Here is a 57,671-nt window from a genome sequence, read left to right on the forward strand (position 1 = left end):
GTGGTGCGCGACGGCAAGCCGCAGCCGCTGTCCAAGCTGGGCTCGCCCAGGCCGCCAGCTCCTACCTCCGCCCTCTTGACAGGGCGCACACATCCTTAACGCACTGGCGTTGCACGACGGGGGACACGACCACGCCCTCCGGCTGCGACACAGCGGCCAGTTCCTTCAGACCCTGCGCCGTCAGGGCCCAACCGTCCACGGCAGGACCGGGAGTCTCGGACAGTAGCCCTCCTCCGCCAGCCAAGCGCGGGCCCGGCCACGCTGCCGCTCATCGCAGAACCGGCGATACCGGCGCCAGGCATGCTCGTCATGGACGAGCATGCCTGGCGCCGGAACGCACCCCGCCCGCCGATTGCGATCCGCAGCCGGGCGGCGAGTACGGCGTCGCTGAACCCGTCGATGAACAGTTCCATGTCCCGGTAACCGGCCCGGGAATCCTGCGCCGACACGTACAGCCTCTTCGGCGTGCAGCCCGGGGACTCCGGGGGGGTCAGACCCCACCAGTGCTGTCGTGTCGCTGACCCATGCGCCGCCAGGCCCGCACCGCCACATGCCCGCTGACGCTGAAGGACAGCACAGGGTCAGGGGCACCGATGTACTCGATCAGCCATTGGTCGTCCGTTGCCGTCACACGGTAACGCTCTGAGGGCTGCGGTAGCTGTGGGGCATTCGTCGCCGTCCAGATGTCAGCCGTCCGACTCAGGAACTGCCATCCGTCCGCAGCCCCTACGACCCGGTACAGCTGGCCCACAGATTCGGCAAGGTTCTCGGTGATCTGTGTGGCGAGGTTGTCTGTCGTGGAGCCCGTGTCGGCGAGGAGAAAGCGTTGGCCCTGTTCGGCGGTGAGCTCACTGCGGACGCCGGCCTGCTGGGGACCGATGAGGAGCGAGACAGTGCCAGTGCACTCAGTGTCGGGGCAACTGGTGGACCGCGCGGGCACTGTGTCGGAATCGACACTACCGGCGACGGCAGCCTCGCCGACCCAGCGTTCGGCGAGATGCTTCCAGCGGTGCGCCGGCAGACTTCCCTCGTCGGCGGGTAGTTCCTCCCACCACCCCGCGCACAGCCGTGCCAGCGTGCCCAGAACCGCTGGGTCGGAGAATCGGGCGGCGGGGCTCAGACTGCCTTCATCGGCGGGAGCACCTAGCAGACCTGCGCCGATGACGGCCACAGGGCCCGTCGGTGTCGTGGCGAGCACGAGATCAGCGGCAGCGTGGGCTGGTGTGCGGTTGAATGACACTTTCCCGCTTCCGGCCGCGCTCCGTGCCGCGCCAAGTACCTCGGCGATCTCATTGGCAGAGCTGTTCTCCGTCGCGTTCGCTGTGTCGCAGGACCACAAAAGATCCACGTTCACCCCCCGTTTCCGGAGTGCGATCACGAGGTCGCGGGCGGTGCTGGCCCGTTCCCGGTCGAGTCCTGCCGCCAGGATGAGGACGTTGGTGGAGGTCCCGTCGAGTACGGACTCGGCCAACTGTCGACCGTCGCCAGCAGTGAGTGTGACGTCCCCGCAGGTCACGGATGCTTCTGCGTATGGAGTGGTGCGCCGTGGTGCGGCTGGATTATGTGAGCCGCGCTGTTTGTTGACGAAGTCGGAGCCGCGCATCAGGTCGCTTAGCTTCTCCTGAAAGTCGCCGTCACTGGCGAGGTCCTCATAACGCTCGGCTACTTCTTCCAGGATCAGTGAGCCGAGGTGTCGCCACTGATGAGGCAGCCCAGCGACTTCGGACTTCTCCAGGTCGGCGAGGACCGGTAGGTAGTACAGATCCGTGTTAAGCCGGGCGATCGAGTCGATCCAACGGATCCACTCCTGTCGACTGCCCGAGCGTGGGAGCAGGCGTTCGGTCTCACCGCCGTTGATCTTCGTGCGGTGCATGCGTGGGGTAAGGGTGTGCTTCAGTACGGGGTGATTCATCGCACGTCTGACAGTGGGGCCGGTGATGAGCGCTAGGTCCGCAGATCGCGCGAGTTGGCCGGTGAGTCGTTCCCTGACGATATTGGCACGGGCTGTTCGGACGCGCAGGTTGCTCGGTCTGCGCTTGTGGGCGATCGTCAGCCGTCCCTCCTCAGTGACGAGGTAGTGCATCTCGCGCCCCTCTTGCACCATCGCCACCCAGCCTTCCTGGATGAGGGTGACCAGCCCTTCGGTTAGCAGCCGGTCATGGACCTTGAACACCTCCCGCAGATCACGGTAGGTACATCCTGTCGGTCCCTGGAAGTCGTTCACCGCCCGCAGCAACAGCTCCTCCAACTTGCTGTACGGGCGGCCGTGGGCGAGTTCATAGGTCACGCTGTACATGTGCAGTGGCAGCAGCACGCGCATCATGGGGATGTCCTCCATGGTCCAGGTCATCGCTCAGACTCGGCGTGACGGGCTGTCGAAATCCGTCAGGTCCGCGGGGATGCGCACGGCTCGGCCTTCGATGAACCACTTGTCCAACTGGTCCACGGCCACCGCCAGATGACGGAGCGGATCGTCCTCTTCTTTCTTCCGCGACACGTGGGCAACCTGGTTCCGGAAGAATTCCCATGAGCCGACAAGTACCAGTAGGAGTTCGGCACGGGAGATGAGCACGTTCATCCGCGGCGCTTCCTTCAGGAATCCAAGTCCCTTTTCGGGCAGCTTGGTGTTGTTGCGGACCAAGCTCACTGCGATGATCTTCGATTGGTTTCCCTGGAACGAGTCGACAGTGAAGAATCCGTCCTGGCGTTCCTCGGCAGGGTCGGACCACGAGCGGCGAGGATCGGGCGTGAGCACCAGCCCGGCGGCAGCTAGCGTCTCGCGTAGCTCGGGTGTGTTGAGCTGCTTCCGAAGGTGGCCTACCTGCTGTGCATAGGGCGAGAGGACGGCAAGGTCCAGCGGTCGGCTGGGGTCGCCCTGCAGCGAGCGCAGAAACTTCTCCAACGCGTGGGCTTCAGCCATGTTGCGGTACTTGGGCACTGCGTCCTCCTGCGCCCGCGGATCATCTGTGGCAGCCGGGAGATCAAGCCAGACCACGGCCTTATTCCGAAGTTCCGCCGGGGTTGTCAGGCCGTGAAGGATATTTGCGTGCGGCGCCTTGGTTTTGGGGTCGCGCGTGTAGTGCTGAAGCCTGCCGTCGTAGTACGTCTGAGAGACCAACTCACCGATGTCGGGATGCATACGGTGCTGCCCGGTGAGCAGTCCCTCGTCATGTTCATGATACGAACAGAGCTTGTGTAGCTGCTCGAAGAGGGTCAGCCATTTCTTGCAGTACTCGCCGAACTCCCTGCGCTGCTCGTCGGTCCGGGATCGCCAGGCGTGCAGCAGTTCGGTGTCCAGTAGCCGGCCAAGTCCCTCCATTCCTTCGAGCGCCGCGACGGTTTCGTCCAGGGCAGATACAGCCTTCTGGTAGTCCTCGATTCGGTACGGCGGAAGCTGCTTCGGGTCACCAATCAGCAGCCAGCGGTGGCCCAGATAGAGCGGGAGCGCCAGCTCGAAGCCGTGGGCCTTGCCCGCCTCCTCCACGATCGCCCAGTCGTAGGTCACCTCACCGGCAAGCGCGGCCAGGTCACCGTCTGCTGCGGTGCTGTACGTGATGCTGGCGCTGCGCTTGACCAGCTCTCGAAACTCCTTGGCCAAGGAGGCGTCTCTGGTGTGTAGGTCCTTGAGCATGGTTCGGCATGCAGCCAACCAGTCGACCTGTACCCTGGAGAGCTCCTGCTTCTCAGCGGCAGCCTCCAATCGTCTGATCGTGTTTTGGAGGAGGGTCCGCGTCACCTCCTGTTCGGAACCGGGTTCGTCTTGCGGCAAGGCGCCGGACTGGTCGGTGTTGGTTCGTCGCAGACGGATGGCGAGTGGCCTGCGGTCCTCCGGGATGTTCTTGAAGGCCTCTTGCTCGACCTTGGAACGCAACACGTCCACGGCAGGGTGGGCCTGCGCCGTGATGAGAATCTGGGCGACCGGGTCCTCTTCCAGAATCTCACGCAACAGCCAGGCAACCATGTGCGTTTTGCCCGTTCCGGGCGGCCCTTGCAGGGCGTAGATGGGCCTTACCCCGAGAATCTTCTTGATCTGGTTGCGCTTGCTGGAGTCGACGATATCGTCGGGGAGCGGCACCGGCAGTTCCACCGGTCCACTGTCCATGATGACCTGACCCGGCGCTGAGAGACTCTCCAACAGATAGGTATGTTTCGCCAGTCTGCTGATGGCTTCCTTGCGCCGGTTGATCAAATCGACCTGGCCCTTCAGCCCCTTGGTGCGCAGCACCCGGATGTCGTCAACTTGAGGGGGATCGAGGATCTCCGACGCGGGGCGGAGGGTGGCACTACGGCCCCGGACATCGACATCGGCGACCTTCCACTCTGGGACGGCAGCCAGTTGCGCAATGCTTTCTGACTCGGGGGAACACAACTGGATGAGGCTGCTTCCCTGTTTGCCACTGTACTTCTCCCGGAACAGAAAGGCCGCCATGCCGCCGTCCGGCTTGAGCATAGACATTGGCTCATGGACGCGGGGCACTTCCCGCACCTTGATCGAAGTGACAGTCCCATTGGCGGCGAACCGGACGTCAGTCACCTGGCAGCGGAATAGTTCTGCATCACGGATCAAGATATCGATCTGGTTGGTGATGCGAACAAACTCGGCGAAACGCTCCTGGTCTTCGCGCCGCTCACGCGCCTTGTCGATCTTAGGAAGCAGCAACTCCCAGCTCGGCGCGGAGCTGAGCACATGACCCTGCTCCCGGTAGTGCTTGGTACTGAAAAACCCGATCCGGCCCGCCGGGATGTCCACCTGTCGTGAGGGGTCGGCGGTGAAGAACTCGCGAGTTCCCGTGCAGAACGCGTTCTGCCAACTGGTGGTACCGCCAGCCAGGCTGCGGGCCGGGCCAACAGTCAGGTGCAGTGATCGCCCAGACAGGGTGTACTGGTCCCGGTTGGCGATGGGCGCCAGCATCGCGCCGTCAGCGAAGTCCTCGTACAGGAAACTATGGAGCTTACTGACATGCTCGGGCCGGTTCGGGTCGAAGGGGTCAGCGGGTCCGAGTCGCAGCGATTCGCGCAGGCCCAGTTCCAGACAGGTGCGCACGAGCGAGCGGTTGCCCGGATCGATCACGACGATATGCCGAGGTGCGGTGTCGGAACCGGTCGACGGCTGCTGGAGCACGCGCACGATTTCCCGGATGGCGGTGGAAATCTCTGTGCCGTGCTTGGGGCGGATCGCGGGTTCGTCGGCAATAAGTTGACCGATGAAATCGTGCTCTGGGGCCGTCAGTTTACGCTTGGCCTTGGCCAGATGGTCCAGGACCAGACGGTAACGCGCCATCGGGTCCGTGGTGGTGCTCAGGTGCTCGATGGGAAGCATGCAGCGAGCCACAAGCATGCCGAAGGCGAACCAGTCGGCGTCGGGCCCGAACGCTGTGCCACCGCCCAGCGCCTCTGGCGCCGTCTCCCAGCCAACTCGGGACGGGGGCGCCGACGCGGGATGCCCGAGTCTGACACTCCATTCGAATCCACCAAGTAGGCAGGATTCTGGCCCCTCGCCGGGGTCAAGAAAGACAGACTCCGGTGCAACGCAGCGATGGACCACTTGCTGCTCGTGCAGAAGGGCAAGGCCCTCAGCGATCCGGCCGAGCATTTGCCAGAGCTCTCTACGTCCGGAAGACCGCCCGGACAACCATTCATGGCTGCTGCGTTCGCCAAGTCGCGACGCCAGTGTGTGTAGGCCCTCCGTCTTGAAGACCATCACGAAGCACCGGTGATCATTGTCAATGCCGACGTCCTGCAGCTGAAGGAGCGAATCCTCCGAGCCAGGCGTGCTGCGCACCTGGTAGAGCGTGCGCAGCTCCGCATCCCACAGCGCGCGCTGAACATCGTCGGGTTTCGCCTCGTAGAAGTGCCATGCCTTGAGTAGATAGGGCTTAACGAATTCCGTCGTGTCTTCAGCGCCCCACAGCTGACCCTCCCCCGCGGCGGAGACCACTGACCCAACGATCTTGTAGCGGCCTTTGAGCAGGGAGACACCCGCCGTGAGAGTCACTGGACCTCCGCTGTACACGCACCACGATCTACCAGGGTTTCGGACGATAACACCGTTTGGCCTGCGGAGAGTTGAGTTGTCAAAACTTGTGGACGCGGAGGAGCGCGTTCGATTCCCGGACGTAGAGGTGCGAGCAGCTCCCGCGCCTTCGCTAGGCCTGCTGCTCCGCCGAGAACCGGCATGAAACCAGACGAAATCACGCACTGAGGGTGTCGGCAGCGATTGAACCCAGAGTGAGAAAGCCAGCCCTCCTCAGCCGCGCGGGCCCGACCATGCTGTCGCTCATCGCAGGACCAGTGATACCGGCGCCAGTGTGTTTATCACCGGGCAAGCACGTCCCTGGAGAGCCAGAAGTAACCCGCCTGAGCGCACTCCTCGGCTGCTACCAGCCGACACCGCGTTGGTCAGAGCAAGGCGTCGGCCGCCAGAGGCCACGGACGCGGCCCGCCTCCCGGGCCATACGGAGCGACGGCAGGTGCGATTCCTCTACGTGGTGGGGGCCGCGGCTGCGAAGAGGTGACGGGGCTACTCGGCCTCGCTGTTCGTCTCGCCGTCGAGGTCCTCGGGCGTGATGGTGCGTCGGTACTGCGGGTGGTCCTTGTCCATCTGGAGGGCCGCGTGGAGGGGGATCGAGTAGCGGGTGCGGTGCTTCCAGGCGAGGGCCTGGTGGCAGAGCCTGGCGGTCACCATCATCAGTTCTCGGCGGTGGTCATTGTTCAGGGCGATCGGGAAGATCTCGGTCGCGGTCATGGCGTAGTAGTTCGCCTTGATCTCGTTCTTCCCCTTGTTCCAAGGCAGTGCGCCATAGCGGGTCTTCTTCGAGCCCTGCCTGCCGGCACCGTTGCCGTCGAACTGGTGGGTGGTGTTGACCAGCAGCCAGGTGCACTGCTCTCCGAGATCCGGATCCGGGTCGATGCGGAAGACCTGTGTGGTGCGTTCCTTGGTCTTGATCTCGCTGTCGTCCTCGTCGGTGATGGTCACCTGCACCGGGCGCGGGACCTCCTCGTCGGTGGTGTTGAGGCGGATCACGGCGACCGGCCGGTACCTGGGGGCGATCGTGGAGCCCGGGAGCCAGGTGGTGTTGGGCTCGGGTGGCTGGCCCTGGGCCTTGTTGTTCAGGCCCTTCCACAGCCGTCGGCAGGCGACGCCGTCCACTGTGACCGTGTACGGGAGGCCACCCAGGTAGTCGGCGAGGTCTTCCAGCGCCTGGTCGATGACCTTGGCGGTGCTGGAGTAGCCGGCGAAGTTGTCCATGAACTCCGTCATCTTCCCGGCCGGGTAGTCGGCGGCGTGGAAGGCGGCTTCGGCCAGGTGGTAGGGCCTCCAGGTGCGGTCGGTGTAGGACCATCCGTGGAGAGTCCACGCACCGTCCGGCGCGGTGGGGGGCTTGAGGACGCTCGCGGAGACGGAGATCCTGGCGTCCCTCTCGCCCGGGCGGCGTGACTGCCTCCGGACGTGAACGCCGCAGTGCGCGACGCCGTCGGCCGGGAGCTCACCGATGGGCTTGGTCAGAACACGGGAGATCCGCCGGTCGATGAACCCGAGGTTGCGGTAGAGATCCATCACGCAGGACAGGCTCTGGTGGTCCATGCCGGTGGACTTGTCGATGCCGGTCTGGACGGCCCTGTCGATGTACTGGACGACCAGGTCCATTTTGGCCAGGACGCGGTGGGTCTGGTGCTTGGCGTCTTCGCTGTCCTTCGGCCTCTGCGGGGAGCCCTTCTTCCCGTCGCCGTACTCGGTTTCCGCCCATACGCCGACGATCTCCCCCGACGCCGCCTTCAAGGAGACCAACTCGGCCGTGTGCGCGGACCGGCCGGCCGCGGGCCCGTGCTGGAGGAAATCGGGAACATGGTGGAAGACGACGCTGACCCGGGCTCCATGCAGCGTGACGCTCTTGCCCTCGGCGGGATTGAGGCTGGCGGGGTCGAGTCCGTAGGCGCGGGCGAGTGCGTTGATCATCCGCTGACGGATTTCGTCAGTTGCCCACAGGCACACGATGCGCAGGTGGTTGAGACCCATGGCATCGAGGGAGCGTGTGACGTCCAGCGGCTCCATGAGGACTTCGTCCTTCTTGGCCTGCTTGAAGTTGCCGCCTTCGAAGAAGCCGTACAGCGGTTGGCAGTTGTCACCGAGGGTGGTCTGGATGTGGTCGTACAACCCCCGGTAGTAATCCATGCCGACACCCGAGCCGACGGGGAAGTAGAAGTTCTTGGCCATGATGGGCCGCACGGTGCCCAGTGGCTGCGGGGCAGGCCTGTCCTCACCGTTCTCCTGGGCTTGCTGCCGGGCCAGCCGGTCGGCCTGGATCTGCCGGTCGACCTCGTGGAGGACCGATCGGCCCATGCCGAGCCGGGAGAGAGCTTGGAGGGCGAGCCTGTTGACGTTGCGCACGCGTCCCCGGCCGTCGAGTTCGACCTCGACCAACGGCCGGTCCGCGCGGTCCTGCTCGGCGAGGACAGTGCGGGCGAAGTCCATGGAGCTGCCGATACGGGTCGCCGAGGCGGAGACGAGGATCAGAGGGTCCTTCACGTTGGGCTCGGTCTTCATCCGCAGCCGGATCCGTGGAAGGGCGAACCGGGTCTCGGTCTCGTCCGGCCACGGGTCGTCCCATGCGACGAGGCCGCCCGCAGTGTCGGGGCGAAGCCGGACGGACAGGCCGTCGATCGTCCACGGTTCGGCCGCGATCCGGCGGGCGAGGTCCCAGGCGACAGTCTCGTATACCCAGTTGGGGGCGTCTGGCTGCCTGCTCGGCGAGGGCCGCAGGTAGTCGGCCAGCGCGCGCTGCTCCTGGGGGGTGGAGGCGAACTTGTCCGCGATGCTGACGGGCCGGTTCAGGTCGATGTCATCGATGTCTTCGCCCGTTGCCAGCCCGTACAGCAGAGTGAAGACGTCGCGAACCGTGTCGTCGTCGATGGGGTCCCGGCTGGCCAGGACGGCTCGTTTGGCGTCGAGCCAGACGTACCCGCCGGTGAGGGCGCGAAGGGCCGTCGTCGCGACAGAGTGTGGGGCCTGGACCGCGTCCCGCCCGGCCCGTCGACGGTAGGCGTTGTCGAAGGTGTTCCACAGCTTGACGCCGGCCGGGCCGCAGTCACGGACGTGGACGGTGGCGTCCGACAGGAGGCCGCGCGTGACCCGGACGGCGAGGAGATCGAGACGCTGGGTCGCCTTGGGCGGGCGGGAGGACATGTGGACGGGTTCTCCTTCGGAGGTCATGCGGCCGGGTCGATTCCGGCGTAGGCGAGGAAGGCGGCGAGAGCTTCGCGGTAGATGTCGTTCATGCGGCGGCGTTCGTCCTCGTCCCAGTTGGTGTGCATCCGCTTGAGGATGCTGGCGAGGTCGGCCTGCCACGAGTCACGGTGGAATGCGTAGTCCACGAGGTGCAGGGTCATGTCCGTTCCGCCGCGCCGTGCTCGTCCGGCGAGCTGGATCATGTCCACGACCATGCCTGCGACGATCTCCTCCTGCAGGATCTTGTGGGTCGACCCGAAGCCGGGCGCGGAGCGCATGATCAGGCTGAGGCGTCTCCACGCCTCGGTGCGTGCCGCTGCGAGGGCGGCGACGGGGTCATCGCTGGGTTCCTTCGGCAGGCTGTTGAGGCCGGCGGCGTTGACCGAGGCGTACATCTCCGGAGGATCACTCAAGAGCGCCAGGGGGCGAGTGCACAGGTAGACGGGGGTGATCGCTGACTTGGTGCCGATGACGATGTTCAGGCCTCGGGCGATGCGTGCCATGGGGACGACGAGGATCTTTCCCTTGGTGGGGAAGGTCTCGAACTCCTCGGGTGTCAGCTCGACGATGCCGGCGGGCAGCGGTGGCAGGTCGCTGCGGCGTTCCTTGTCCGGCGGGACGGCGACGCACAGGCCTCCGGTGTAGTTGCCGGAGTTGTAGATGCCCAGGGCGATGTAGCGGCAGTGTAGGTAGGAGTTGACCACTACGGCGGCGTGCGCGCGGTCCTTGTCCTCCTTCTCCAAGCGTTCGAGCTCGGGATGGATGCGGGTGTCGTACAGGCTCTCGCCGAGCGCTTTGAGGGCGGCGGCCTTGAGGTTCTGTGGGAGCCCGGAGATCTGGATGGGGTTGTTGAGGGAGTCGGTGATGGTGTGCTTTTTCGCACGGATGCTGTCCGGCGCGGCGTCGGTCATCCACCACTTCACAGTGCTGTGGATGTGCTCGCGGACGGCTTGCGGGAAGTACGCAGTCGCGGACAGGCCCATGACGGGCCGCTCCACGCCTGCGAGAGCGAGGGAGACGATGCTGCCCAGCTGGGCGGTGTAGGTATGCGGGTCTCCGGTGATGCTCTGGGAGGTGAGCTCGCCGGTCTTGGCCGGGTCGTCCAGGCCGGTGACGCGGTAGCCGAACAGGGCGCGGCCGAGCATGCCGAACGGGAGGATGTTGGCTCCGATGCCTCGTTCGAGGCGTTCGGCAAGGGCTCGGGCCGAGGCCAGACCGCTGGAGCGAAGTTGGGCCGTCTTGCCCGTGAGGTCGTTGAGGGTGTCGTCCAGTTCGGACAGCCAGGTGCGGACGATGAGCAGTTCGACCGCCTCGGCGCGGTCGTGCTCGTTCTTGACGATGTCGCTGAGGAGGTCGCCCAAGCAGTGCTGAGTGTGAGTGAGCAGATCGGTGCCGCGGTGGCCGAGAAGGTCGCCGAGGAACCTGCGGACTTCCAGGTAGTGGTCTTCCAGCTCCACGGTGCTGAATGGGTCGTCGAGCGGGTCCTGGCCGGGCTTGGGCGGTCTGAGCGCGTTTAGCTTGTCGAACAGCTCTTGCGGGATCTCGTGGTCGTTGGTGATGCCTGATTCGGGGAACAGCAGGTGGATCAGACGGCGGTCCCGGCCTCCGGAGATGTGCCATCCGGTGCTGTTCATACCCGCCCGGTCGCCGACGGGGCCTCCGTCGCCTTCGTAGTGCCTCAGGTGGAGCTGACCTTCGCAGACGGCGGCCAGCAGGAACTCGGTGAGGTAGCGGGCGTAGGTGACCGGCGGGACGAGTTCCTTGACCGTGGCGGGCGGCTGTTTGCTCAGCTCGTCGTGGAGCTGCTGGAGCGGGATCTTCTTGTCGAGGCGCGAGTCCAGGACCAGCTCGCTGGAGCACTTCCCGATGGCCGTGGACTGGAACTGGTCGATCTCGTCGATGAGGGTGGCGTGGCAGCGGCGCAGCAGGAACTCGGCCACGCTCAGGCCGTCGGTGGGCCGGCCGTCGAGGTCGATGCCGATGGGCATCCGGCCCATCATGAAGTTGTGGTGGTTGGTCACCACGACGGAGGCGGTGCACGCGTTGTGGTGTTGCTGGTACTTCCCGCACACCGGAACGAACGGGCAGCGTCGGGTTCCCTTGGCTGGGGGCAGCGGATAGAGGCTCATGCAGGATTCCGAGCCGGCCGGGTAGGGGTGCGTGGATTCGGTGAAGCGGTTCAGCGAGCAGCCGTAGGACAGCTGGCTGATCTTCCACCGGATCTTGTCCGACTGCTCGGCGATCGAGCCCTCGATGCGGGAGGCGACCTTCATGGCGCGTTCGTGCAGTCCGTACGGTGACATCAGGGGCGTGCACGTCTCGGGGTGGCCAAGGTATGCGAGGTCCTGGCTGATGTCCCAGGCTGCCGCGAGTGTCGCCTCCACGGTGGGCAGGACGATCGCAAGAGTCCGCCGGTTGATGGCGAACCACGACGCCATAACGCGGACGAGGACGCTCTTCCCGGTACCGGTGGGGGCGTTGAAGACCTCGGTCGCGCCAGCGCAGAGGCGGACCATCTCCTTCGGAGAGATGGTGTCCGTGGTGTTGAGCTGGCTGAAGAGCGCCTTGAGGACCTGGTGCAGGTGACGGCCTTCGGGTTTGAGTCGCTGATCCAGCTGCCGAGCGAGGTCGAGAAGGCCACTGGTGGGGATCTCGACGTTCGGTGTGTGGGCGGTGGTGTACACCTGCGGCGGGCTCTGGCACGGGTCGGTTTCGGAGCTCCTCGCGAACGTGGGGAGGACGGCGCGGCCCTGGATCTCGCCGATGCCCCCGGCGTAGAGCTTGCGGGTCATCCACACCCCGGCCCCGGCGGGCGATGCGGGCTTGGAGCGGGGGTGATCCTTGTGGACCCGTTTCAGGGTGCGGTCCACATAGTCCAGGAGATCGTCTCCGACCCGGGGTGAGGCTGCTTCCGCCACGGGTGGTTCACCGACTGGAACGAACTGGGGGGCCTGCCCGGCAGGAGGCGTGGCCAGTCTTTTGCGGGCAGCCTGCGTGAAGGCCGGTGCGCTGGCGAACTCACCTGGAGCGTTGACGAGAACGTCCGCGAGTCGTTGCTTCTCGTCGTGTGGCAGGCTCGCCCAGGCCGACCACTTGTCGTACTGGCCTGACAGGAGGAATGCGGCGTGCCTGAACCTCGCGGTGGGCTGCCCGTGCTCGTCCGGTGGACCGGGGAAGTAGTGGGCGGCGAGTGCCAGCGCGCAGAAGACCGCCGCGTCGTCCTTGCGGAGCTTGCTTGTCAGGCCCATCGGACTCCCGCCCTCCTGCAGATCTTCTCGCCCATGTCACCTGCGGTGGCCACGTTCAGGCCGAACTCCGCGCACACCCCGCGCAGCAGGGGAAGAGAGGCTTCGCGGTGGTCGGGGACGACAATCCACTCCGCTCCACCCGGGTCGCCGCCGTCGGCCTGGATCTTCTTGGCCAGCAGCTTCTCCGAGGTGAAGTCCTTGATGTCGAGCAGGAAGGACTTCGTCTCGTCGTCTCGGTGCCACACATCCACGTGCAGGTCATAGGCATCCTGGTAGGGCCACACGGTGATCGTGCCGGGACATTCGGCCCCGACGCCCAGGGCGTCGGGGTTCATGTAGGGCTCCGGGGCTGCGACGAAACCGCGTGAGCGCAGCGCGTCGTACAGGGCGATCTCGACAAGGCCAGGGACGGTGGTGTAACGCCACGGTCCACGCGTCAGCGCGAGATACCCGGCGGCTGGCAACGGCTGCGGCACGGGCGCGCGCAGGTCGAGGGCGAGGACGGACGCCGCGCCGGTGGGGGCCGGGGGCGGGGCGCCGGGGATCAGCGACGGCGGCTTCCCGGCCCGTGGGATCTTGAAAGTGTAGGAGGCTCCCATCAGCTCCGCGTGCGGCCGGTAGAAGCAGCGGACCCTGCCAGTGACCGAATTACGGGAACGGTGTTGGGTGACCTTCATCGGCCAGCGGCACACGGGGCAAGCGAACCACCACTGCTCGTAGAGCGCGGCAAAGCTGATGGGCCGGTAGAACTGGCCGACGACGCTGGGGAGGTTCAGGCGCCGCACCTCCGTCTCGGTCCCGGCCGGCATACGAGACAGGTCGGAACGGCCCTTGACGTATGCCTCTTGGGTGCCTCGCTTCCGTAACCCCTCATAGACGGTGACCTGATCCATCTCCTGTTCGAGTTCCGCGAGGGAGGTGGACCGGCCGTCCCGGGTCGCCTTGTGGACGGCTCGCGCGACCTCCCTCTGTTCATGGTCCAGGTCGAACAGGTCCTCTTCGAACAGGCCGTCGTCATTGATGAGTTGGACGCCGGTCATCTCCTCCGGCGGCACCCCGTCAGGGAGGAGGAGGGCGAGTTCGCCGGTCAGCATCTGCAGGAAGGTGTCAAAGGGGAGCGGTTGGCCGGGTCCGCGGGCAGCGAGGACCTCCCCGTGGCCCTCCATCAGAGTGCGCAGGCGGCCTTCGGGAGACTGCTCGGTGTTCGTGAAGGCCTCGGCCGACATGGCCGCCGCCCGCATCACCATCTGCCGGATTACGTCATGACTGATCGGCTCGGTCATGGAAGTGAACATCACGCTCGGCAACATAGACCAGGGGTCTGACAATCGAGCGGCGATCGGGGCCGTTACAGCGAATCCGGGACGTTGACCTGGACATTTGGATACGCAATCTGATAGGCGGGGCGGTACGCGTTGATGTGCCGCCTTCCAGCCTCGGTGATCCGCCACCGGTACTCAAGGACGAACGTCCCGCGCCCTTTCTCGGTGCGAATGGCGACACAATCGATGTAGCCCCGACTCGGTTTGCCGTTGGGGCGGTAGTCGGTACCAAGGTAGTACTTGGCCTTACCTCCCATCACGTCCTCCGGCAGCCCGTCCGAGCCGGCGGCTGCGACCCTGGCCAGGTTGCCCCACAGCCACTCCGACAGTAGGTGCTTGGGGCGGCGCGGCGTAGGGGCGATGCCTAGTCCGGCACGGGCACATGCCCGGCCCGCACGGGTCAGTTCCACCAGGACGCGGGTGACGAGACCGACCTCCGGAACGTCGATCCGATCTTCTGTGATCTTCAGAAGTCCTCTGCGGGCGAGAGCGTGCAGGGTGGCTCCGGCTCCGGCGTCGAGGTGGCCGTCGTCGTGGAGGCGTCTCTGAATTGTGGTGTACTCCGCGAACGGAAGCTCGGCTTTGATCGAAAACGGCAGCTTGCGCCATACGGAGGCCGGCCCTGGGTCCTGATAAGTGGACCGAGCCGCCCTGGCTCGGCGCTCCGCTTCCTGGTCCTCACGAAAGCAGGCGAGCAGGTAGCTACGCTGACGGTTATTCAGACCATCCCACATCGCGTCAGCCTTCTTCCGCAGGGTGCATCACATCCAGAGCTATCGTCCGGCGACCACCCGAGTGGCTGGCAGCACCCAGGCGACGTTCCTACGCCTCAGAACCATGCCGAAATCAGCCGCCCCCGCGCCGCCTTTCGGGCCGCGCGGGGCGGCTTAGCAGCATGCCTGTCAGGCTACGACAGCCCAGTGACAGCCCTCGGGCAGCGGCCCCCGCGAGACGCTGCTCAAGCGGGTGATTCAGGAACAGATCGGCTCCGACGTCCTGTCGGCGACATCGACAGGACCAGCCACCGGTTCAGTGCCCGTTGGAATAGATCGAAGCCCGGACGGATTGTCCCGTAGTTGGCTCGATGCAACAGGGGGAACCGCTGGTGAGCGAACTGAAGCTGTCCCGGTCGACGCCGATGGCCGGGACGTCGAGCTGCGCGGTTCGACGATGGCACTGGAGGTCGAGCTGCAGCGCCGGATCGAGGCCGGCATGGAGGCCATGCTCGGCATCCGTTTCCTCGCTTCCGAGTACCCGACCGGGCCGTGGCACCGGGGCCGTATCGACTCGCTCGGCCTGGACGAGAACGGCACGCCGGCGCTGATCGAGTACAAGAAAGGCGCCGACAGCGGTGTCCTCTCGCAGGCCGTCTCCTACCTGTCGTGGCTGGACTCCGCACGTCACGAGTTCGAGGCGCTGGTCAAGGAGAAGCTGGGTTCCGAGGCCGCCGAGTCGATCGACTAGCGGAACCCGCGGATGGTTTGCATCGCGGCCAGCTTCTCGCAGCACGACCCGGTCGCGGTACAGCGCCTGCGCGAGCGGGTCGACCTGGTGCGCTACCGCGTCTTCGACGGCGGGCTGCTGAGCTTGCTGCTGGTCCAGTCTGCCTCTGGGTCTCCCAGCCCCGCTCCGGCTCGGCAGCAGAGTCGGCAGAGGGAGGTGACGGCCGGTGTCGGCATCGGTTCGGTGCAGGCGCCCCCGGGCGCGGCTCCCGCTTGCCTGCAGGATCTGTACGCCGAGCTGGACGAGGCCCTCACCGCCTGGGGCGAGGTCGAGGTGGCTCAGCTTCGGCACTACATCGCCTACCGCCGGATGGTGAACACGGTCGAGCTGGAGGAGGGCTTCTCGCGCGACATGCGCGGTATCGGCCACCTCGGGACCGGCGACCTGGAGGTGCGCCTCGCCTCGGCAGCCGACATGGAGAAGGCCGGACCGCTGATGCGGCGGGCGTTCGAGGCGGCCTGATGCAAGAGGAAGGGCGGCTGGTGCGTCGGTTTCTCGATGCACCAGCCGCCTTCATCCGTCTGCGGTCCGTCGGCCCCGGTCCGTTCGCTCTCACGCTCATGCCTCCGGTCCAGCCAGGACGAAGTCGTCCTGGGTCAGCTCCGCTCGGAGCCTCGCCTCGGCGACGTCGGCGTAATGCGAGGACAGCTCGACGCCCAAGGCTTGCCGGCCCTCGCGCAAGGCGGCGACGCCTGTGAGCCGCTGCCGGTGAAGGGGTCGAGGACGGTGCCGCCTTCGGGGCTGGCTGTGACGTTGTGCAGCGGCCCCGGCATGTTGGCTTCGAGCGGCCCCAGTTGGTGGGTCGCACGGGTGCATTGAGGGGTGGTGACGGGGCGAAGTGGCCCCACCTCAGCTCTTGCGGTGAGACGGTTCCTGTGGTTTCCGGCAGGGGCGGTGCCGTGGATGTCTTTGTCCAAGCAGGAGCTGTTCGACCGGATCAGGCGGGACAGCTGGCAGCGGCAGCTGTCGATCCGGGCTCTATCAAAGAAGTACGGCGTTCACCGCCGCCTCGTACGGGAGGCACTCTCCTCGCCGGTGCCCACCCCACGCCGCCAGCCGGTGAGGACGTCACCGCGGATGGAGCCGTACAAGAAGACGGTCGACGCCTGGCTGCGGGCTGATCTCGAGGCTCCGCGCAAACAGCGGCACACCGTGCGGCGGATCGTCGCGCGGATCGAGGAGGAGTTCGGCGAGGCGATCCCGTATCCGACGGTCCGGGACTTCGTCGCGGCCCGCCGCAAGGAGATCGCCGCGCAGGCGGGGGCACCCGTTGAGGCGTTCGTGACCCAGCGCAACGCACTCGGCGCGGACGCCGAGGTCGACTTCGGGGAGTCTACGTGGACCTGGCCGGCCTGCCACCCCGAGATCACACACGCCGAGGGATTGCGCTGGCCGTCCAGTGAGAAGACGCCTCAGGTGGTCCCAACGCAAGCCAATCCCCGGGGCCACTTCAGGCCGAAAGCCTCGAAATCCCCACCAACTGGGGCCGCTCGAAGCCAATATGCCGGGGCCGCTGAACAACGTCACAGCCACCTATCTCCACGGCTCTCACAGCATCATCCCCTGCAGGCATAGACGAACCCGTCCTCGTTCCTGTCTTCAACCCGGCGAGGACGCGCGGGTTCAGCGCTTGGCCCACACCAGAATCCGCGAACTCGCGCGCTTCCCGCACGCCATGACCAAACTGAACGCCCGCGACTGCACCCAGCTCGTCGTCATCGCGTACTGGAGCGGCCTGGTCAAGCCGCACCCTCACGGCTGACCCACATGCAGCAAGAATCTGCTCGCCGCCCGCACCGCACGCAGAGCGATTATCACATCGTCGGTCGTGCGTGCCTCGAGCTGATCGGCCTGGTCACACGCCATTGGCAGCAGTCGGATAACTCTCGATCCATTCGAGTCCGCCGAGGTCCAGGTGGCGCCGGGCGCGAGTGACGGCCACATAGGCGAGCCGGGCGTCCGTATCGCTCACGGGTTCCGGAATCGGGCGACCGCTGTCGTCCTGCTGGTTGCTGCCCGGCGGGGGGAAGTCGTCTGCGATTCTGACCTTGGGCCACTCCCTGCCTTTTGCCTTGTGGGCTGTGGAAACGGTGACCTCGGCCTTGGTTTCGTCGATCAGTGCGTCGACGGCGGCAATGATGGCTTCGGGTCCGTGGGTGTCGACAAGTTCAACGAACGGTTGGAGGTCTCGTCCTGCGGGATCATGCTCCGCATAGTCCTGCAGCTCACCCCAGGAAGCGAAGAGCACGAGTTCAGGGTGGCCCGTACGGCGGCCCTCCTTAAGGTCGCGGGCGGCGAGCGCCAGTGTGCTCAGCGTCTGCCCGACTCGGCTCAGAGCCACTCGACGTCCGGAACCCAGCTGCCGCATGACTTCGGTCATTGCGCCGATGTTGGTTCGGCACAGCACCGCATCCGGAGAAGTGACCAGACCGACTTTCGTGGGGATCGTGTCGGTACCAGTCAGCCGGATCGGCGCGTCCGTAAGCGCAAGCCACTGGTTGGCCTGTTCGGCGAGGAGGGGACCGAACCGGAAGGAACGCGTCAGAGTGAGGTGGGTGGCATCGAAGCCCGTCATCACGTCCCGGGCACCGCGCCACCCGTAGATGGCCTGGGCAGAGTCACCAACCATCACCAGCTGAGCATGACCGCGTTGAGCGGCGAACACCTGTTCAAGGACGGGGTTGGTGTCCTGGGCCTCGTCGAGGAGAAGGAAGTCGGCCTCGATCTTCGGTTCGGTCAGGGCCCATAGCTTCAGGTAGTGGTCGTGATCGAATCGGACCGCGCCGTCCTCGGGATTCTGCAGATCTCTCCATGCCTTCTCGACGAATGGCATGACGGTCTCAGCAAGTTGAGCTCGTTCGTCCGGTGCTCCGAGCCTCCGCAGCATCGGTACATGGTGCGGTGCCGGGAACCTGTCGGCGGACTGGCAGAAACGGGCGACCGTGCTCAACACGGTCTGAGACTGAACTCTGGGGCTGATCTCGTGAACACCGATACGGACGGGGGATGTGATGCCGAGAGCCTGCCCGATCCGCCAGGCAGGCCGTCGAGGGCTGTTGAGACGGCGAGCGAAGCGGTAGCCGACTGCCGCGTAGGCCGTGGCATGCGCGGTCTTGCACAGGACGGAGCGCGGGAATCGGCTGGCGGCGTCGTTGGCGATGTCCTTGTTGAACGCGAGGTATCGGCCACGACGTGCGGTACTCGCGGCAAGCATGCCCAGTGTGCTCGTTTTGCCTGTCCCAGCGCCGGCCTGCAACACCAAATGGTGGCCGTTACGGAAGGTATCGATGGCGTGGACTTGTTCGTCTGTGGGCGTATGCAACAAAGGCTCCGACGTGTAGAGGGATCAGGGGGTCGCGTCGCCGCGATTCAGACGGTGACGATCCGCGTCGTGCGAAGCAGGTGAAGCGGAGCGCTGGCGGTTGAGCAAGAGACGGGCCGCGCAGGCAAGTACCTCTTCAGGCGCGTTGTCGGCAATGAGACCTTGGAGTTGCTCGGTCAATTGCCGAGCACGCAACTGTCTGTCCCGTTCAACGGCGGCTACGAAAGTCCGGGCCACGAAGTCGTGGGGCTCCTGCCCCTGAGCTGCTGCGGCCTGGCCGATTGCCGAGCGCACGGCCGGAGTGAGGGCAACGTTGACTAGGACGTGGTCCGACGCATCTGGATAGTGGGTCGTCAAGACGTCGATGGGTAGCAGCCGACCGAGTTCCCGGCGAAGTGACCGCAGCGCATGTCTCGGTGACTTGGCCCGCCACATGGTCATGAGACAGGTGCGATCAGCGTTGGCCGCGAGCGGTACGGCTCGGCAAGCCTTGTGAAGCTCTGCCCTGGTGGCCGGCCTGACCAGGATGATCTCTACGGCATGTCGCCCTCTCACCGCTGTGCTGCCTTCCGCGGATCGCCGCCATCGTGTGGCCTACGAATGTGAGCGCGAAGACGAGGGTGCGCGTGCCCTTGGTGGATGAGCGGATCGAAGCGTGCCCAATCGGTCAGGGCCAGGTCCGCTGCGGTCAGCGCGGCCGCGTGCTGAGGGCAGCGCTGCCTGTGCCAGCGCAACTGCTCGGCGTACGGGAGACAGGGCAGGTCGTACAACGCCATCACATCGACGGACAGAACCAGTTGGCGGCGGGCGGAAGTTGCCGTAACCAGCTTCCAGAGCCCGGCCAGGCCGTCCCACGTGAGCACCGTGTGGGTGCATAGGTCACGGTGCAGCGTCTGGGCTACGCACTGGATCTCGTCCACAGGGCGTGCGGCGAGGTAGCGAACGTAGAGGAGTTGGAGGACGGGTCTGGCAGGACGACAGGCATCGTCGGGCTGTTGCGTCGTATGTGTCGGTGCGTTCGGCGTGAACACTCCGGCCTCGGTCAGGCGACACGTGTTCACCATCAGCACCAGACGCAGCCCGGTCAGTTCAGGGGCATTGGTGGCATCGACCGCGCGAGCGGGGCGCACCACACCATGGGCCAGCCGACACCAGGGGCTGCCATCCCCGGCGTGATGCACCAAGCTGGCGCTGACGTGCCAGTGGTAGCCGACGGGCACGTCAGCCACTGACAGCTCATGTGGATGCAGGCGGACGAAGCGGTCATCAACTCGGCGGTACCACGCGATGTGGTTGCCGCATTCACGGCAGCGACTTTGGTGGGCGCAGCGGAGGAGCCTGGACGGGCTGTCTGGAGCGACGCACAGCGGACGGGATCGGCGGCTGTTGATGGGGCTGCCGTCCCAACAACGACGAAACGGTGGAGAGGAGTGCATGTGGCCGAAGGTGTCAGGTGACACGCCGTAGGGCCTGCGGCCGGGCTGGTCTGATCCCCCGGATGGCCTCAATCACTAAGACACACCTTCGATTGGCCGCTCATACCTTCGCATGCCGTCGCCGGTTTGGGTGATCCTCCCGCAGAGCCTGGGTTGGCTCTCAGGCCTGGTTCCGCCCGGGAGGCTCGTGGTCGCCACACAGGGTTCCGAAGAGCTCGTCAAGCGGAGTGCTCAGCGCATGAGCGAGGGCATGCCACGTCTTGAGGGTGCCGATGGTGCGCCCCTGCTCGATCTCGATGAGCGTCCGTCTGGCCAGGCCGCTACGGTCCGCCAGCTCGTCATACGTCCACCCATGCTCCGCCCGCAGCCGCGCGAGTTCCAGACGCAAGGCCTCGAAGTCGGGGTCGGGCGGGAAGATCGTCACCTGACTATCCGACGGTGCAGACACCTGCCCTGTCAGTGCAGATCTCTGCCCTATTTCGTCTGCGACATCCAATACTCAAGGGCAGAGCTCTGCACTAGCCTGTGCGCGTGCTCCAGCCCGACAGAGGGCGGCACAGCGAATAACGGGAGGTAGACGCCCGCCATGAGGCTCTGTCTTGCGCGTTCCGGAGTCCGGCGGACCTGGACGGTTGAACTGCGACCGGAGCCCGGCGGACCGGTCCTCGTATGCCATCAGTGCACGCATCGCGGGGGACAACTAGCCGGCTCTGCGGCTCGAACAGAACTAGTGGCTCATTTGGCCCTGCACGCTCGCCGAGACCCGCTCCCTGCCCATCTGCGGATCTGCCAGTGTCACGAGCGGGGCTGCAGCTGGCATCCCCGCCACCGCGGTTGCCACGGCCCGATCCGGCTTCTCCTGGTCCGGGAGCAGGGTGGACGCTTGTGGCGCCTGACCGACGCATGCACGGCGTGTGCGGCCTCTACTTCCCAATCCGCCGTCGTTCCCGACACGGTCCTGGGCACCGCCGCTGCGCCCCCTGGACACGTGAAGGTGCGGCGCAGGCGGCGCCCGAAGGAACCCGACAGCCAGACCCGGGTCCGCGAGATGCTGAGCTACTTCGCCGCTGCGTTGCCTGCCGAGACGAGCGCCGGTGCACGAATGCTCGCCCTCCAGTGCGCACTGCGCATGAATGTCTCGGCGCAAGCCAGGCTCAGCTTCGGGGTGCTGCGCAGCCTGCGCCTCGAAACCGCTGCGGACGCATGGTGTGAACTGCGCGACGCGGGGCTGATCCGCACACTGCCGTCCGATGAGCGCGCGGTGGTGGTTCAGATCCTCGACGCAGGTCTACTCACACAGCATCCCGCGCGCCCCGACCGGCTCCGTGCCGCTGACTGGGCAATGCGCGGCTTCTGCCCTGCTCGCACCGGATCGACCCCGCCGCTTCAACTCGCCGCCCTTTTCGCCATCGCCTGGACCGACAGAGGAACCGGACAGGGAACAACGGAGATGGAGCAGATGGCACGGGAGTGCGGGTCTACTATCGCCGCGCTGCCACCCCTGCTGGATCAGCTGGTAACTGCCGGCGTTCTCACCACCTGGCAGGCGGTACGGGAAGATGGAGAGCTGAGGTGGCGTATCGGCCCAAACGGCTTCTATTACCACGCTGGTAGCGAGATTTCGTGATGCATCAAGTCTCCTGAGGGCGTCGGCCACACGGCCGACGTGGCACGCCTTCACGCATCAGGATGTTGCGTACTGTGGCGCGGCACATTCCTGTCGCATCGGCGATATTTTGAAGAGACTCGCCGAGATGGCTGTACCGATGGATCACCTCCTGAATCAGGTGCCCATACACGCGCTCCGGAGCCCTGGAACGGATTTCCACCCCCATACGCCTTAGCTCTTTAAGGATCCTCGTCCTGCTTCCGCCCGCCACCTGACTGATTTGCGCTACAGAGAGACCGGCGAGATACAATTGACGCCATTTCTCGTTGCGCTGCGCTAATGGGCTTCTTCTGTTGAGCGGCTGCCTGTCCAGGATGCATCGCACATGGGCTGGGCTCGTTTGGAGCTTTCTGGCCACCGCCGAGGCGCTCAAGGCTCCTTCAAGTATCACATCGTGTACCTTAGAGTGATGGATACTTTCACGTACGACGCCGGGTAGCTTTGCGTTAACCGCCACAGCATACGGAACGTCTGGCTCCCAGGTAAAAGGCTCTACAATCCCCTCGGCGGACAACAGTTTTCGACCAATCTTGACCAGCCCATCGATTTCGACTGGATCCAGTTCAAATGTGAATTGTGGATATTTCTTTACTGTGTCAAGTGGGTCGGATCCGGGAGGAGAAGGAAACTGGCGGATGGGATTTCCGGTGAGGCGTTGATAAATCCATCGATTCGCCTGCTGAACATAGGCCCGCGCATCGTGCACGGGCCTGGCCAGTCGCCGGATCCTAGCCCATTCTTCAGGATCGATGAACTCCCTCCGCTGTCCGAAGACTTCGCGTCGACGTGCGTAGTCGATCGGGGAACCTGATTGATCGAGGACGTCGGCCAGCGTGGTCACGGCGCGCAGGATTTCCACGCTGGCCTCGTGGGCATGAAGGGTTTCTAGTGTGCGGGACAGAGTCTTGCGGCTGAGATCAGTACCGAGTAACTGCTGGGCCTGCGGCAAGTTGATCCATGCCCCGACCTGGAGAACACTGATCGCGAGGGCTTGCTGAACAGTGGTCCAACGGAGGTTTCCGCCAGCGTTGAGGGGCATCATCTGCAACGCCCAGTTGTCCCACAGGCTGGCGGGGACCTTTTGTGCACGTGCGCGCGGCACGGCGAGTCCCTTCGCTGGTCGCTGCGGCCGGCCTGTCGTCGTCCGGTAGTGCAGTCGTACCGCCCTGCGCCCCTGACTGCGGTGCACGGCGCCCAGAACAATGGTCACGAGGTCCGGGGAGATTTCCGCACTCCATTTACCAATGTCGCAGTGCGCAGCGCTCTCGCCTCGCTCCTGCAGTCGATCGGTGAGCCAGGCGATCCGGTCGATGACAGTGTCAGGCTCAGCACTATTCAGACTGTCGAGCGCTGCGGTCAGCGCCAGGCCGGTTGCTGCGGCATCAGTGGGCGCAACCCACGATCCGCGGGTGTGTGCTTCCCGGCGGCCACGGTAAGTAGTCAGCGGGGCTTCACGGTAGGAATTGCAGCGGCGCACAAGGTCGGTGGGGCCCCAACGGGCGAAATCATCGTCCTGCGCATGCGCCAGCACGCGGGAGGCAAGCGTTTTCAAATCTGCCAACACACGCACGATTGGGACAGGGTTGCTGCCATAGACGCCTGCGAAGTCCGTTGTATTGGGTGCTTCGCCCTCGACGAGTCCGGTGAGTTTTTGCTGCGCCAGAAGAATCGGCCCATCAGCCTCAAGTTGAGGGGTATCCACCTCACCTAGGTTGTATCCGCATCGTACTGATGGGGCGTTCCTCGTTTTACTCGGACAGACTCCTGGTGCGAGCGCGGTCCCGGAGTAGATGTTTCTGCTGCGCGGGATCTCTCCGCAAGAGGGGCAGGCATCCACGAGCAGCAGGTGATGGCGCGTACAAGCGAAAGTGAAGCTCAGGCGCCACGACAACTGCCAGCGCCCACCAGATTCCCTTAGACACTCCGGGCAGTAGCGAGAACCGCATGCGCGGCCCCAGAGCCGCTTCTTGTCGACGCGGCGGCGATCCCAATCGATGAAGAGTGCCCTCCCGTGCCAACGAGCCAGCGTCATAGCCAATAGCAAGTCCCGGTCGATTCCGGAGGCCATCGCGAGGTGCTCCACCTCTCCGTCGGCCAATGCAGTTGTCCAAGGAGGCCTCGCTGATGAGTGCCGACTCGCCGGTCCGCTAAGGCCCAGCGCCTCGGTAATGTGCGTCAGGGGTGCTCTGCTACGGCAGGCGACGACCTCGAGCCAGCTGTCGAGTGCCTCACCATCCACGGGCTGGACCCGGAGGGGCAGTGTACGTGCCGCATTCAACGGCTTGCCTGCTTCTTGGAAGTCGCGGACGGGACTAGGTTGACCTTTGAGGTCCAGCTGCGGGCTCGTAGTCCTGCATCAAGCTGTTTTCGTGCCTGCTCTGAAGCGGCATCAATCTTGACGCTGTTGAGCAGGTCGGCATCCAGCCGCTCCGCTCCGGTCCGGACTGCCCGCTGGCAACCGCGGTTGATCAGGGTCATGAGCGAGCCGATGTGTCCGGTCGTGCGGGCATAGATATAGTCCGACAGCTCATCGGCCAGCATGCCGGGAAACTTGTTCGCGAGAATCAGGCGTTTCTCCAGCCAGAGCAGCAGGCCCCGCCATTGCCGCCGAGATTGATCGTCGTTCACTGAGAACGGCGCCATCGTCAGGGGCGTGGTACGACGAGCGGTCTGAGCTAGGGTCACGTCCCCGCCCATATCCATCTCCGAGTACAGACCTCGCGCCTCCAATTCAACACCTACGAAAATCAAGGTCACGGGAAACTCGTTGGCGATGTGTTTGAAGTGGTTACTGACCTCTCGACCGTTCCGGTCCGACCACTTCAGGAAGTGGAGGTCGTCAATGATCAGGATTCGCGTCTCGCAGTCCAGGACGCAGTCAAGGGCCCGCTGCAGGAACTGCGCGGAGGTTCCCCGGAAGCGGGCCGGGTGGGCAAAGAACTCTAGGATGGAACGATTGAAGTCCTTCATGCCGATGTTACTGGTCAGACCTACCCGACACACCGGCCACCGCTCATTTCCATCCTGAGTCAGCCGCCCCAGTTCCGCGATTTCCCGACGATGGAACTCCTGAGCAAAATGCAAGACAGCAGTGGTCTTCCCAAGACCTGGAAACGCGTCGACCGCAACTGCTCCCTTGGGCTTGTCACCATCCTGCACATTACTGTCGATGATGTCCCACAAATCGTCCTGAAGTGCATTGAGCTGCGGCGTCTTGATCGGCCCGAGATTGGCGTGCCAATCTCGCCTAAGTCGGTTGTAAGCGGCATGTGCCGGCTCGTCGAGCAGAGCGACCTGCCCAACGGTCATGAGGTCGGGCTGGATACGTTTCGGCGCCTCGGCCAGTTGGCGAAATCCTTCCTTTCGGGACAGTGTCAGGTTGTCCAGCGGCAGGCTCGCACCATTCGGCGTTCTATCGGTCATGCGTCCTCCAGAGCATCCGCGTAGTAGTCGTCCTCGCCATCAGGACCGTCCGACGGACAGACAAGAACATCCAGTTCGTCGTCCTCGTCGTCATCGCCTGCTTGGGCGCCTTCGTACGGTTCGGGCTCTGGCTCCTCTTCGTCCTGCATCGTTTCCACGTTGGTGGCCATCACCTTGGCCACGGAGGGCAGCATGGCGACCTCGCTGTCAGTAGCGGGCAAGTCGATAGCCGACTGCTCACGCGCCATACGCAATGCCACGCGTCGCTCAGACCTGGTCAGGCCCAGCCCGAGATTCCAGCGCTCCAGCAGCTGCGTCAGCGCGTTCTCGTCGTCCGGATAGCGATACTTGTGCCGCGCCATCTTCCGGGCGAGCTCCAAAGCGTCCTCACTTACCGGAAAGTTCATGGCCGGAGCGTGCTCCCAGTCCAGCGTGTGCCACTTACGGGTATCAGGGCGGCGGAAGTAGACGCGGGTGATGTCGTCAGGGTCGACGTGAATAGGCCAGCGTCCTTTGGCACGGGGGGAGGTATAAGGGCTCGTCTGGTTGCGGAGGCCGTTCAGTCCCGGCCCGTTGTAGCGGCAGCCGCGGATTTCGACGCCGTAGTGCTGGATTGACCTCCAGTCAGTCTTGAGGAATTCGAATCCGAGGTCGGGATCGCGAGGGACCTCGATGTAACCAGCTCGGGCGATACCGTGATCGAACATTGCGGCCGGAGACAAATCCAGTCCTGGGATCCGAGGATCGACGAGGCCGTCGTGAGGACGCTGGTGGTAGACCAAGGCCACCCACTCCCGGATGATCGCTTCCAGTTCGTTGAGGAAGAAGAAGGCCTCGCCTTCCGGATTCACCCCCCGCCCGTAGATATCTGGTCCTTTGTATCCGGGAAGGTTCTCAAGCAACCCTTCACGAAGTGTTCGGAAGAACCGCTCAAGAGGGCCCTTGTCCCGTCCTGTACGCAGTCGGGCAGGTTGGATGGAGATGCCCAGCCGCTGGCAGACACTGGTGATGTGCTCGGACACGTAGGGCTTGCCGTGGTCCACCACGATGGTCTCAGGGACCAGGCCTGGCCCCTGAGAACCCCGTCCTGTTACACGGGCTGCGGCATCCGCCATGGGGCCCTCGATGGCATCCCGATCCAGCAGGACTGTCCGGGGAATGCCGTGGTCGGGCCAAACCGCGTCACGCGGCCAGTCCTTGCCCGCCGGACGGGGACGGTAGGTTTCAAAGAGTGTCGCGGCTACGTCAACGGACTTGGTGGATGCGGGGGTCATCCGCAGTCCAGTAATACAGCGGTCGTACCAGTCCATGGCTGCCGTCAACTCCGGCTGCACCCACTTCAATGTCAACGGGTCGAGCGCGAAGACGTCCAGCCGATTCGTGTCCAGCAACAGGAACTCACCAGGTCGTGTCGGCCGCAACTTTCCGTATACGCCGGCTGGCCGGGAAGCAATGTCACGGTTCCTCTGTGCGCTAAGGCGGAAAGTCGGCCGGCGCTTCTCGAGCTCGGAAAGCCATCGATACGCCGTTGCCCTGCTAGGGAGCGGTACCTCACTCTTCCCGTAGCGGGCTTCGAGGCGGGGACCAATGGTTCGGATGACCTTAGATTGGGTTGGCGTCGCATCATCTTCGTGCTCTGCCATGCTCTCCAAGGCCATTTCCACCCACCGGGGGTCAGCTCGCCCCACTCCTGCCGAGTCGGTGGACCGCTCAGGCAAGTCACGCACCAGAGCTGCTTCACGTTCGGCCTCGAACGCGGCAATCCAGCGTCTGAGCGTCCTCACGCCAACACCGAGTTCCTCCGCCTTGGCCCTGTAACGATCCATCTTGGGCGTGCCCGGCGTGTACTCGGGCCGTGGTTCCCCCGGGCCCGCCAACTCCGGCGTTCCGGAACGGTAGCCGTACAGCACCTCGTTAAGGTGCGCCGCCCGCTCGCGAATCGTCTCCAGCTCGAAATCCTCGAGCAGGGCAAGAGTTACCGAGGCTGTTTCGCCCGGATCTTCTGAGGAGGGCCCTGGGTTTTCCGCAATGACACGGGCACGGCCCGAGGCCAGCACCTCTCTTAGGGAGAGTCGGAACCTGCGACCGCGTCCGTCCTTGACCAGGATCTCGTTGCCACGGGAAGAGCCAAACATCTCCACCACCGTGACGACTTCACCGTCGTAGTGAAACCGTGTCCCCACCCCTACACGTGCTGCGCCCTGTCCGCTTCTCCGTTTGCCACCCAAGTCATCGACTTGGTTCGACACGGCGGCTTCTTGGTCATCCTGTTCTGGATCGTGGATTGGATCAGGCATCACACTCACCCCTGCACCTACAAGAGTTGCCGCTTTCCCGCTCAGTACACTCCGTTCGGACAGAATCCCATCAAAGTCAGTAGAGAGATGCTGCGACCAAAGAAGGTGGAAGATGCTGGCACGCACAAGCTCTTTGGACCAGTTCGGGAATGAGCGAAATGCATCACCCAGGGTCACTCCTTCTAGGTTCGCACCGCGGATTTCTTGCAGCAGTTCCGCACGGAACAGCCAGTCGCACCTATATCCGGCCAGGAATCGCAGATTAGCCCGCTCATCATGCGGCGGTTCACACCATACTTGATACTCCCAACCCCAGGACTCGACCACCTCTCGAGCCCACCCAAGCGAAAATGACACTTTCGGTCGGGTCAGTAACTCACGCGGCTTGACATCAACCACCATAGGCACCGAGTCATCGCGCAGCAGCAAGAAATCAGGCACATGCCGTCGCCGGACCTTATCGATCTCCGCCGTAATCAAAAATGGCTGAGCGTGAATCGACCTAACTTCAGGCGAGAAATCTGCATAGATCAGGCGCGTCAGCTCCAGCCGTGATTCATAAATCACGTGAGCACGCATGGTCGAGGACCAGTAGAAACCCGAGTAATGCTTCTGGCCGTAATACCAGCGGAACGTGCGCCACGGAACCAACGATTCCATTCTTTCAATGTCCGTATACGGCCATGGCGCCGCCGCAAGCTCACCGTCACTCCGGCGTACCGTCAACGAGACAGAGTCGACCGCAATGCTCACACGTCCCCCAGCAACTCATGTGCTGGCCTCATAGCATGGTGCCGTCAGGCCGTCCCTCCGACGGTTACATGGGGGCACGCAGACACACAGAGGGGGCCGCAGGGTTCATACTCATGAGCGATATCTCGAACAACTGTCCGTCTCATTTAGTTGGCCAGTTGGCCAGACAGTGGCCAACTGGAATGAGAATTGGTCACTCATTTTGAGAACCTACAACGGGGCCGGGGTCAGCCGGTCCGGCGGATGAGCGAGAGGTACATCGCGTCGGTCCCGTGCAGATGCGGCCACAGCTGCACGTCGGGCCCCTCTCCCAGGTCCGGTACGCCGGGCAGCAGCGGCCGGGCGTCGAGGAGCTCGGTGTCCGGGTGCTGCTTGAGGACGTCGGCGACCACGGCCCTGGTCTCGGCGAGGTGCGGCGAGCAGGTCGCGTAGCCGACGACACCGCCGACCCGCACGGACTCCAGGGCGGTGCGCAGCAGGCCGCGCTGCAACGGCGCGAACCCCTCCAGGTCCTCCGGCCGGCGCCGCCAGCGTGCCTCGGGACGGCGTCGCAGGGCCCCGAGCCCGGTGCACGGCACGTCGACCAGTACACGGTCGAAGCTGCCGGGCCGCCAGGCCGGACGCGTCCCGTCCGCGGCGATCACCTGGTACGGCCCGGGGTTCCCCTCCAGCGCCCTGGCCACGAGCCCGGCGCGGTGGGTCTGCTTCTCGGAGGCGACGAGCAGCGCGCCCCGCTGGGCCGCGAGGGCGCCGAGCAGCGCCGCCTTGCCGCCGGGCCCCGCACACCCGTCCAGCCACCGCCGGTCGGGCCCCTCCAGCGGCGCGTTGGCCAGGGCGAGCGCCACCAGCTGGCTGCCCTCGTCCTGCACGCCCGCGCGCCCGTCCCGCACGGCCGCGACGGCGCCCGGCTCACCGCCCTCGGTCAGCCGCACGGCATACGGCGACCAGTGTCCCGGCAGAGCGGCGTCCTCTTCGAGCAGTTCCTCGGCGGTGGCCCGTCCGGGCCGCGCCACCAGGGTCACCTCGGGCCGCTCGTTGTCGGCGCGCAGCAGGTCCTCGATGCCGGCGCGACCGCCGCCGAGGGAGTCCCACAGCGCCGACACGACCCACCGTGGATGCGAGTGGACGACGGAGAGATGGTCCTCGGGGTCCTCGTCGTAGGGCGGCGCGACCTGCTCCAGCCAGCCCTCCAGATCGTGCTGCGCGACCTTCCGCAGCACGGCGTTGACGAACTTGGCCCGCCCGTCGCCGAGCACGACCCGGGCGAGCTCGACGGTGGCGGACACGGCCGCGTGCGTCGGGATCCGCGTCCCGAGCAGCTGGTGCGCGCCGAGGCTCAGCACGTCCAGCACCGGCGGGTCGACCTCCCGCAGCGGCCGGTCCACGCAGGCCGAGAGGACCGCGTCGTACGTCCCCTGCCGCCGCAGCGTGCCGTACACCAGCTCGGTGGCGAGCGCCGCGTCCCGGGCGTCGAAGTTCTCGGGTCCCTCCTTCTCCCGCGCCTTGCGCAACAGGGGCGGCAGAACGAGGTTGGCGTAGGCGTCCCGCTCGTCCACGGCCCTCAGCGCCTCGAAGGCGAGGATGCGGACGGGGTCCTTCTTGGGCCGACGGTAGGGCTTGCCGGGCGTACGGGGCCGACGGGGCTGGTCGCTCACGAAAAAGGTGCTCCGGGTGTGAGAAGAAGTGCGCCGTCCAGCCTACGCCGCCCCGGACGCGGCGCCGTGTCAGCCCCCGAGCCGCTCGCCCTCGGCGATCCGCACCCCGCGGGCCCAGTCCGCCGCCCGCATCGGCTTCTTGCCCTGGGCCTGCACCCAGACCAGCTCGACCGCGTACGAGCCGGTGCCGACGTACACGTTGTTCTTCCCGGCGGAGATCTGCCCCGGGGCGAGATCCGTCCGGTCCGGCACGGGGGTGACCTGGATGAGCTTGAGCCGCTCGCTGCGGAACGTGGTCCAGGCGCCGGGCGCGGGAGTGCAGCCCCGCACCATCCGGTCGACGCGCAGCGCGGGAGCGTTCCAGTCGACGTGCGCGTCCTCGACATTGACCTTCGGGGCCAGGCTGACGCCCTCGGCCGGCTGCGGTACGGCCTTCAGGGTGCCGTCCTCGATCCCGTCCATGGTCGCCGCGAGCAGCCCGGCACCGGCGAACGCCAGCCGCGTCAGCAGGTCACCGCTGGTGTCGGTGGGCCGGATCTCCTCGGTGACCGTCCCGTAGACCGGTCCGGAGTCGAGCCCCTCCTCGATCAGGAACGTGGAAGCCCCGGTGATCTCGTCCCCGGCCATGATGGCGTGCTGCACGGGCGCGGCACCGCGCCAGGCCGGCAGCAGGGAGAAGTGCAGATTGACCCAGCCGTGCGCGGGGACGTCGAGGGCGACCCGGGGCAGCAGCGCGCCGTAGGCGACGACGGGGCAGCAGTCCGGCCCGATCTCCCGCAGCCGCTCCAGGAACTCGGGGTCCTTCGGCTTCGCGGGCTTCAGCATCTCGATCCCGGCCTCCTCCGCCCGCTCGGCGACGGGCGACGCGACGAGCCTGCGCCCCCGCCCGGCCGGCGCGTCGGGCCGCGTGACGACAGCGGCCACCTCGTGCCGCTCAGAGGCGAGAAGAGCGTCCAGAGCGGGAACGGCGACCTCGGGTGTACCGGCGAAGACGAGCTTCATGGGGTGGTGGGAGCCTCTCGGGCAGGGGTGGACGGCGGGCAGCTCACAAGTCTATGAGCCCCGCCGTGGAAAGCCGCCGACGGCGCCCGGCCCCCACGGGAGACCTCAGCCTCTTGGCCAACTGTTACGGGCGGTGCGCGGGTGGGAGACCAAAACCGAAGGCCGCAGGCCGAGGCGCACGCCGGGCGCAAACAGGCGCACGCATAAGCCCCCACGCCCCCACACCGTGACCCGCGGAGCGAAGCCGCGTTGGTCAAGACAGAGTTGACCACTTCGGGCCGCGATCGCGGCCCATTCCTTTCAACGCCGGTTCGAGAGGCTTGTTCATGGCCGACCACGCAACCCACGACGCCCAGGCTCGGGCCAGCCTGCACTTGCTGGTGCGGGACATCGAGCGGGTCCGCCGGCAGGTGGACGCACTGCGCACACTCACCGCCCAGTTGGGCAACGTCTACCGCCCGCGCCGCTCCGGCCCCTCCACGGGCTTCGTCGTCTACGGACGCGCTCCCGCCCCGACGGTACGTCTCGCCCAGGAGCTGCGGGACAGTGTCGAGACCCTGGTGACGGCGGCCGTGGACTTCGACCGCTCACTCGGCTTCTCGTGGGACGCGGTGGGCTCCGCGCTCGGAGTCACCAAACAGGCGGTCCACCGCCGTTACGGCGCACGCCGGACCACGGCCCAGCCGGCCGCGGCCGAGGCGGAGCGCACACCGGAGCCGTCGGGCTCCCGCACGGTCAGTGTGAACACCGGCCTCCCCACGGTCCCGGTGAACACCGGCCTCCCCACGGTCCCGACGGTCCCGACGGCCCGCTCCATGCCCACTCAGCCGACGGCGGGCAGCCCGGCCCTCCGCGACGAGGCGAGGCCGACGGCCTTCCCCGGCCCGCGCAACGGCTGAACCGCACCCCGTCCCGACACGCCGCTGCCCTCCCGATGCGTCCGGGAGGGCAGCGGCGTGTACGGGGAAGAACAGCGGCGGGCGCCGGGCGACGACAGCCACCGCGCCACCCACAGCGCCACCCACCACTTCACCCGATGTCAGCCGGATCGATCCGCACCCACACCGGCTCCGCACTCCCCCGGGCCATCCGCGCGGCCTGCGCCGCCTTCAGCGCACCGGCCAGCGCCGCGCCCTTCCCCGGCAGCACCCTGACCAACGCACGCTCCCACTGCTCCCCGGCCGGCGGCGCCCCCGCCCGCCGCGGTCGCCCCGCCGCGGGCACGGGCAACGGCACCGGCCCCAGTACCTCGGCCTCCGGCGGCAGTTCGGCCGCACGGAGAAACTCGGTCACCGCCTCCGCCGGACCCGACACGGCCGCCATCCGCGACACCGGGGGAAACCCCAGCTCGGCCCGCTCGGCGAGTTCCCGCACCGCGTGACCGACGGGGTCCCACCGCACGAGCGCCTGGACGGGCCGCAGCGTCGGCTCGGCCACGACCACCACCGTGCCACCGGCCGGCTGCGACCGGACGAGCGCCCCGGCCGCGATCCACCGCCGCAACGCGTCCTCCCCGGCCCGCAGGTCGGGCCGCCCGAGCATGGCCCACCCGTCGAGCAGCAGCGCCGCCGCGTACCCGCCCTCGGCGACGGGTTCGGCCCCGGGCGTGCTCACCACCAGCGCGGGCGCTCCCGGCACCGTGTCGAGCACGTGTTCACGGCCCGAGGTCCGCACGGGGACGGCGGGGAAGGCCCGTCCGAGTTCCTCGGCGGTCCGCCGGGCGCCCACCACCGAGGCGCGCAGCCGGAAGGCGCCGCACTCCGGGCAGTGCCAGCTGCCCTCCTCACGGCCGCACCACCCGCAGCACAACGCGCCGCCGTCCCTGGTTTCCAGCGGTCCGGAGCAGTGCCGGCAGCGCGCGGGCGCCCGGCAGTTGGCGCACGCCATGCGCGGCACGTATCCCCGCCGGGGCACCTGCACGAGCACCGGGCCATGCCGCAGGCCTTCCCTCACGACCTGCCAGGCGAGGGTCGGCAGCCGGGCGGCCCGGGCGGCCTCGTCCCGTGCGAGGTCCCCGTCCCCGACGGTGCGGACGAGCGGGGCGGTGGCGCGCACCTGCTCACGCCCGGCGACCAGCGGGCGCGCCCATCCGCTCTCGACGAGCTGCGCGGCCTCCACCGTGCAGCCCCAGCTGCCCAGCAGGAAGCCGCACTTGTCCTGGGCGGCCCGCAGCAGCAGCACCTCACGGGCGTGGGGCTGCGGGGCGTGCTGCTCGCTGTGGCTGTCGTCCCCGTCGTCCCAGATGGCGACCAGGCCGAGGTCCTGGACCGGTGCGAACATCGCGGCGCGGGTCCCGATCACGGCTCGTACGGAGCCCCGCCGGACCGCGAGCCACTGCGCGTACCGCTTCTCGGGACCCGCGTCGGCGGTGAGCACCGCGTGCCGCCCCTCCCCCAGCAGGGCGGTCAGGGCGGCGTCGGCCCGCGCGACCGCCCGCCCGTCGGGCAGGACCACGAGCGCCCCGCGACCGGAGGCCAGCGTCGCCCCGACGGCCCGGGCCAGCTCCTCGCTCCACTCCGGGCCGGGCAGCGCGTTCCACACGGCCCGTGGCGCACCGCCCGAGGCCAGCGACTCCAGGAAGGCCGCCCCCTGCTCGTACCGCTGCCAGGTGCCCGTCTCGGGCGCCGGGGGCGGCGGCAACGGTGCGGGCGAGGGGCGCTGCTCGGCCCGGGCGTTGCGCGGCGGCACCGCGAGTTGCAGGACGTCGGCGAGGCTGCCGGCGTACCGGTCGGCGACCGCCCGGGCCAGCCCCAGCAGCTCTTCGCTCAGCACCCGCTCGGGCGACACGACCTGGGCGAGGGCGGCCAGCGGCCCGGAGTAGTCGGACTCGGCCAGCCGCTCGACGAGGAACCCGTCGATCAGCCCCCCGCCCTCGCGCCGCCCGTCCCGCACCCGGTGCCGCCCGGCCCCGAACCGGACCCGCACCCGCACGCCCGGCTGGGCCTGCTCGTCCAGTTCCTCGGGCACGGCGTAGTCGAAGTACCGGTCGAGGTGGAGCACGCCCTTGTCGACGAGCACCCGCGCGACGGGCAGGTTCTTGGCGAGCGCGGCCCCCCGCCAGGTCCGCGGCTTGGCCCGGGGCGTCTTGGCCTGGCGCACACTCTCCCGGATGAGCGCGAGCTGCTCGGGCGGCGCACCTTCCGCGCCGCCGCACGCCTGTTCGTTCTCGCTGCTCACGCTTGCATTCTTACCAAACACCACTGACATCCGGCGGGCCCCGAGTACCCGCCGCCCGCGCACCGGACGCACGACGAGGCCCGGCGCCCCGAAGGGTGCCGGGCCTCGCGAGGTACCGCGGCGGCGTCGGGCGCGTGGCCTCGCCGCCCTGCCGGGACTTACAGCCCCGCGGCCTTGCGCAGCGCGTCCACGCGGTCCGTCCGCTCCCAGGTGAACTCGGGGAGCTCGCGGCCGAAGTGGCCGTAGGCCGCCGTCTGGGAGTAGATCGGGCGGAGCAGGTCGAGGTCGCGGATGATCGCGGCCGGACGGAGGTCGAAGACCTCGTCGATCGCCTTCTCGATCTTGTCCGTGTCGACCTTGGCGGTGCCGAAGGTCTCGACGAACAGACCGACCGGCTCGGCCTTGCCGATGGCGTACGCCACCTGGACCTCGCAGCGGGTGGCGAGACCCGCTGCGACGACGTTCTTGGCGACCCAGCGCATCGCGTACGCCGCGGAGCGGTCGACCTTGGACGGGTCCTTGCCGGAGAAGGCGCCGCCGCCGTGGCGGGCCATGCCGCCGTAGGTGTCGATGATGATCTTGCGGCCGGTCAGGCCGGCGTCACCCATCGGGCCGCCGATCTCGAAGCGGCCGGTCGGGTTGACCAGGAGGCGGTAGTTCTCCGTGTCGATCTTGATGCCCTCGTCGAGCAGCGCCTTGAGCTCCGGGTCGACGACGAACTCCTTGATGTCCGGAGCCAGGAGCGAGTCCAGGTCGATGTCGGAGGCGTGCTGCGAGGAGACCACGACGGTGTCCAGGCGGACCGCCTTGTCGCCGTCGTACTCGATGGTGACCTGCGTCTTGCCGTCCGGGCGCAGGTAAGGGATCGTGCCGTTCTTGCGCACGTCGGACAGGCGCTTCGACAGGCGGTGCGCCAGGAAGACCGGCAGCGGCATCAGCGTGGGCGTCTCGTCCGTCGCGTAGCCGAACATCAGGCCCTGGTCGCCCGCGCCCTGCTTGTCGAGCTCGTCCTCGTCGCCCTCGACACGGGACTCGTAAGCCGTGTCCACGCCCTGGGCGATGTCCGGGGACTGCGCGCCGATGGACACCGAGACCCCGCAGGAGGCGCCGTCGAAGCCCTTCTTGGAGGAGTCGTAGCCGATTTCGAGGATCTTGCTCCGGACCAGCGTCGCGATGTCCGCGTACGCCTTGGTCGTGACCTCGCCGGCCACGTGCACCAGACCGGTCGTGATCAGGGTCTCGACGGCGACCCGGGAGGTCGGGTCCTCGCGGAGCAGCGCGTCGAGAATGGTGTCGCTGATCTGGTCAGCGATCTTGTCGGGGTGACCCTCGGTCACGGACTCCGAGGTGAACAGACGACGGGACACAACGCTCCCTGGGGTTGCAGCGGCTGCTGGCTGATCAGTGGCGGACGGCGGGGGCTGCACCCGACGCCGTCCGTGGAACAGTTTATCGGTCACGCTTCGGCCACGGCCCCCCTGTCTCGCCACTCGGAAGTGCTGTGACCTGCGGCACGGGCATTCTGCCCAATGCCGAGCGACGTTGGCCAGAGGCGCCACGCCCCGATCGGCCGGGTTTCACGGGGTCGCAGGGCGCATGAAACATCAGCGGAGACGCTCGGCCACCAGGTCCCATACGGTTTCGGCCAGGGCTTCCTTGGGTCCGTACGGCACCGCGGTCTCACTGCCGTCGGCGCCGAGGACGACGGCCTCGTTCTCCTCGGAACCGAAGGTCCGGCTCTCCCCCACCTCGTTCACCACCAGCAGATCGCAGCCCTTGCGCTTCAGTTTCGCGCGGCCGTTGGCGAGCACGTCGTCGGTCTCCGCGGCGAAGCCGACGACGACCTGTCCGGGGCGGGCGCGCTCGGTGGAGATCTCCGCGAGGATGTCCGGATTCCGCACCAGGGTGATCGGCTCCGGCTCCTGGTCGTCCTTCTTCTTGATCTTCCCCGCCGCGTACACCGCCGGGCGGAAGTCGGCCACCGCCGCCGCCATGACCACCGCGTCGGCGTCGGCGGAGGCCCGCAGCACCGCCTCGCGCAGCTGCACGGCGGTGCCCACGGGGACGACGTCCACGCCGGCCGGGTCGGGCAGGGCGCTGTTCGCCGCGATCAGCGTGACCCGGGCGCCGCGGGCGGCCGCGGTGCGGGCGAGGGCGTAGCCCTGCTTGCCGGAGGAGCGGTTGCCGAGGAACCGGACGGGGTCCAGGGGTTCGCGGGTGCCTCCGGCGCTGACCACCACATGCCGGCCCTTCAGGTCGGGCTCGGTCACGCCCCGGACCAGCACCCGGCGGCAGACCTCGAAGATCTCGCCGGGGTCGGGCAGCCGGCCCTTGCCGGTGTCGACGCCAGTGAGGCGGCCCACGGCCGGTTCGATGACGACGGCGCCGCGGCGGCGCAGCGTCGCCACGTTCTCCCGGGTGGCCGGGTGCTCCCACATCTCCGTGTGCATGGCGGGGGCGAAGACGACCGGGCAGCGGGCGGTGAGCAGCGTGTTGGTGAGAAGGTCGTCGGCGAGGCCGTGGGCCGCCTTGGCGAGCATGTCGGCGGTGGCGGGGGCGACGACGACCAGGTCGGCGTGCTGTCCGATGCGGACGTGCGGGACCTCGTGCACTTCGTCCCACACCTCGGTGGAGACCGGGTTTCCGGAGAGCGCGGACCAGGTGGCGGCGCCGACGAAGTGCAGCGCGGAGGCGGTGGGCACCACGCGCACGTCATGGCCCGACTCCGTCAGCCGCCGCAGCAGCTCACAGGCCTTGTACGCGGCGATGCCGCCAGTGACCCCCAGAACGACCTTCGGCTTGTCCACGTCTCTCCCCGGACCTCGGCAACCGGCACACCGTACGACTCCATGACACACCACAGGCCCGGCAGTCGGCCTGCCGGGCCTGTGGAAAAGTCAGCGTCAAGCTGCAAATAGTACTTACTGCGCCGGGCCCTCGACGGCCTCGGACGTCAGCAGCCCCGCGTTGATCTCGCGAAGGGCGATCGAGAGCGGCTTCTCGTGGACGTGGGTGTCGACGAGAGGACCGACGTACTCGAGGAGACCCTCGCCGAGCTGCGAGTAGTACGCGTTGATCTGGCGGGCCCGCTTGGCCGCGTAGATCACGAGGCTGTACTTCGAGTCGGTGGCCTCGAGGAGCTCGTCGATCGGCGGGTTGATGATGCCCTCGGGCGCGGAGATGGAAGAGGACACGCTCTACCTTCCGATGGATGGGAAAGATTCTGTCGGGGTGATCAGCGAGACCCGGAATCGATCAGCGATGGTCACACGACGTCCACCAAGGCTAGCAGCTCGCGAGCCACGTCCTCGACGGAGGTGTTCACCAGGGTCGTATCGAACTCGGGCTCGGCGGCCAGTTCGGTCTTCGCCACCTCGAGCCGGCGCTCGATGACCTCGGGCGGTTCGGTACCCCGCCCGGTGAGTCTGCGCACCAGCTCCTCCCAGGAGGGCGGAGCCAGGAACACCAGCTGGGCCTCGGGCATCGACTCCCGGACCAGACGGGCGCCCTGGAGATCGATCTCGAGCAGTACGGGCTCACCCTTCTCCAGGCGCTCCTGTACGGCCGCGCGCGGCGTGCCGTAGCGGTTGCCCGCGAACTCGGCCCACTCCAGCAGTTCGCCGTTGGCGATCAGCTTGTCCATCTCGTCGTCACTGACGAAGAAGTAGTGGACTCCGTGCTTCTCGCCGGGGCGGGGCTTGCGGGTCGTCGCCGACACCGAGAGCCAGACCTCGGGATGTTCCTTGCGCATATGGGCGACGACCGTGCTCTTGCCGACCCCGGAGGGGCCGGAGAGCACGGTCAGCCGCGGACGTACGTCCGGGGGCACGGGGGTGGTCCCCCGGGGTGTTGCAGCCATGCAGCGATTATCCAGCAATCCCGGAGTGCCCGGGACTCGCTCCCCCGGAATGCCCGGTTCAGGAACCGGTGCTGCCGAACTCACGCTCAAGGGAGGCGATCTGGTTGGAACCGAGACCACGCACGCGGCGGCTCTCGGAGATACCGAGTCGCTCCATGATCTGCTTGGCGCGGACCTTGCCCACGCCCGGCAGGGACTCGAGGAGGGCGGAGACCTTCATCTTGCCGATGACGTCGTTCTCCTGGCCCTGCTTGATGACCTCGTGAAGAGAGGCGCCGGAGTGCTTGAGTCGATTCTTGACCTCGGCCCGCTCCCGGCGAGCCGCGGCGGCCTTTTCGAGCGCGGCTGCGCGCTGTTCAGGGGTAAGGGGCGGAAGAGCCACGCCTACGTCACCTCGGATGTCGAACTGTCGGATACGGACCGGTGAGGAACCTAGTCGCCCCACACCTGGGGAGCTACGAGCAACACGCTTGCCCGTTCACTCTCGTCGGAGACTAGCGGGCAAGTCCGCCAGAGTCAGCGAGAACAGCGGAAAAGTCCTGGTCAGCCTTCATCTGAACGGACATTTAGGACATACTGCCCCGGATTTGAGGATGTATTCAGATTCAAGCGCGCCCCGGACCACTCATCGCAGGACTTCGGAGAAGAGCAGGAAGTGGTCAGGAGGAGGTCACGGCGTGCCGGATCTCCTCCGCGAAGCGTTCCGCGGCGTCACGCAGCGCGACCGCGTCGGGACCGTGGCGTAGCACTCCCCGGCTGACGTTCGGCACGACATTGCGCACCGCCGCCCCGAAGACCCGGGGAAGATCGGCCGGCGTCGCCCCCTGGGCGCCGATGCCGGGCGCGAGGAGCGGGCCGTTGATGTCCAGGTCGTACGAGGACAGATCGCCGAGGGTGGCGCCGACGACCGCGCCGAAGGACCCCAGGGGCTCCTCTCCCGCGTTCTCCGCGGACAGGTGCGCCAGCATGGTCGCTCCGACGTTCCGCCCGTCGGACCGTACGGCGTGCTGGACCTCGCCGCCCTCCGGGTTGGAGGTCAGCGCCAGCACGAACAGGCCGGCGCCGTTCTCCCGCGCCAGCGCGACGGCCGGGCTCAGCGAGCCGTAGCCGAGGTACGGCGAGACGGTCAGCGCGTCGGAGAACAGTGGCGCGTCCTTGTGCAGGAAGGACTCGGCGTACGCGGCCATGGTCGAGCCGATGTCGCCGCGCTTGGCGTCCATCACGACCAGCGCGCCGGCCGCCCGCGCCTCGGCCACCGACTTCTCCAGGACGGCGACGCCGCGCGAGCCGAACCGCTCGAAGAACGCGCTCTGCGGCTTGAGCACGGCGACCCGGTCGGCCACCGCCTCGACGGCCGTGCGGCTGAACCGCTCCAGGCCCGCCACGTCGTCGTTGAGGCCCCACTCGGCGAGCAGGGAGGCGTGCGGGTCGATGCCGACGCAGAGCGGGCCGCGCTCGTCCATGGCGCGGCGCAGGCGGGCACCGAAGGGTTCCAGACCACTCATGCCGTCTTCCTCACGTCGGCGCCCACCGCGTCGGCGAGCGTGGCGTACGGGCTGGTGCGCAGGCGCGCGGCGAGCCCCTTGTGGAGGGCGCGAGCGTAGAACGGCCCCTCGTAGATGAAGGCGCTGTAGCCCTGGACCAGCGTGGCACCGGCCAGGATGCGCTGCCAGGCGTCCTCGGCGTTCTCGACGCCCCCGACGCCCACCAGGGTGATCCGGTCGCCCACGCGCGCGTACAGGCGGCGCAGGACCTCCAGGGAGCGTTCCTTCAGGGGCGCGCCGGACAGGCCGCCGGTCTCCTTGACCAGGGAGGGGTCGGACTTCAGGCCGAGTCCCTCGCGCGCGATGGTGGTGTTCGTGGCGATGATCCCGTCCAGGCCGAGTTCCACGGCGAGGTCGGCGACGGCGTCGACGTCCTCGTCGGCGAGGTCCGGCGCGATCTTGACCAGGAGCGGGACACGCCGCGCGGACACCGCGCGGTCGGCGGCCTCGCGGACGGCGCTCAGCAGCGGGCGCAGCGCCTCCGTGGCCTGGAGATTGCGCAGACCGGGCGTGTTCGGGGAGGAGACGTTGACCACGAGGTAGTCGGCGTAGGGCGCCAGCCGCTCGGCGGACTTCACGTAGTCCGCGACGGCCTCCTCCTCGGGTACGACCTTGGTCTTGCCGATGTTGACGCCGACGACGGTCTTGAAGACGGGCGTCCGGGAGGCCAGGCGGGCGGCGACGCGGAGCGACCCGTCGTTGTTGAAGCCCATGCGGTTGATCAGCGCCCGGTCCTTGACGAGGCGGAACAGCCGCTGCTTGGGGTTGCCGGGCTGCGGCTCGCCGGTGACCGTGCCGATCTCGACGTGGTCGAAGCCGAGCATCGCCATGCCGTCGATGCCGACGGCGTTCTTGTCGAAGCCCGCGGCGAGCCCGAAGGGGCCGTGCATGCGCAGCCCGAAGGCCTCCGTGCGCAGTTCCTTGTGGCGGGGCGCGAGGGCGGCCGCGAGGAAGGTGCGCAGCACGGGCACGCGGGCGGCCAGGCGGATCCAGCGGAAGGCCAGGTGGTGCGCCTGCTCCGGGTCCATCCGCTTGAAGAACAGACTGAAAAAGATCTTGTACATGGTGTCCTCACGAAGACATGGCGTCCTCACGAAGAGGGGGACACCGTTTCCGGTGTCCCCCTCTTCGGCTGCTAGTCGCGGGCCGCGGTCAGGTGTTCCGCGTGTTCCTGGAGCGATCGGACGCTCACGTCGCCGCGGTTGAGGGCGTCGATGCCCTGGACCGCCGCCGCGAGCGCCTGGACGGTCGTCAGGCAGGGCACGGAGCGTGCCACGGCCGCCGTGCGGATGTCGTAGCCGTCGAGGCGGCCACCGGTGCCGTACGGGGTGTTGACGATGAGGTCGACCTCGCCGTCGTGGATGAGCTGGACGATGGTCTTCTCGCCGTTGGGGCCGGTGCCCTCGGACTGCTTGCGCACGATCGTGGCGTTGATGCCGTTGCGCTTGAGCACCTCGGCCGTGCCGGAGGTGGCGAGCAGCTCGAAGCCGTGGGCGACCAGCTCGCGGGCCGGGAAGATCATCGAGCGCTTGTCGCGGTTGGCGACCGAGATGAACGCGCGGCCCTTGGTGGGCAGCGGGCCGTAGGCGCCCGCCTGCGACTTGGCGTACGCCGTGCCGAAGACGGAGTCGATGCCCATGACCTCACCCGTGGAGCGCATCTCCGGGCCGAGGACCGTGTCGACGCCGCGGCCGTGGATGTCGCGGAAGCGCGACCACGGCATGACGGCCTCCTTGACGGAGATCGGCGCGTCGAACGGCAGCTCGCCGCCGTCACCGTCGGCCGGCAGCAGGCCCTCGGCGCGCAGCTCGGCGATGGTCGCGCCCAGTGAGATCCGGGCGGCGGCCTTCGCCAGCGGCACCGCCGTCGCCTTCGAGGTGAAGGGGACGGTCCGGGAGGCGCGCGGGTTGGCCTCCAGGACGTAGAGGATGTCGCCCGCCAGCGCGAACTGGATGTTGATCAGGCCGCGCACGCCGACGCCCTTGGCGATGCCCTCCGTGGAGGCGCGCAGGCGCTTGATGTCGAAGCCGCCGAGCGTGATCGGGGGCAGGGCGCACGCCGAGTCGCCGGAGTGGATGCCGGCCTCCTCGATGTGCTCCATGACGCCGCCGAGGTACAGCTCCTGGCCGTCGTAGAGCGCGTCGACGTCGATCTCGATCGCGTCGTCCAGGAACCGGTCGACCAGGACCGGCCGGGACGGGCTGATCTCCGTCGACTCGGCGATGTACGCCTCCAGGCGCGTCTCGTCGTAGACGATCTCCATGCCGCGCCCGCCGAGGACGTACGAGGGGCGCACCAGGACGGGGTAGCCGATCTCGTCGGCGATGGCCTTGGCCTCGGCGAAGGTGGTGGCGGTGCCGTGCTTGGGGGCCGGGAGGCCGGCCTCCTTGAGGACCCGGCCGAAGGCGCCCCGGTCCTCGGCGGCGTGGATGGCCTCCGGGGAGGTGCCGACGATCGGCACGCCGTTGTCCTTCAGCGCCTGCGACAAGCCCAGCGGGGTCTGGCCGCCGAGCTGGACGATGACGCCCGCGACCGGGCCGGCCTGCTGCTCGGCGTGCACGATCTCCAGCACGTCTTCGAGCGTCAGCGGCTCGAAGTACAGGCGGTCGGAGGTGTCGTAGTCCGTGGAGACGGTCTCCGGGTTGCAGTTGACCATCACCGTCTCGTAGCCCGCGTCGCTGAGCGCGAAGGAGGCGTGGACGCAGGAGTAGTCGAACTCGATGCCCTGGCCGATGCGGTTCGGGCCGGAGCCCAGGATGATGACGGCCGGCTTCTCGCGGGGCGCGACCTCGGTCTCCTCGTCGTAGGAGGAGTAGAAGTACGGCGTCTTCGCGGCGAACTCGGCGGCGCAGGTGTCGACCGTCTTGTAGACCGGGCGGATGCCGAGCGCGTGCCGGACCTCGCGGACGACGTCCTCGCGCAGGCCTCGGATCTCTCCGATCTGCTGGTCGGAGAAGCCGTGCCGCTTGGCCTCGGCGATCAGGTCGGTGGTCAGCTCGGGGGCCTCGGCCAGCTCTTCCGCGATCTCCTTGATCAGGAAGAGCTGGTCGACGAACCAGGGGTCGATCTTCGTGTACTCGAAGACCTCCTCGGGCGTGGCGCCCGCGCGGATGGCCTGCATGACGGTGTTGATCCGGCCGTCGGTGGGGCGGACCGCCTCTTCCAGGAGCCGGGTCTTGTCGCCGGGGTCGCCGACGAAGGTGAACTGGCTGCCCTTCTTCTCCAGCGAGCGCAGGGCCTTCTGGAAGGCCTCGGTGAAGTTGCGGCCGATGGCCATGGCCTCGCCGACCGACTTCATGGTCGTGGTGAGGGTGGAGTCGGCGCTCGGGAACTTCTCGAAGGCGAAGCGCGGGGCCTTCACGACCACGTAGTCGAGCGTCGGCTCGAAGGAGGCCGGGGTCTCCTGCGTGATGTCGTTCGGGATCTCGTCCAGCGTGTAGCCGACGGCGAGCTTGGCGGCGATCTTGGCGATCGGGAAGCCGGTCGCCTTGGAGGCGAGCGCCGAGGACCGGGACACGCGCGGGTTCATCTCGATGACGATGACCCGGCCGTCCTCGGGGTTCACCGCGAACTGGATGTTGCAACCGCCGGTGTCGACACCGACCTCGCGGATGACGGCGATGCCGATGTCGCGGAGGGTCTGGTACTCGCGGTCCGTCAGCGTCATCGCGGGCGCCACGGTGATCGAGTCACCGGTGTGCACGCCCATGGGATCGAAGTTCTCGATGGAGCAGACGACCACGACGTTGTCGTGCTTGTCGCGCATCAGCTCCAGCTCGTACTCCTTCCAGCCGAGGATGGACTCCTCCAGGAGCACCTCGGTGGTCGGCGAGAGCGTGAGGCCCTGACCGGCGATGCGGCGCAGCTCCTCCTCGTCGTGTGCGAAGCCGGAGCCGGCACCGCCCATGGTGAAGGACGGGCGGACCACGACCGGGTAGCCGCCGAGCTCCTCGACGCCCCTGAGGACGTCGTCCATGGAGTGGCAGATGTAGGACCGGGCGGACTCGCCGTGGCCGATCTTCTTGCGGACCTCTTCCACGACCTCCTTGAACTGGTCGCGGTCCTCGCCCTTGTGGATCGCCTCGACGTTGGCACCGATCAGCTCGACGCCGTACTTGTCGAGCGTCCCCGCCTCGTGCAGCGAGATCGCGGTGTTGAGGGCCGTCTGGCCGCCCAGGGTGGGCAGCAGCGCGTCCGGGCGCTCCTTGGCGATGATCTTCTCGACGAACTCGGGGGTGATCGGCTCGACGTAGGTGGCGTCGGCGATCTCCGGGTCGGTCATGATCGTCGCCGGGTTGGAGTTCACCAGGACGACCCTGAGGCCCTCGGCCTTCAGGACCCGGCACGCCTGGGTGCCGGAGTAGTCGAACTCGGCGGCCTGGCCGATGACGATCGGGCCGGAGCCGATGACCAGGACGGACTGGATATCGGTGCGCTTAGGCACGCTGGCCCTCCATCAGGGATACGAAGCGGTCGAACAGGTAGGCGGCGTCGTGCGGGCCGGCTGCCGCTTCGGGGTGGTACTGGACGCTGAAGGCGGGGCGGTCGAGGAGCTGGAGCCCCTCCACCACGTTGTCGTTCAGGCAGACGTGGGACACCTCGGCGCGGCCGAACGGGGTCTCGGAGACCTGGTCGAGCGGGGCGTCGACGGCGAAGCCGTGGTTGTGCGCGGTGACCTCGACCTTGCCGGTCGTACGGTCCTGCACCGGCTGGTTGATGCCGCGGTGGCCGTACTTCAGCTTGTAGGTGCCGAAGCCGAGCGCGCGGCCCAGGATCTGGTTGCCGAAGCAGATGCCGAACAGCGGGGTGCCGCGCTCCAGGACGCCCCGCATGACGGAGACGGGGTGGTCGGCGGTGGCCGGGTCGCCCGGGCCGTTGGAGAAGAACACGCCGTCCGGGTCGACCGCGTAGACGTCCTCGACGGTCGCGGTGGCCGGGAGCACGTGCACCTCGATGCCGCGCTCGGCCATGCGGTGCGGGGTCATGCCCTTGATGCCGAGGTCGACGGCGGCGACGGTGAACTTCTTCTCGCCGATCGCGGGGACGACGTACGGCTCGGTGGTGGCGACCTCGGCGGAGAGGTTCGCGCCCTTCATCTGCGGGGCTTCCTGCACGCGCGCGAGGAGTGCGCTGTCGTCCCGGACCGCGTCACCGCTGAAGATGCCGACGCGCATCGCGCCGCGCTCGCGCAGGTGGCGCGTGAGGGCGCGGGTGTCGATGCCGGAGATGCCGACGACGCCCTGCGCGGCCAGCTCCTCGTCCAGCGTGCGCCGGGAGCGCCAGCTGGAGGGCACGCGCGCGGGGTCGCGCACGACGTACCCGGAGACCCAGATGCGCTTGGACTCCATGTCCTCGTCGTTGACGCCGGTGTTGCCGACGTGCGGGGCGGTCATCACCACGACCTGGCGGTGGTACGAGGGGTCGGTGAGGGTCTCCTGGTAGCCGGTCATGCCGGTGGAGAACACCGCTTCGCCGAAGGTCTCCCCCACGGCCCCGTAGGCACGGCCGCGGAAGACCCGGCCGTCCTCCAGGACGAGTACGGCGGGAGTTTTGGCAGCTCCCCTGGTGGAGGTGGTCATCGTTCGGCGCCTTCCCTGCTGTTCGTTTCGATCATGGAGTTGATGGTGTCGACCCACTCGTTGTGTTCGGCCGCGTGGTCGGAGCGGAAGCCGGAGTCGATCAGCTTGTCGCCGTGCTCCCAGGTGACGACGAGCAGGCCGCCCTCGGTGAGCACCTTGCCGGCGATGCCCTTGTCGAGCCGGGCCTCGCGCAGCTGTGCGGCCGGGACGAAGAAGTCGCTCGCCCCGGGGCGTACGACGTCCAGTCCGGCGTCCGTGAGGGTCAGCTCGGCGCGGCTGCGGGTGCCCAGACCGTGCGCGACGATGCGGTCGAGCCACTGTCCGGCGGTGGTGGAGCCGTGGTAGCGGCCGCTCATGGTCAGGCGCTCCGGGCCCGTCTCGTCCGGGGCGACGGGCAGCTCGGGCAGGTCGCCCTGGAGCGTGCCGCGCCACTTCCAGCCCTCGCGCATCAGCCAGTAGACGAGCGCGACGAACAGGGCGAGGCCGACGACCCAGCCGATGCGGGCGGCCCAGTCGGTCACTTGCGCCGATTCCTTCTCGGCGGCCAGCAGGAGTACAGGTGTCACGTGAGCTTCCCGTCGACGAGCGTGGCCTTGCCCCGCAGCCACGTGTGCGTCACACGGCCCGGCAGCTCACGACCCTCATAGGGGGTGTTGCGGCTGCGCGAGGCGAAGCCCGCGGGGTCCACAGAGCCACGGTATGCCGTGTCGACGAGGGTGAGGTTGGCGGGCTCACCTGCCGAGACGGGACGGCCGTGCCCCTTGGCCTGTCCGATCTGCGCGGGCTTGAAGGACATGCGGTCGGCGACGCCGGCCCAGTCCAGCAGGCCCGTGTCGACCATGGTCTCCTGCACCACTGACAACGCGGTCTCCAGGCCGACCATGCCCATGGCGGCCGCGGCCCACTCGCAGTCCTTGTCCTCGTGCGGGTGCGGGGCGTGGTCGGTGGCGACGATGTCGATCGTGCCGTCGGCGAGCGCCTCGCGCAGGGCCATCACGTCGCGCTCGGTGCGCAGCGGCGGGTTGACCTTGTAGACGGGGTTGTACGTGCGGACCAGCTCGTCGGTGAGGAGCAGGTGGTGCGGGGTGACCTCGGCGGTGACGTCGATGCCGCGGGACTTGGCCCAGCGGACGATCTCGACGGACCCGGCGGTCGACAGGTGGCAGATGTGGACGCGGGAGCCGACGTGGTCGGCGAGCAGGACATCCCGGGCGATGATCGATTCTTCGGCCACCGCGGGCCAGCCCCCGAGGCCCAGCTCGGCGGAGACAATGCCCTCGTTCATCTCGGCGCCCTCGGTCAGCCGCGGCTCCTGCGCGTGCTGCGCGACGACACCGCCGAAGGCCTTCACATATTCCAGGGCCCGGCGCATGATCACCGCGTCGTGGACGCACTTGCCGTCGTCGGAGAAGACGGTGACCCCGGCGGCCGACTCGTACATGGCGCCCAGCTCGGCGAGCTTGCGGCCCTCCAGGCCGACGGTGACGGCACCGATCGGCTGGACGTCGCAGTAGCCGTGCTCCTTGCCGAGCCGCCAGACCTGCTCGACGACACCGGCGGTGTCGGCGACCGGGAAGGTGTTGGCCATGGCGAACACGGTGGTGTAGCCGCCGGAGGCCGCGGCCCGCGTACCGGTGAGGACGGTCTCGGAGTCCTCTCGGCCGGGCTCACGCAGATGGGTGTGCAGGTCGACCAGGCCCGGCAGCAGCACCTTGCCCTCGGCCTCGACGACCTCCGCGCCGTCGGTGGGCAGCCCGCTGCCCACCTCCGCGATCGTCCCGCCGTCGATCAGCACGTCCTGCGGCTCGCCGCCCAGCACCTTCGCACCACGGATCAGGATCTTGCTCATCTGTCTTACTTCTCCTCGGTACGGGTCTGGGTGACGGCGGGTTCGTTTCCGCCCAGCAGCAGGTACAGGACGGCCATCCGGATGGAGACTCCGTTTGCGACCTGCTCGACGACGGTGCAGCGGTCGGAGTCGGCGACCTCGGCGGTGATCTCCATGCCGCGGACCATCGGGCCGGGGTGCATCACGACGGCGTGCTCGGGCATCCGCGCCATGCGGTCGCCGTCGAGGCCGTAGCGCCGGGAGTACTCGCGCTCGGTCGGGAAGAAGGCGGCGTTCATGCGCTCGCGCTGCACGCGCAGCATCATCACCGCGTCGGACTTGGGCAGCGTGCTGTCGAGGTCGTACGACACCTCGCAGGGCCAGCTCTCGATGCCGACGGGCACCAGGGTCGGCGGGGCGACGAGGGTGACCTCGGCGCCGAGGGTGTGCAGCAGGTCGACGTTGGAGCGGGCGACCCGGCTGTGCAGGACGTCGCCGACGATGGTGATGCGCTTGCCTTCGAGGTCCTGGCCGATCCCGGCGTCGGGGCCGATCAGGCGGCGGCGCATGGTGAAGGCGTCCAGCAGGGCCTGGGTGGGGTGCTGGTGGGTGCCGTCGCCGGCGTTGACGACGGCCGCGTCGATCCAGCCGGAGTTCGCCAGCCGGTACGGGGCTCCGGAGGCGCCGTGCCGGATGACCACGGCGTCGACGCCCATGGCCTCCAGGGTCTGGGCGGTGTCCTTCAGGGATTCGCCCTTGGACACGCTCGAACCCTTGGCGGAGAAGTTGATGACGTCCGCGGACAGCCGCTTCTCGGCGGCCTCGAAGGAGATCCGGGTCCGGGTGGAGTCCTCGAAGAAGAGGTTGACGATCGTGCGGCCGCGCAGGGTCGGCAGCTTCTTGATCGGCCGGTCGGCGACCCGGGCCATCTCCTCGGCGGTGTCGAGGATCAGGACGGCGTCGTCGCGGGTGAGGTCGGCGGCCGAGATGAGATGACGCTGCATCTGTCAGGCTCCGTAAGGCAGTTCAATCGGGAGATTCGGGGCAGACGGGCGCGCATGTGCGCGCACTGAGCCGGCGTACGACAGCGGCGTACGCCTGGAGCGCTACTGGGCGGCCGGCTTGGCACCGAGCAGCACGGTGTCGCGACCGTCCTCCTCGGCGAGCTGGACCTTGACCGTCTCCCGCAACGACGTGGGGAGGTTCTTGCCGACGTAGTCGGCGCGGATGGGCAGTTCGCGGTGACCGCGGTCGACGAGGACCGCGAGCTGCACCGCGCGGGGGCGCCCGATGTCGTTCAGGGCGTCGAGGGCGGCGCGGATCGTGCGGCCGGAGAAGAGGACGTCGTCGACGAGGACGACCAGCTTGCCGTCGATGCCGTCACCGGGGATCTCGGTGCGGGCCAGCGCACGCGGCGGGTGCATGCGCAGGTCGTCGCGGTACATGGTGATGTCGAGCGAGCCGCAGGGAACCTTGCGCTCGGTGATCTGCTCGAGCTTGTCGGCGATCCGCCGGGCGAGGAAGACGCCCCGGGTCGGAATGCCGAGGAGCACCACGTCGTCGGCGCCTTTCGCGCGTTCGACGATCTCGTGGGCGATGCGGGTCAGTACCCGCGCGATGTCGGGGCCTTCGAGAACGGGCCGGGCATCGGAGGGTGTGCCGTGCGAGTCCATACGAAACGGACCTCCTTCTCCGCCTCACGGGACGGACCTTAAAGGACGTCGGGATTGCGCCATCCACGGTAGCAGGCCCTCGCCGCCACCCGGACGGCCCCCTCGGATCACCCACTCGGCCTAACAGAGTGCCGATACCACGGAAGAGTCGGTGCGGACCATTCGGCTTGACGCGGCAGAGTAACGCTGCGTAACCTCACAGTGAGTTACCAGCCGCGCGGCCTGGCACCCACGCCAGACGCGTCGACACAGTGCCGGGGAGCTATATGTCCAGCGAATACGCCAAACAGCTCGGGGCCAAGCTCCGGGCGATCCGCACCCAGCAGGGCCTTTCCCTCCACGGTGTCGAGGAGAAGTCCCAGGGACGCTGGAAGGCGGTCGTGGTCGGTTCGTACGAGCGCGGCGACCGTGCCGTGACCGTGCAGCGCCTTGCCGAGCTGGCGGATTTCTACGGCGTTCCGGTGCAGGAGCTGCTCCCGGGCACCACCCCGGGCGGCGCCGCCGAGCCGCCGCCGAAGCTGGTCCTGGACCTGGAGCGGCTGGCCACGGTGCCGGCCGAGAAGGCGGGCCCCCTTCAGCGCTACGCGGCCACGATCCAGTCGCAGCGCGGTGACTACAACGGCAAGGTGCTCTCGATCCGCCAGGACGACCTGCGCACACTCGCCGTCATCTACGACCAGTCGCCCTCGGTCCTCACCGAGCAGCTGATCAGCTGGGGTGTCCTGGACGCGGACGCGCGTCGCGCGGTGGCGACCCACGACGAGGGCTGACCGTTTTTCGCAGCTGGCCGAGGGTCAGCAGAAACGTGCCGCCGGGGTGGCCGAAACCGTATGGGTTTCGGCCACCCCGGCGCCGTTGTGAGGGCCCGGCAGCCCTGGACGGCAGGGGAACGCCGGAGGGCCCGCGGCAGTCACGCTGCTGCGGGCCCTCCGGCGTTCTGTCTGGCTTTCAGGCCTCGTCGCGGCGGAGTGAGGGCTTGAGCTCCTTCAGCCGTCCGAGCAGGCCGTTCACGAACGAGGGCGACTCGTCCGTGGAGAACTCCTTCGCCAGCTGCACCATCTCGTCGAGGACGACGGCGTCCGGGGTCGCGTCGACCCAGATCAGCTCATAGGCGCCGAGCCGCAGGATGTTGCGGTCGACGACCGGCATCCGGTCGAGCGTCCAGCCGACCGAGTACTGGGCGAGCAGCTCGTCGATGCGCTTCGCGTGCTGCGCGTAGCCCTCGACCAGCTCCATCGTGTACTCGCTCACCGGCGGCTGCCGGCTGTCGGCCCGGGAGTGCCGGACCCAGTCGGCGAGGACCGTGAGGACCTCGGCGCCGCGCTGGTCGCCCTCGAAGAGGATCTGGAAGGCGCGCTTGCGGGCCGTGTTGCGGGCAGCCACGGTTAGCTGTTCACCCGGCCGAGGTAGTCGCTGGTGCGGGTGTCGACCTTGATCTTCTCACCGGTGGTGATGAAGAGCGGGACCTGGATCTGGTGGCCGGTCTCCAGCGTGGCGGGCTTGGTGCCGCCGGTGGAGCGGTCGCCCTGGACGCCCGGCTCGGTCTCCTGGACGGTCAGCTCGACGGCGGCCGGCAGCTCGACGAAGAGCACCTCGCCCTCGTGCTGGGCGACCGTGGCCGTGAAGCCCTCGACGAGGAAGTTGGCGGCGTCGCCGACGGCCTTGCGGTCGACCATGAGCTGGTCGTAGGTCTCCATGTCCATGAAGACGAAGTACTCGCCGTCCATGTAGGAGAACTGCATGTCGCGCTTGTCGACGGTGGCCGTTTCGACCTTGACGCCGGCGTTGAAGGTCTTGTCGACGACCTTGCCGGAGAGCACGTTCTTGAGCTTGGTGCGCACGAAGGCCGGGCCCTTGCCGGGCTTGACGTGCTGGAACTCGACGACGGACCAGAGCTGGCCGCCTTCGAGCTTGAGCACCATGCCGTTCTTGAGGTCGTTCGTGGAAGCCACGGTTGCGGAATCTCCTGGACTGACGTACGACCCCGGGGCACGCACCTGCCTACAGGGCGAGCAGCTCCTTGGTCGTGATGGTGAGTAGCTCGGGTCCGCCATCCGCCTCTGGGCGGACGACGAGCGTGTCATCGATCCGGACGCCGCCCCGGCCCGGGAGGTGGACCCCGGGTTCGACGGTGACCGGCACGCAAGCGTCCAGTTTACCCATGGCCGCGGGACTCAATTGAGGGTCCTCGTCGATTTCGAGCCCGACCCCGTGTCCGGTGAGCGCCGTGAGGCCCTCCGTGTACCCCGCGGAGTCCAGGACCTGACGGGCGGCACGGTCGACGTCCCGGCAGGCGGCGCCGGGTACCAGGCTCTCACGTCCGGCACGCTGCGCTGCGAAGACCAGGTCGTACAGCTCGATCTGCCAGTCCGCGGGGGCCGTGCCGATGACGAAGGTACGGCCGATCTCGCAGCGGTAGCCGCGGTACGTCGCCCCGAGGCAGACCGAGAGGAAGTCGCCCTCCTCGACGCGGCGGTCGGTGGGCCGGTGGCCGGGCCGCCCGGCGTTCGGCCCCGTGCCGACGGAGGTGGGGAAGGCCGGGCCGTCGGCCCCGTGATCCACGAGGCGTCGTTCGAGCTCCAGGGCGAGATGGCGCTCGGTCCGCCCGACGAGGATGGACTCCAGGAGTTCGCCGAGGGCCTGGTCGGCGATCTCGGCGCCGATGCGGAGGCAGGAGATCTCCTCCTCGTCCTTGACGACCCTGAGTTGCTCGACGGCACTGCCGAGGTTGGCCAGGCGCAGCCGGGGGGCGACCGACCCGAGGGCGCGGTGCCGGGCCACGGTGAGGTGGTGCTCCTCCACGGCGAGGGAGTCGGCGCCCTGGCGCGCGGCGAGGCCGGCGGCCGCGACGGCCGGGTCGCCTCCGCCGGCACCGTGCAGGGTCTGTACGCGCAGGGCCTCGTCGGGGCGCTCCTGCGTGGAGCGGTCGGCCGTCGGGCCGGCACACACCAGGAGGTCCTCGGTCTTGCCCAGCAGGAGAACGGCGCCGTGCGGGGCCGCGCCCGCGAGGTAGCGCACATTGGCGGGGCGGGAGACCAGCGCCGCCGCGCTGCCGCCCGCGTTGCAGTATTCCCTCAGACGCGTCCGGCGGGCCGCGTACACCTCTGACATGACCCGAGCCTACGAGCGACGGGGGGATGCCGCCGGTCGGGAGGGCCGAGTGGGGGTTGTCTCCGGGGCCTGCGCCTTCTCGCCTGTGGTGGGTCGGAGCCGCGCCGGGGGTGTCCGTCCTCGGAACGGTGCGATGGGGTCGGATACCGACTGACTGTCCGTTGACGCGCCAACCGCTGCGGGCGGACACCCCCCGACACGTCCCCTTCCGTGCGTACGCGGCCGCGGGCGCGTCGTGGTTGCCCCAGCTGCGGGCAGTCGTGCCTCCCCCAGTGCCTTAAGGGCCTGGGAGGTGCCCCAGGCGGCACGGGTGGGCGCAGCGGCACCCCGCTCCGCCGGGCTGCGCAACGCCCCGGTCCCAGCAGCAACGCCCAGGACACCGGAACGCCGGGTTACCACGCCGACTACCACTGCGGCGGACTCGCGATGGACCTGGCCAGTACATCGTCCAGCACCCGCGCCGTCTCCGGCACATCCAGCTGCGAGTTGTCGATGATCGGCAGACCGGACCCGTACCACCCGGCCATCCGTCCATGGATACGGGCGACCTCCTCGTCCGACAGCCGCCGATTCCCCGTGCGCTCCGCGTTGCGTTCCAGGACGATGTCCAGCCCGGGCAGCAGGACGACCGGCAGCAGGCCCGGCCCGACGTGCCGCTTCCAGCCGCCGAGGCCGACGACGGGCCGGTCGGGAAAGACCGCGTCGTCGAGGATGCAGGAGATGCCGTTGGCCAGGAAGTTCCGCGCGGCGAAACCGCAGGTGCGGCGGGCGAGGCGGTACTGCGCCTCGGAGTTGTCGTTCCACCCGGACTGCGGGTCGGCGAAGCCGGAGCGGACCCACTCGCGTACATCGTCGAGGCTGATGTGCGCCGTGGGGACCCGGCGATGGTCTGCCCAGTACTTGGCGACGCTGGTCTTCCCGGCGCCGGCGGGCCCGATGAGCAGCACGGCGAGCGTCGTACCGGCCGGGTCGGGAACCGCCGCCGCGGGCGGGGGGCTGGGCATGGCGACCGGACCGCCGGGCGGCAGCGGCACATGGCCGGTGGTGTCCGGCGGCGGAGGAACGGAGGCCGGCGGCGGGGGTGCGGCCGGCCCGGGCGGGGGCACGGGATAGCCGGGCGGCGGGGGCACGGGCGCGGGGCCCTGGTGCGCGCCCGGGTGCTGCGGGCCCGGGTGGTGTGCGGCCGGCGACCAGCCGACGGCCGGTCCGTGCCCCGGCTGGTGGGGCGGCGGCAGCGGAGAACCCACTGCGTGCTGCATCCGGTGCCACTCCGTCTCGTACAGGCGATGGGCGCTGAACAGCGGGGGCGGAACCCGCTGCTACCGAACGGTACCGCCCCCGGCCGGTGTTGTGTGAACGGCCGGGGGCGGTCCGAAGTGCCCGGTCCTGTAAGGCGGTTTCGGGCGGAAGGCGCGCCTGGTTACTTACTGTCCGACTTCGCCGTACGCGGCGAGCAGCACGGCCGGGTCGGGTCCTTCCAGAACGGTGGGCTTGGCCAGACCGTCGAGGACGATGAAGCGCAGCAGGTCGCCGCGGGACTTCTTGTCGACCTTCATGGTCTCCAGCAGCTTGGGCCACTGGTCGTGCCGGTAGTGCAGCGGCAGCCCGACGGCTTCGAGCACGGTGCGGTGGCGGTCGGCCGTGGCGTCGTCCAGCCGCCCGGCGAGACGGCCCAGTTCGGCGGCGAAGTGCATACCCACCGAGACCGCGGCGCCGTGCCGCCACTTGTAGCGCTCGTTCTTCTCGATGGCGTGGCCGAGCGTGTGGCCGTAGTTGAGGATCTCGCGCAGGCCCGACTCCTTCAGGTCGGACGACACCACGTCGGCCTTGACCCGGATGGAGCGCTCGATGAGCTCGGCGGTGTGCGGGCCGGCCGGGGTGCGGGCCGCCTCGGGGTCGGACTCGATCAGGTCGAGGATCACCGGGTCGGCGATGAAGCCGGCCTTGATGACCTCCGCGAGTCCGGAGACGTAGTCGTTGACCGGGAGGGAGTCCAGCGAGGCCAGGTCGCAGAGCACGCCCGCGGGCGGGTGGAAGGAACCGACCAGGTTCTTGCCCTCGGCGGTGTTGATGCCGGTCTTGCCACCGACGGCCGCGTCGACCATGGCGAGCACGGTGGTCGGGATCGCGATCCAGCGCACCCCGCGCAGCCAGGTGGCCGCCACGAATCCGGCCAGGTCCGTGGTCGAGCCGCCGCCGACACCGACGATGACGTCCGTCCGGGTGAACCCGGACTGGCCCAGCGCCTTCCAGCAGTAGGCGGCGACCTCGGCGGTCTTGGCCTCTTCGGCGTTGGGCACCTGGATGGCGACCGCCTCGTAGCCCTGCCCGGCCAGGTCGGCGCGCAGGGCGTCGCCGGTCTCGGCCAGTGCCTCGGGGTGGACGATCGCGACCCGCTTGGCCCTGCCGCCGATCAACCCGGGCAGTTCGCCGAGGAGTTGCCGGCCGACGAGGACCTCGTAGGGCTCGGTGCCCGCCGTGCCGCCGACCTGGATCCGGGTCACTGCCTCACTCATGCTTCCTTCAACTCCAGTGCGTCCAGGGCTGCTCGGGTGACCTCTTCGGGGGTGCGGCCGTCGGTGGCGACCACGGCCGTGGCGACCTCTTCGTAGAGGTGCCGGCGGGCCTCCATCAGCTCGCGCCACTGCTTGCGCGGATTGATGGCGAGCAGCGGCCGGGCCGCGTTGAGGCCGGTGCGCTTGACCGCTTCTTCGACGTCCATCGACAGGTACACCACCCGCTGCCCGGCGAGCAGCGCGCGGGTGTCCGGGTCGAGGACGGCGCCGCCGCCCAGTGCCAGCACACCGTCGTGCCCGGCCAGTGCCTCGCGCACGGCCTGCTTCTCGATCGCGCGGAAGGCGGACTCGCCCTCCTCGACGAAGATCTCGGCGATGGTCCGGCCCTGCGCGGCGACGATGTCGTCGTCGGTGTCCCGGTAGCCGGTCCCGAGCCGCTCGGCCAGCAGCTGCCCGACGGTGGACTTGCCCACGCCCATCGGGCCGACCAGCACGATCAGCGGGCTCATCGGATGGCCAGGTTGTCGAGGTAGGACCGCACGTTGCGGCGGGTCTCGGCCACGTTGTCGCCGCCGAACTTCTCCGCGACCGCGTCCGCGAGGACGAGGGCGACCATGGCCTCGGCGACGATGCCGGCGGCGGGCACCGCGCACACGTCGGAACGCTGGTGGTGGGCGGCGGTGGCCTCGCCGGTGACGACGTCCACCGTTTTCAGGGCCCGCGGCACGGTCGCGATCGGCTTCATCGCGGCCCGGACGCGCAGCAGCTCACCGGTGGACAGCCCGCCCTCGGTGCCGCCGGAGCGGCCGGTGGTCCGCTTGATGCCCTCGTCGGTCGCGACGATCTCGTCGTGCGCCTTGGAGCCGGGGACGCGGGCCAGGTCGAAGCCGTCGCCGACCTCGACTCCCTTGATCGCCTGGATGCCCATCAGGGCGGCGGCCAGGCGGGCGTCCAGTCGGCGGTCCCAGTGCACGTGCGAGCCGAGGCCGACCGGCACCTCGTACGCCAGCACCTCGACGACGCCGCCGAGGGTGTCGCCGTCCTTGTGGGCCTGGTCGATCTCGGCGACCATCGCCTTCGACGCGTCGGCGTCCAGGCAGCGCACCGGGTCCGCGTCCAGCTTCTCCACGTCCGCGGGCGTCGGGTACACGCCGTACGGCGCCTTCGCTGCCGCGAGTTCCACGACGTGGGAGACGATCTCGATGCCGGTCGTCTCCTTCAGGTACGACCGGGCCACCGCGCCGAGGGCGACCCGGGCCGCGGTCTCACGCGCGGAGGCGCGCTCCAGGATCGGACGGGCCTCGTCGAAGCCGTACTTCTGCATCCCCGCGAGGTCGGCGTGACCCGGCCGGGGCCGGGTCAGCGGGGCGTTGCGGGCGAGGCCGTCGAGGATCTCCGGGTCGACCGGGTCGGCCGCCATGACCTGTTCCCACTTCGGCCACTCGGTGTTGCCCACCATGATCGCGACCGGGGAGCCGAGGCTGAGGCCGTGCCGGACGCCGCCGAGGAAGGTGACCTCGTCCTGCTCGAACTTCATGCGGGCACCGCGCCCATAGCCCAGGCGCCGCCTCGCGAGATGGTCCGCCACCATGTCCGTGGTGATCGGCACGCCGGCGGGAAGGCCCTCCAGCGTCGCGACGAGTGCGGGACCGTGGGATTCCCCCGCGGTCAGCCAGCGCAACCTGCTCAACGGTGCTCCTCAGTGTTCGCGGCGTGCTTACTGCCCAGCGTACGCACCTCATCGCGTACGGCGACGGCCCGACCGGGTGCGCGGCCCCGGTCCGCCACCCACGATCCTGCCACGTCCGAAGCGTGGACCCGGCCGCCGGTCCATCAGGCGGACGAGGCCGGGCCGCCGGTCTGCCGCTGCGGCGCGTACGCGCCGAGGAAGTCCGCGCCGCTCGGCTGCTGCGCGGTCTGCGTCTGCTGCGGTGCGTGAGTGCCCAGGTGGTCGGCTCCGCTGCCCTGCTGCTGCGCCTGCTGTGGTGCGTACTCCCCCAGGTAGTCCGCTCCGCGTCCCTGCCCGTACTGGGCCGCCGCGTGGACGGGCCCGCCGCTCCGCACGGCACGCCGGTAGGCGATCTTGCGCTTGATCTTGACCGCCCAGGACGCGAGGACCGCGAGCACGATCAGGGCGAGCACCGTGATCTGCACCCAGTCGGGCAGGAATCCCAACAGGGACTCGAATATCTGGGACTTGACGGATGCCTGAGGCATGCCGGTGGACATGGCTGGTTCTCCCCTCCCCTGTTCCGCCCCCTGCGGAACCGAGAGCGGATCTTATCGGGCCGCCAGTGCGCGCTCGCCCGCTTTTCGCATGGCGTCCAGCGGGGCCGGGGCCCGCCCCGTCATCTGCTCGACCTGCAGTAGGGCTTGGTGCACCAGCAGGTCGAGGCCACTGACGACCGCGCCGCCGTACGCCGACCAGCGGGCGGCGAGGGCGGTCGGCCAGGGGTCGTAGAGCACGTCGAACAGGGCCGTCGGGCGCTCCGGGACGGATCGGGCGAGGGCGTCGGTGGCACCCGCCGGCGTGGTGCTGATCACCAGCGGGGCGTGCAGGGCCTGCTCGGCGTCCGCCCAGTCGGCGATGCGCACCGAGACCTCCAGTCGCTCGGCCCACTGCCGCATCTCGGCGGCCCGGGCCTCGCTGCGCACGTACACGGCGATCTCTCCCGGGCAGACCCGGGACAGCGCGGCCAGTGCGGACGAGGCGGTGGCGCCGGCGCCGAGGATGGCGGCGGAGTCGACCTCCTCGATGCCGCGTTCGTGCAGCGCGGCGACGATGCCGGGGATGTCGGTGTTGTCGCCCACACGTCGCCCGTCCTTGGTGAACACGACGGTGTTCACCGCCTCCACCGAGGCAGCGGTCTCGGTGACCTCGCCCAGCAGCGGGATGACGGCCCGCTTCAGCGGCATGGTCAGCGACAGCCCCGCCCACTCCGGGCCGAGCTTCTCGATGAAGCCCGGCAGCGTCGCTTCGTCGACCTCGAAGCGGTCGTACGACCAGCCGGTCAGTCCCAGCTCCGCGTAGGCCGCGCGGTGCAGCACCGGGGAGAGGGAGTGGGCGATGGGACTGCCGAGCACCGCGGCACGGCGGGCTTCAGTTGCCCCTGGTGGCATTGAACTTGTCCTTGAGCTTCTCGAACTCGGTCCGGTTCTTGGCGAACTCGGTCTTGCTGACGCCATCGGTCGCCACGAAGTAGATCCAGCCGTCCTTCGTCGGGTTCAGTGCCGCCCGCAGCGCCACGTCTCCCGGGTTGTCGATCGGACCGGGCGGCAGACCCTTGTTGGTGTACGTGTTGTACGGGTCCTTGTTGCTGTTGATCTCGGACTCGCTGATGTGGATGTTGCTCTCGTTCTTCAGGTAGTTGAAGGTCGAGTCGAACTGCAGCAGCTGGTTGGTCTCCGTGTTGGTGGGCTTGAGGCGGTTGTAGACCACCTCTGCCATCCTCCGGAAGTCGTCGTGCGTCTTGCCCTCGGCCTGGACGAGGCTCGCGACGGTGATCAGTTGCCACGGATTCTCGAGTC

The 57,671-nt window shown here is 68.0% G+C and carries 42 protein-coding genes and 4 pseudogenes (1 of these 46 running past the window's edge); 6 read left to right on the forward strand and 40 right to left on the reverse strand.

The window, feature by feature from the left end:
- Positions 1–490: 490 nt before the first annotated feature.
- From ABZ192_RS35705 to ABZ192_RS35730, 6 genes are all read right to left on the reverse strand, one after another.
- Positions 491–2,350, reverse strand: coding sequence for a hypothetical protein (locus tag ABZ192_RS35705; protein WP_356928633.1), 1,860 nt, complete (start codon positions 2,348–2,350; stop codon positions 491–493).
- A 3-nt stretch (positions 2,351–2,353) separates the two neighbouring features.
- On the reverse strand, positions 2,354–5,995 hold the full coding sequence (locus tag ABZ192_RS35710) for an AAA domain-containing protein (RefSeq protein ID WP_356928634.1): 3,642 nt from the start codon (positions 5,993–5,995) through the stop codon (positions 2,354–2,356).
- A gap of 525 nt (positions 5,996–6,520) precedes the next feature.
- On the reverse strand, positions 6,521–9,184 hold the full coding sequence (locus ABZ192_RS35715; protein WP_356928635.1) for an RNaseH domain-containing protein: 2,664 nt from the start codon (positions 9,182–9,184) through the stop codon (positions 6,521–6,523).
- Between the two features lie 23 nt (positions 9,185–9,207).
- Positions 9,208–12,474, reverse strand: a complete 3,267-nt coding sequence (locus ABZ192_RS35720) for a hypothetical protein (protein ID WP_356928636.1) — start codon at positions 12,472–12,474, stop codon at positions 9,208–9,210.
- Positions 12,465–13,757 (reverse strand): hypothetical protein, encoded by a 1,293-nt coding sequence (locus ABZ192_RS35725; protein WP_356928637.1) that lies wholly within the window; start codon positions 13,755–13,757, stop codon positions 12,465–12,467. The genes ABZ192_RS35720 and ABZ192_RS35725 overlap by 10 nt, the downstream gene beginning before the upstream one ends.
- 65 nt (positions 13,758–13,822) lie before the next feature.
- Positions 13,823–14,530, reverse strand: coding sequence for a hypothetical protein (locus tag ABZ192_RS35730; RefSeq protein ID WP_356928638.1), 708 nt, complete (start codon positions 14,528–14,530; stop codon positions 13,823–13,825).
- Between the two features lie 350 nt (positions 14,531–14,880).
- Here ABZ192_RS35730 and ABZ192_RS35735 point away from each other — a divergent pair.
- A pseudogene (locus ABZ192_RS35735) lies at positions 14,881–15,761 on the forward strand (hypothetical protein).
- Positions 15,762–15,857: 96 nt separating this feature from the next.
- On the opposite strand, the pseudogene ABZ192_RS35740 reads toward ABZ192_RS35735, so the two are convergent.
- Positions 15,858–16,039 (reverse strand): annotated as a pseudogene (locus tag ABZ192_RS35740) (DNA methyltransferase); the annotation flags it as partial.
- Positions 16,040–16,160: 121 nt separating this feature from the next.
- On the opposite strand from ABZ192_RS35740, the gene ABZ192_RS35745 reads away from it, so the two are divergent.
- Together ABZ192_RS35745 and ABZ192_RS35750 are read left to right on the forward strand one after the other, a co-directional pair.
- Positions 16,161–16,874, forward strand: coding sequence for a hypothetical protein (locus ABZ192_RS35745; protein WP_356928639.1), 714 nt, complete (start codon positions 16,161–16,163; stop codon positions 16,872–16,874).
- A 97-nt stretch (positions 16,875–16,971) separates the two neighbouring features.
- Positions 16,972–17,061, forward strand: a pseudogene (locus ABZ192_RS35750) (DNA-binding response regulator); the annotation flags it as partial.
- Between the two features lie 93 nt (positions 17,062–17,154).
- On the opposite strand, the gene ABZ192_RS35755 reads toward ABZ192_RS35750, so the two are convergent.
- The 3 genes from ABZ192_RS35755 to ABZ192_RS35765 all read right to left on the reverse strand — a co-directional run bounded on the left by ABZ192_RS35755 (position 17,155) and on the right by ABZ192_RS35765 (position 20,481).
- Positions 17,155–18,621 (reverse strand): UvrD-helicase domain-containing protein, encoded by a 1,467-nt coding sequence (locus tag ABZ192_RS35755; protein WP_356928640.1) that lies wholly within the window; start codon positions 18,619–18,621, stop codon positions 17,155–17,157.
- A 551-nt stretch (positions 18,622–19,172) separates the two neighbouring features.
- Positions 19,173–20,057: a DUF6083 domain-containing protein gene (locus tag ABZ192_RS35760; protein WP_356928641.1), complete on the reverse strand. Its 885-nt coding sequence runs from the start codon at positions 20,055–20,057 to the stop codon at positions 19,173–19,175.
- A gap of 160 nt (positions 20,058–20,217) precedes the next feature.
- On the reverse strand, positions 20,218–20,481 hold the full coding sequence (locus tag ABZ192_RS35765) for a helix-turn-helix domain-containing protein (protein ID WP_356928642.1): 264 nt from the start codon (positions 20,479–20,481) through the stop codon (positions 20,218–20,220).
- Between the two features lie 564 nt (positions 20,482–21,045).
- On the opposite strand from ABZ192_RS35765, the gene ABZ192_RS35770 reads away from it, so the two are divergent.
- On the forward strand, positions 21,046–21,684 hold the full coding sequence (locus tag ABZ192_RS35770; RefSeq protein ID WP_356928643.1) for a hypothetical protein: 639 nt from the start codon (positions 21,046–21,048) through the stop codon (positions 21,682–21,684).
- Between the two features lie 4 nt (positions 21,685–21,688).
- On the opposite strand, the gene ABZ192_RS35775 is transcribed toward ABZ192_RS35770, so the two are convergent.
- The 6 genes and pseudogenes from ABZ192_RS35775 to fmt all read right to left on the reverse strand — a co-directional run bounded on the left by ABZ192_RS35775 (position 21,689) and on the right by fmt (position 30,856).
- Positions 21,689–23,428 (reverse strand): hypothetical protein, encoded by a 1,740-nt coding sequence (locus ABZ192_RS35775; RefSeq protein ID WP_356928687.1) that lies wholly within the window; start codon positions 23,426–23,428, stop codon positions 21,689–21,691.
- Between the two features lie 147 nt (positions 23,429–23,575).
- A pseudogene (locus ABZ192_RS35780) lies at positions 23,576–24,004 on the reverse strand (TniQ family protein); the annotation flags it as partial.
- A complete protein-coding gene (locus ABZ192_RS35785; RefSeq protein ID WP_356928644.1) occupies positions 24,001–25,149 on the reverse strand; it encodes a TniB family NTP-binding protein in 1,149 nt (382 codons plus the stop codon). The gene ABZ192_RS35785 and the pseudogene ABZ192_RS35780, both read right to left, overlap by 4 nt.
- Positions 25,146–28,106, reverse strand: coding sequence for a TnsA-like heteromeric transposase endonuclease subunit (locus ABZ192_RS35790; protein ID WP_356928645.1), 2,961 nt, complete (start codon positions 28,104–28,106; stop codon positions 25,146–25,148). Before ABZ192_RS35790 ends, ABZ192_RS35785 begins: the two co-directional genes overlap by 4 nt.
- Before the next feature lie 320 nt (positions 28,107–28,426).
- Positions 28,427–29,854, reverse strand: a complete 1,428-nt coding sequence (locus ABZ192_RS35795; RefSeq protein ID WP_356928646.1) for a transcription antitermination factor NusB — start codon at positions 29,852–29,854, stop codon at positions 28,427–28,429.
- 69 nt (positions 29,855–29,923) lie between these two features.
- Positions 29,924–30,856 carry a methionyl-tRNA formyltransferase gene (fmt, locus tag ABZ192_RS35800; RefSeq protein ID WP_356928647.1) on the reverse strand — a complete coding sequence of 311 codons (933 nt, stop codon included), beginning with the start codon at positions 30,854–30,856 and terminating at the stop codon, positions 29,924–29,926.
- A gap of 326 nt (positions 30,857–31,182) precedes the next feature.
- Here fmt and ABZ192_RS35805 point away from each other — a divergent pair, with 326 nt between their 5' ends.
- A complete protein-coding gene (locus ABZ192_RS35805; RefSeq protein WP_356928648.1) occupies positions 31,183–31,755 on the forward strand; it encodes a hypothetical protein in 573 nt (190 codons plus the stop codon).
- Between the two features lie 130 nt (positions 31,756–31,885).
- Here ABZ192_RS35805 and ABZ192_RS35810 read toward each other — a convergent pair whose 3' ends face one another.
- The 14 genes from ABZ192_RS35810 to pyrR all read right to left on the reverse strand — a co-directional run bounded on the left by ABZ192_RS35810 (position 31,886) and on the right by pyrR (position 48,516).
- A complete protein-coding gene (locus ABZ192_RS35810) occupies positions 31,886–34,033 on the reverse strand; it encodes a primosomal protein N' (RefSeq protein WP_356928649.1) in 2,148 nt (715 codons plus the stop codon).
- 158 nt (positions 34,034–34,191) lie between these two features.
- Positions 34,192–35,400: a methionine adenosyltransferase gene (gene metK, locus ABZ192_RS35815; protein WP_356928650.1), complete on the reverse strand. Its 1,209-nt coding sequence runs from the start codon at positions 35,398–35,400 to the stop codon at positions 34,192–34,194.
- A gap of 237 nt (positions 35,401–35,637) precedes the next feature.
- On the reverse strand, positions 35,638–36,840 hold the full coding sequence (gene coaBC, locus ABZ192_RS35820) for a bifunctional phosphopantothenoylcysteine decarboxylase/phosphopantothenate--cysteine ligase CoaBC (RefSeq protein WP_356928651.1): 1,203 nt from the start codon (positions 36,838–36,840) through the stop codon (positions 35,638–35,640).
- A gap of 114 nt (positions 36,841–36,954) precedes the next feature.
- Positions 36,955–37,227, reverse strand: coding sequence for a DNA-directed RNA polymerase subunit omega (gene rpoZ / locus ABZ192_RS35825; RefSeq protein WP_003988945.1), 273 nt, complete (start codon positions 37,225–37,227; stop codon positions 36,955–36,957).
- A 71-nt stretch (positions 37,228–37,298) separates the two neighbouring features.
- A complete protein-coding gene (gene gmk / locus ABZ192_RS35830; RefSeq protein ID WP_356928652.1) occupies positions 37,299–37,892 on the reverse strand; it encodes a guanylate kinase in 594 nt (197 codons plus the stop codon).
- A 58-nt stretch (positions 37,893–37,950) separates the two neighbouring features.
- Positions 37,951–38,274: an integration host factor gene (locus ABZ192_RS35835; RefSeq protein WP_003977346.1), complete on the reverse strand. Its 324-nt coding sequence runs from the start codon at positions 38,272–38,274 to the stop codon at positions 37,951–37,953.
- Between the two features lie 277 nt (positions 38,275–38,551).
- A complete protein-coding gene (pyrF, locus tag ABZ192_RS35840) occupies positions 38,552–39,397 on the reverse strand; it encodes an orotidine-5'-phosphate decarboxylase (RefSeq protein WP_356928653.1) in 846 nt (281 codons plus the stop codon).
- Positions 39,394–40,500, reverse strand: coding sequence for a quinone-dependent dihydroorotate dehydrogenase (locus ABZ192_RS35845; protein ID WP_356928654.1), 1,107 nt, complete (start codon positions 40,498–40,500; stop codon positions 39,394–39,396). The genes pyrF and ABZ192_RS35845 overlap by 4 nt, the downstream gene beginning before the upstream one ends.
- Before the next feature lie 71 nt (positions 40,501–40,571).
- A complete protein-coding gene (carB, locus tag ABZ192_RS35850) occupies positions 40,572–43,880 on the reverse strand; it encodes a carbamoyl-phosphate synthase large subunit (protein ID WP_356928655.1) in 3,309 nt (1,102 codons plus the stop codon).
- A complete protein-coding gene (gene carA / locus ABZ192_RS35855; protein WP_356928656.1) occupies positions 43,873–45,015 on the reverse strand; it encodes a glutamine-hydrolyzing carbamoyl-phosphate synthase small subunit in 1,143 nt (380 codons plus the stop codon). Before carA ends, carB begins: the two co-directional genes overlap by 8 nt.
- Entirely contained in the window at positions 45,012–45,581 is a 570-nt protein-coding gene (locus ABZ192_RS35860) for a hypothetical protein (RefSeq protein WP_356928657.1), read from the reverse strand. Before ABZ192_RS35860 ends, carA begins: the two co-directional genes overlap by 4 nt.
- Positions 45,578–46,864 (reverse strand): dihydroorotase, encoded by a 1,287-nt coding sequence (locus tag ABZ192_RS35865; protein WP_356928658.1) that lies wholly within the window; start codon positions 46,862–46,864, stop codon positions 45,578–45,580. Before ABZ192_RS35865 ends, ABZ192_RS35860 begins: the two co-directional genes overlap by 4 nt.
- A gap of 5 nt (positions 46,865–46,869) precedes the next feature.
- Complete coding sequence (locus tag ABZ192_RS35870) at positions 46,870–47,847, reverse strand: aspartate carbamoyltransferase catalytic subunit (RefSeq protein WP_356928659.1); 978 nt, start codon at positions 47,845–47,847, stop codon at positions 46,870–46,872.
- 102 nt (positions 47,848–47,949) lie between these two features.
- Complete coding sequence (gene pyrR / locus ABZ192_RS35875; RefSeq protein WP_356928660.1) at positions 47,950–48,516, reverse strand: bifunctional pyr operon transcriptional regulator/uracil phosphoribosyltransferase PyrR; 567 nt, start codon at positions 48,514–48,516, stop codon at positions 47,950–47,952.
- Positions 48,517–48,782: 266 nt separating this feature from the next.
- Here pyrR and bldD point away from each other — a divergent pair, with 266 nt between their 5' ends.
- Positions 48,783–49,286 (forward strand): transcriptional regulator BldD, encoded by a 504-nt coding sequence (gene bldD / locus ABZ192_RS35880; RefSeq protein ID WP_003988955.1) that lies wholly within the window; start codon positions 48,783–48,785, stop codon positions 49,284–49,286.
- A gap of 178 nt (positions 49,287–49,464) precedes the next feature.
- Here the strand turns inward: bldD and nusB are convergent, their stop codons facing one another.
- The 10 genes from nusB to mltG all read right to left on the reverse strand — a co-directional run.
- Positions 49,465–49,899 carry a transcription antitermination factor NusB gene (gene nusB, locus ABZ192_RS35885; protein ID WP_356928661.1) on the reverse strand — a complete coding sequence of 145 codons (435 nt, stop codon included), beginning with the start codon at positions 49,897–49,899 and terminating at the stop codon, positions 49,465–49,467.
- A 2-nt stretch (positions 49,900–49,901) separates the two neighbouring features.
- Positions 49,902–50,468 (reverse strand): elongation factor P, encoded by a 567-nt coding sequence (efp, locus tag ABZ192_RS35890; protein ID WP_010046444.1) that lies wholly within the window; start codon positions 50,466–50,468, stop codon positions 49,902–49,904.
- Between the two features lie 49 nt (positions 50,469–50,517).
- Positions 50,518–51,627 carry an aminopeptidase P family protein gene (locus tag ABZ192_RS35895; protein ID WP_356928662.1) on the reverse strand — a complete coding sequence of 370 codons (1,110 nt, stop codon included), beginning with the start codon at positions 51,625–51,627 and terminating at the stop codon, positions 50,518–50,520.
- A gap of 404 nt (positions 51,628–52,031) precedes the next feature.
- Positions 52,032–52,886, reverse strand: a complete 855-nt coding sequence (locus ABZ192_RS35900) for a Pro-rich N-terminal domain-containing protein (protein WP_356928663.1) — start codon at positions 52,884–52,886, stop codon at positions 52,032–52,034.
- Between the two features lie 165 nt (positions 52,887–53,051).
- The gene (aroB, locus tag ABZ192_RS35905; protein ID WP_356928664.1) at positions 53,052–54,143 is read right to left on the reverse strand and encodes a 3-dehydroquinate synthase; all 1,092 of its coding nucleotides are present in this window, start codon (positions 54,141–54,143) and stop codon (positions 53,052–53,054) included.
- Positions 54,140–54,652, reverse strand: coding sequence for a shikimate kinase (locus tag ABZ192_RS35910; RefSeq protein WP_086854794.1), 513 nt, complete (start codon positions 54,650–54,652; stop codon positions 54,140–54,142). Before ABZ192_RS35910 ends, aroB begins: the two co-directional genes overlap by 4 nt.
- Positions 54,649–55,833: a chorismate synthase gene (gene aroC, locus ABZ192_RS35915; protein ID WP_356928665.1), complete on the reverse strand. Its 1,185-nt coding sequence runs from the start codon at positions 55,831–55,833 to the stop codon at positions 54,649–54,651. Before aroC ends, ABZ192_RS35910 begins: the two co-directional genes overlap by 4 nt.
- 143 nt (positions 55,834–55,976) lie before the next feature.
- Positions 55,977–56,372, reverse strand: coding sequence for a hypothetical protein (locus tag ABZ192_RS35920; protein WP_356928666.1), 396 nt, complete (start codon positions 56,370–56,372; stop codon positions 55,977–55,979).
- 51 nt (positions 56,373–56,423) lie between these two features.
- Entirely contained in the window at positions 56,424–57,263 is an 840-nt protein-coding gene (locus ABZ192_RS35925) for a shikimate dehydrogenase (protein ID WP_356928667.1), read from the reverse strand.
- Positions 57,244–57,671: the final stretch of an endolytic transglycosylase MltG gene (mltG, locus tag ABZ192_RS35930; protein WP_356928668.1), read on the reverse strand. Its footprint extends 1,345 nt past the window's final position; 428 of the gene's 1,773 nt are visible here — the last part of the coding sequence; its start codon lies off the right edge, out of view — the gene reads right to left on this strand; the stop codon is at positions 57,244–57,246. The genes ABZ192_RS35925 and mltG overlap by 20 nt, the downstream gene beginning before the upstream one ends.

The organism is Streptomyces sp. NPDC006235 (assembly GCF_040613735.1).
In the GTDB taxonomy this organism is placed as follows: Bacteria; Actinomycetota; Actinomycetes; order Streptomycetales; family Streptomycetaceae; genus Streptomyces.

Coding starts and splice junctions, on each gene's coding strand:
- ABZ192_RS35845 (WP_356928654.1), bottom strand. CDS start 40,500: ATGTACAAGATCTTTTTCAGTCTGTTCTTCAAGCGGATGGACCCGGAG.
- ABZ192_RS35760 (WP_356928641.1), bottom strand. CDS start 20,057: ATGCACTCCTCTCCACCGTTTCGTCGTTGTTGGGACGGCAGCCCCATC.
- ABZ192_RS35920 (WP_356928666.1), bottom strand. CDS start 56,372: ATGTCCACCGGCATGCCTCAGGCATCCGTCAAGTCCCAGATATTCGAG.
- pyrR (WP_356928660.1), bottom strand. CDS start 48,516: ATGGACTCGCACGGCACACCCTCCGATGCCCGGCCCGTTCTCGAAGGC.
- ABZ192_RS35785 (WP_356928644.1), bottom strand. CDS start 25,149: ATGACCGATAGAACGCCGAATGGTGCGAGCCTGCCGCTGGACAACCTG.
- ABZ192_RS35725 (WP_356928637.1), bottom strand. CDS start 13,757: ATGACCGAGCCGATCAGTCATGACGTAATCCGGCAGATGGTGATGCGG.
- ABZ192_RS35720 (WP_356928636.1), bottom strand. CDS start 12,474: ATGGGCCTGACAAGCAAGCTCCGCAAGGACGACGCGGCGGTCTTCTGC.
- ABZ192_RS35790 (WP_356928645.1), bottom strand. CDS start 28,106: ATGGAATCGTTGGTTCCGTGGCGCACGTTCCGCTGGTATTACGGCCAG.
- ABZ192_RS35870 (WP_356928659.1), bottom strand. CDS start 47,847: ATGCAGCGTCATCTCATCTCGGCCGCCGACCTCACCCGCGACGACGCC.
- aroB (WP_356928664.1), bottom strand. CDS start 54,143: ATGAGTGAGGCAGTGACCCGGATCCAGGTCGGCGGCACGGCGGGCACC.
- ABZ192_RS35865 (WP_356928658.1), bottom strand. CDS start 46,864: ATGAGCAAGATCCTGATCCGTGGTGCGAAGGTGCTGGGCGGCGAGCCG.
- ABZ192_RS35925 (WP_356928667.1), bottom strand. CDS start 57,263: ATGCCACCAGGGGCAACTGAAGCCCGCCGTGCCGCGGTGCTCGGCAGT.
- ABZ192_RS35895 (WP_356928662.1), bottom strand. CDS start 51,627: ATGTCAGAGGTGTACGCGGCCCGCCGGACGCGTCTGAGGGAATACTGC.
- gmk (WP_356928652.1), bottom strand. CDS start 37,892: ATGGCTGCAACACCCCGGGGGACCACCCCCGTGCCCCCGGACGTACGT.
- ABZ192_RS35730 (WP_356928638.1), bottom strand. CDS start 14,530: ATGTGGGATGGTCTGAATAACCGTCAGCGTAGCTACCTGCTCGCCTGC.
- ABZ192_RS35910 (WP_086854794.1), bottom strand. CDS start 54,652: ATGAGCCCGCTGATCGTGCTGGTCGGCCCGATGGGCGTGGGCAAGTCC.
- bldD (WP_003988955.1), top strand. CDS start 48,783: ATGTCCAGCGAATACGCCAAACAGCTCGGGGCCAAGCTCCGGGCGATC.
- ABZ192_RS35900 (WP_356928663.1), bottom strand. CDS start 52,886: ATGCAGCACGCAGTGGGTTCTCCGCTGCCGCCGCCCCACCAGCCGGGG.
- ABZ192_RS35705 (WP_356928633.1), bottom strand. CDS start 2,350: ATGACCTGGACCATGGAGGACATCCCCATGATGCGCGTGCTGCTGCCA.
- fmt (WP_356928647.1), bottom strand. CDS start 30,856: ATGAAGCTCGTCTTCGCCGGTACACCCGAGGTCGCCGTTCCCGCTCTG.
- ABZ192_RS35715 (WP_356928635.1), bottom strand. CDS start 9,184: ATGTCCTCCCGCCCGCCCAAGGCGACCCAGCGTCTCGATCTCCTCGCC.
- ABZ192_RS35805 (WP_356928648.1), top strand. CDS start 31,183: ATGGCCGACCACGCAACCCACGACGCCCAGGCTCGGGCCAGCCTGCAC.
- pyrF (WP_356928653.1), bottom strand. CDS start 39,397: ATGAGTGGTCTGGAACCCTTCGGTGCCCGCCTGCGCCGCGCCATGGAC.
- carA (WP_356928656.1), bottom strand. CDS start 45,015: ATGACCACCTCCACCAGGGGAGCTGCCAAAACTCCCGCCGTACTCGTC.